Below are 57150 nucleotides of genomic sequence, written 5' to 3' on the forward strand. Positions count from 1 at the left end.
CCGGGCTGGATGGCGACAGCGGCCCCGCTCTCAAGGCCGTCGCCCCCCTCGACCAATGGCCCCGCGAAAAGGCAGAACGAGATATGCTGCCAGTCCGGGTTTTCGGGGTGCGCGAAGCCGAGCTGGTCGTTGGCTGCGTTGGTGATCTTCACCCCGAGTCTTGCAATGTCGTGTGCCTCGCTCTCGGTGAGCGCAAAGCCGAGCGCTGCAGCGTCGACGATGACGAAACTGTCGCCGCCGTAGGCGGTGTCGATGGCGAGGGTACCGAGGCCGTCGACCTCAAGCGTCCGGTCCAGATCGGCCGCGAAGGACGGCACGTTCTGCACATGGATGCGTTCGGCCTTGCCGTCGCGGCACTCGGCCCGCACCCGCACCAACCCGCCGGGGGCTTCGAGTACCATGTGGGTTTCCGGCTCCTGCATGGACACCAGCCCCGCATCGAGCAGGACGGTGGAGACGCAGATCGAATTCGAGCCCGACATGGGCGGTGTGTCCTCGGGCTCCATGATGATCCATGCAGCCTGCGCCTCAGGGTGCTTTGGCGGGACAAGCAGGTTCACATGACGAAAGACACCGCCACGCGGCTCGTTGAGAACGAAGTTGCGCAAGGTCTGGTCGCGGGCGATCCAACGGCTCTGCTCCCAGATCGTGTCACCCGGTGGTGGCAGGACACCGCCTACAATGACGTCGCCCACTTCCCCTTCTGCGTGAGCAGAGATCACGTGAATTGTCTTTTTGGAGCGCATTGCAGGTGTCCTACATCAATCGTGGCGTGCCGAAGAGTGTGAGGCAAAAGTCGAGCTGCGCAAGGCACAGTATAAGATCTCGGTCCTCTTGGGCGGCGGCAGCGTCCGCTGACCGGTCCTCAGCGTGAATCGCCGCGATCGTCTGGCCATTAGAAATCTCCGTGTGAGCGAGCGAACGTCGCTGGGAATGCTGCCGTCGCAGAGAAGGTCCGCACCGTCGGCACTGCTGCCGATCACGCCCGCGCCGGTCGCGACGGCGCACGCCTCGCCCCTATGGGTTCGGTATCTGCGCTTTGCTGCCAGTCACGATACATGAGCGCTTCGCTAGAGCAGCATCTTCCCTTGAAACGGAAGCCGCCATACGTGCCCGGAGCAGCGTAGGGCCGGGACGAGCCCAGTTTGACTAATGCTGCGCGCTTTTAGAACGGGTGCGAACCGCACATTGCTGCCGTTGGTCATGGCAAGGACGGCCCTAAGCCGACCTTTCGCGTCTGGACAGTGCGAACCGAAAGCGGTTCTCTACAAGTTGAATATTTGCTAGGTCAGGTGCAGTGCACTGCCCACGGACGACGCTTGCATTGAATTCGGTTAAACGAAGTTCGTTTGGTTGGCGACTTTGCGAACGTTTTTCAAGAAGGTTTATTTTTGGCAGTTGCCCACTCGTCAGATACCCGCCAAATTTAGCTCTTCAGTTCTTATCCGATACCCAAGGATACCGCATGCTAGAATTCCGAGGTTTCCAACGAAGTCCAGAAGCATCCAATATGTAAATAGTTCTACCACGAAAACGAAATAAAAGTTGAACACGAAGAAAGGCACTGATCCCACAAGACCGAAGACCAGAAATGTCATCGGCGTGAACCTCGACAGTGCGATGACCAGTCCGGCTAGGATTGCTTGAGCGCCGAAACATCCCAATAAAAGGGCCGATGTGGCGGACAGATGCTGATATTCTGGCGTCAGGACAAGCCGTTCCACCATTCGCGGTGCAACGAGGCACCATCCTCCCAGTCCAAGAAAAATTGCAGCTAGTCCCAACTGAATATTTTGTGACTTCATGGTGCTACTCCTTGAGAGACTTGCATTGGGGGCATAGCTACCAAAGCAATAGTTCGCATGCCCGCGAGGTGCTGACCATTTTCACCGATATAAATTATTGTTCAGGTAGCGTAGGCCGGTGTCCACAATCACGGTAACAACAGACTTTCCGGGCCCCAGTTCTTTGGCTTTCTGCAACGCCGCCCATACATTCGCGCCCGACGTCACGCCTCCCAGCAAACCCTCTTGACGCGCGAGCGACTGCGCGCCCCAAAAGGCGTCTTCGTCTTTGACCGGTATCACCGCGTCGATCAGATCACGGCGCAGAATCTTGGGCACAAAAGATAGACCGATCCCTTCCAGTTTATGACTGCCACTCGTGTCGCCACCAGAAACATTGCGAACATGGTAAGGCTCGACGGCAACAATTTCGGTCCCGGGATTGCGCGCCTTCAAAACCTCGGCATTACCGGAGATACAACCGCCACCGCCTGCAGCCATGACAAAGGCATCAACTTCGCCATCTATTTGTCCCAGAATTTCCTGCGCCATCCGGTGATATCCCATTTTGTTGTCCAAGTTGTTCACTTGATCCGGCCAGAACGTCCCGGGCTCGCACGCCAGTTCTTTGGCCCGAGCGATCATCCGATTGATCACATCGGCCGTCAGTACGCCGCCTTCGGCGTGGACGATCTCGACCTCGGCACCGTAGGCGCGCATGGTTTGTAACTTTTCTTCGGAAAATCCGTTGGATGATACAAAGTGTGCCCGATAGCCGCGGGTGGCACATACCATAGCCAGACTGCTTCCGGTGCTGCCGCCGGTGTATTCGACAATTCGCCCTCCGGGCTTTAGATCGCCGCGCCTCTCGGCCCCCTCGATCATCGACAGTGCCATGCGATCCTTCATGCTGCCGGTCGGATTAGCGCCTTCCCATTTCACGAAAACATCAGCGCAGTCTGGCCCGGCTATGCGAGCCAACCGTGTGAGGGGCGTATTGCCTACTGTGATCATGACGACGGACTTTCGCGGAGCAAATCTACTCACTTCCATAAATTAAGTGACTTCCGAGGTCAAACTTCCATTTCGTAAGTTACTGGTTTAAAAAATCTGGCATGTGCACTAAGTTCGGAGACTTGGATGACCAAGCCGGAGCATGAATTTCGGTCCCGTTGCTCGATTGCGCGCAGCTTGGAAATCCTTGGAGACAAGTGGACACTTCTGGTAGTCCGCGACCTGATGTGGCACGACAAACATACGTTTCAAGAATTGCAGAACAGCGAGGAACACCTCCCGCCGAACCTGCTGTCCCAGCGTTTGAAGCGGCTGATGGAGTGGGGCCTTGTCGAGCGGGAAGCCTATCAGGACAGACCTGTTCGTTATCGCTATGAATTGACCGATCAGGGTCGTGAGCTCGAACCAATCCTCCTGCATATCATGGCCTGGGGACACGCTCATCTGAACGGCGGACTGTATGATCCGGTTCGGGCGCAAACGGTTGCAAAAGCGTCCCGCTGAGGTGCGGTCGGCATGGGGTTTGGGCACACCGAAGTTTTCGGCCCTTGGTGTTTTTCGCTGCGGTCGCAAGGTGCTGAAACCTGCCGTTGGGGCTCGTGCAGCGAAAACCTGCTCCGTCCGCTGACTTGCCGTCGATGTGAGCCACCGAGAACGTCCGGTCCGCTCCCGCATCATCGATGGTCTGGTGAGCGCAACGTTCGATGCTGCGACCGCAGAGAATGACCGCAAGGTCGGCAATGCTGCCGATCACGCCCGCGCCGGTCGCGACAACGAACTCCCCGAGCCTCCGGGCCGGCGTACTGCGCCATGCCGGGTGTTTGGTCCGTTGCCATCATGATCAGGTGTGCGGAGCCTCCCGGAATCCGAGGGACACTCCTCCTGCACGGCCCTCCCGATGCCCGTTGGCGAGCGCGGCATCGATACCTCCTGCATGACTCAAAAAGACCCGACACATCTTCGGCAGCCATGGGCGCTGCCAGCGGGCAACGGGACACTGGAATTGCTCCGAGAGACCGCCTGTCGCACGAAATACCTGTACGGCTCCGAGGGGCGGCCAACCGGGGATGCCGGGGCGCGCTTGTACGCGATTGGCTGCCCGCGCAAGGCCACCGTCTGAGCGGTTTCTGACCACGGCTGCCCTGGCAGGGGTACAGGCGCTCCCGGTCCTCCAATGGTCCGTGAACCGGGCCCGGCGGCGCCGCTTGATTGATGTCAACGACGTTGGGGAAGGCACCTGCGATACTGTCATCGAGCGTCGCGCGGCGGAGGGCGTGTGCTTAAATTCAATGACGATTGGCGTTCCTGCACCCGCGGCGTGTTCCTGAACTCGGAGCAATTGGTCGAATTGGGAGGGAAGTCATGAGATATTTGCTATTTGCACTGGCGGCATTGGCCGCGACGGCGGCCACGTCCGGTCTGGCCCAATCCGTTGGTGAGCGCGAGTACATGAACAGCTGCGCCGCCTGCCACGGGCCGGGCGGCACGGGCGATGGCCCCATGGTCGGATACCTGACCGGATCGATCCCCGATCTCACGCAGCTTTCCGCGGCAAACGGCGGGGTGTTTCCGGTTACGAAGGTATACGCAACCATCGATGGGACGATGGCCGCGGGCCCGCACGGAACAAGTGAAATGCCGGTCTGGGGCAACCGCTACCAACTGATGGGCGAGAAGGCCGCGAACCCTGACTTTGCCGCAGACGAAGCCGAGGTTTTCGTGAAGTTCCGGATCCTGGCGCTGACCGAGTTTCTGGCGGGCCTTCAGGAGTAGCGGCCGCGTCCCCCGGGGTGGGTTGTCAGTACCGCCTGCCACGGCAACCGCGATGACCGCGGTCGCCGCGACCGCATGCTGCGCGCCACCGGCGCGGCGACGGCGGAGCGGTGGCTCACCCCTTTCGTGAAGCTCGCGCAACGAGGCGTGGCGATGGAGATCGCGCCGGAAAGCCACGTCCAAGGGTCGCACATGAAGACGCCGCCAGTGGCATTTCGTCGGGCGCCTCAGTTGACCGCACGCAGGAGGGACGACCGTGGCCCCGCACAGGAGGAGAGTTGCAATCGGGGCGTTTGCCACGCTGCTTTGCGCCCTGGGCGGGGTCGCGGCAGGCGCCGGGGCCTCTGCCTGCGATACCCCGCTGGTTACGGTGGAGACAGCAGACGGAGACCTCCACCGCCGTCTCTGCGAAATCGTGGCATCCGCCCTCCCGCGGCTCGAAGAATGCCAGCTCAAACTGGTCTCGGCCGTGTCGATCGGCTTTGCCGACAGCTTGCACCTTGGGTCGCCCGACCAGATCTGTTTCGGGAACTATCATCAGCGAACGGACCGGATCGAACTCCTGAAACCACCGGCATTCGAACGTTTTCACAACCGTTCGGAGGTTTGGGCCGCGATCCCGGTGACAGAGCATTTCGACTCCATCGTCGTGCATGAACTCACCCACGCCCTCGTGGACCAGACGGCGCCCGCGACACAATCTTGCACGGCGGACCAGGAGTACATCGCATACGCGATGCAGGTCGCGAGCCTCTCGGACTCCTCCAGGACCACCCTGATAAACAGGGTCGGGGTGTCGACACCAACCTCGGATGACGAAATCAACTCCGTGATCCTCGGCCTTTCGCCAGCCGCATTCGCCGTGAATTCCTGGCTGCACTTTTCGCAACCGGAGAACGGCTGTGACGTCGTACGAAAGATCATTCGCGGCGAAACGACCTTCCTGTTGTTGCCGGAGTGAAATCTACGCCATCGCACGACGCATAGGCCTCGGCTCAGTCCGAGACGCCGGCCCCCAAAGGCGTCATGGCGTCTATTCGACCGATTGCCCCGGACGTCGGCTAAACCGCCGCATGACGCCCCGCCTGTCTCAACCGCGCAATTTCCGACGCTACGGGTCCGCGAGCTGCGCTTTGCGTCCGTTGAGTCGACTTCGGGCAAGTCCGCTGAAGAGATCATCCGAAAATTGGTCTGGGAACGTTCGACAGTCGCGACCGGCCCATAGCTGCCTTGGAACCTGGCGAGCAACTCCGCGCTGCAGCTTTCGCATTCCTGCCGTTCGCGCGAGGTGCAGCATGTCGGCCGGACGCTATGACAGGGAAGCGGGATGAACCCGAGTTGCCCTAAAAATAAGGTACGATCGGTACCAGCCCAAAGCTCGCTGCTCTGATGCGGGATACCTCAGCTACAGATGACCTTGTGATGGGCCAACAGTCACTTCTCGTTAGGTCCGCTGCCTCGTCAAGTCATTTTCTAAAAACACAATCTCAGCTTGAACCTGCCGCACTTTGCTACCAAGGTTACCGCCGAGCGCAAAAGATACGAGATTTCTTCATGTTGGACCGAGCCTCTACAGAAAACAAAATGCCTTCATTATTCATTACCGGCTTTTTTGTTGAAAAACTCTTCGGTCTTTATACATATGATCAAAAGATTAAAGCGTTGTCAGACGAAAGGTCGGAGCGCTTGATACTAATGTATGGGGACAATGGCTCCGGAAAGACAACGATTGTTAGATTGGTGTACCATTTGTTGTCACGATCCTCGAGTCGAGGCCATCGAACCTTTGTAGCTAGAACCCAGTTTGAAAAATTCGGCTTGTATTTCTCCGACGGAAGAACTCTGACGGTAAAAAAGCGAGAAGATACAGGTGTTGGAAGCTATGTGTTGTCAATTGGTCGCGAGGACGAAATCCTTCGAGAGGTTGAAGTTGGAACAACCTGGGATGACAATGGAGTCGCCGTTAAAGAAAGAGATGTAGACGAAAAAGAACTGCAAGATTTTTTCGATGACCTGTTTCCAGAGGCTCTTGAATGCTATCTGCTATCAGATAACAGAGAGTTTAGTAGCGATCAGCTGCATGCGGATAATACCCGCCGAGAGAGGTTGATGCGAATTAGGAGTCATGAGTATTTCATAGATCCCGATAATTTCACTAAGTCACGATCCTCGGAAATCGATGAGGCAACCCGGCAATTGCGCCAGTCCGTAGAAAGGGCGGAGAATTGGATAAAAACCATAACGCTTGAAGCACGTAGCGCAAACGACGCGTCGGTATCAGATATATACACAGACTTGATAAAACGAATTGGAACTGATGGCCCCAATGATGATAATAAGCCAACTTCGTTGAAAGAACATCTTTTGGACCGAATTCGTTCTCTTGCTCGCTCTGCAAAAAAACTCTCCACACTTGGCCTGGCCAGCGACGTCCCCGAAGCAGCACTTATCGACGCAATCAGCACCGCCAGCGACGAGAGTATATCTACAATAACGCAGATTCTCGAGCCATACTTCGATAGCGTTCAGGCACGCATAGATGGCCTAGGAGAGATGGCGAGCCGTCTTAACACATTTGTTTCGACAATAAACCAGTTCTACAACAACAAGATTGTCAAAATTGATGCTGTGACTGGGATTCAGATTACGACAAGAGACGGGAGTCGCATTCCTGTAGAGGTACTTTCTTCTGGTGAAAAGCACCTGTTGATGTTGATGTGCAATATCTTAGTTGGAACTAGCCAAAAAAGCTTGTTCCTAGTTGATGAGCCGGAACTTTCCCTCAATGTTAAGTGGCAAAGAACTCTGGTCGATGCCCTGTTGGATTTGTCTTCAGGCAGCGCCATTCAATTTCTTATGGCAACGCACTCGATAGAACTCTTAGCAAAACACAAACACTCAACTCTTCGCCTAAAACACTTCGATTTGAGCGCCTGATGTATCAAAGAGAGATTGCGGAACTGATTGTGTTGTACGAGTTCGAACCGGAACTCAGAAGCCTCTGGGTCGAAGGGCCATCTGACCGAGCCTTCTGGGAATGGTATTTGTCTAATAAGGATCTAACTGGTGTCGAAGTTAACTCAATTGATCAAGTAAACGTTCCTGACGATGTTTTAAGAAGATACGGCTTGACGGCAAGCAACAAGAACCGTGCCATTGCTACGGCTCTTGAATTGGAGGAAGGCCTTAGTGATGCTGACGATCACGCGAGTTTTCTATTTGTAGTGGACTTGGACTTTGATCATTTTTCCGGAAGGCAAATCGAAGGGAAGTTCATAGTATACACGGATTTCACGGCAGTGGAGATGTACTTTTTTGATCCGGAGGTCGTGGAAAAAATCATAAAACTTGCGACCAAGAAACCTGACAGATCTGCCCAAGAGCTAATGCAAGGGCTATCGGAAGTTGGGAGCCAATTGTTTTGGATCCGCACTGCAAATGAAATTTTGGGTTGGGGCATGACGCTACCAAATCCAGATAAACTGCTGTTGGAGGAAAATAACTCTATTAGCTTTGATGTTGAAACATATTCTCACCGGTTGCTTCAATCTAACGGTAGGTCCAAAGACTCTGTCGAGTTTGAAGATATGTTGGCGTCGCTAAGAGAACATTGCGTCGATGACGTTCGGCTTAAGATCCGGGGGCATGACTTTGTAGATCTTTTGGCTTGGACCCTTAGAAAGGAAATTAAGTCAAAGGTAGCTGGAAAAAACAGCGAGATTGTCGCAACGCTGCTGTTAATGACGGCCGATGTCGGCGTTTTGGCTACGTACCCCCTTTTTGAAAGAGTGGAAGCGGAGCTGTTCGCGGCTTCTTAGATTTTGAACGGCCTGATGTCGAGTTTAACCTCAGGCAGATTCACTGTCCGCTTTTTTCTTTTGTGGATGAGCTAGCTCGCGACCGCAGCGAACTCCCGCTCCCCACCCTTCCTACGGCATGCTGCAATTGACATGGACGGGGGCTTTCGGACGCGGAACCGTCGCCCGAGCATTTTCAGCAGAGGGCCTCGACGTCCGCAAATCTGCCGATGCCCCGCCTCGCCGCATTGCGCCAAATGGGCTGTTCGCCGCCAATCCCCGCGATGACTACTAACGGCAGGGATCACGTCGCCGTCTCGACCGATGGCGTGGGGGGGGTTGAGCCACGGCGGCGCCGGGCATCCGTCCGGCCGTGCGCTCCGGACCCTTAACGAAGCGTGAATCCGTGCCCGTAACCCATTGAAATCTCTTGGGCGCCCCCCTGTCTCACGCGTGAGACATCTCCGCCGGGCGGTCACGCCCCCCGCAGCACCGCGCCGGGATTCATGATCCCCGCCGGATCGAGGGCCGCCTTGATCGCCCGCATCGCCGCCAGTTTCGCCGGGTCCCCGTAGCGCTCCAGATCCCCGACCTTCAGCCGCCCGATCCCATGCTCCGCGCTCACCGAGCCGTCGAATTCATGCACCAGATCGTGAATCGCCCGCTTCACCGCCCCGCGCTCAGCCTCGAATTCCGCCGCGCGCCGCCCCGCCGGCGGGAAGACATTATAATGCAGGTTTCCGTCGCCCAGATGGCCGAAGCAGTTGATCCGCATCGCGCCGAAACCGGCGATCACCTCGGCGCCCTTCTCGATGAAGTCCGGCATGGCCGAGATCGGTACCGAGATATCGTGAGACGAAACCGCCCCGATCCGCCGGTTCGCCTCCGGGATCGCCTCCCTGAGATGCCAGAAGGCGAGCCTCTGGGCCTCGTTCTGCGCGACCACCCCATCGGACACGAGCCCGGCCTCCAACGCCTCGGCGAAGAGCCCTTCCAGTTCCGGCTCCGGGGAGGGGACGCCGGACAACCCAATGCCCACCAGGACCATCCACTCCGGCGCCGTCGCGAAGGGCTGGCGAACCTCCGGCATGGTGTCGCGCAGGAAGTCGAGCCCCATCCGGTGGATCAGTTCGAACGCGGAGACGCCCTCCCCCATGCGCCGCTGGGCCATGGACAGCAGTTTCAACGCCGCGACCGGGCTTTCGACGGTCAGGAAGGCCGCTCCCTTCACCGCCGGTCGCGGATAGAGACGCAGGCTCGCCGCCGTGATTACGCCAAGGCTTCCCTCCGCCCCGATCAGCAGGTTGCGCAGGTCGTAGCCGGTGTTGTCCTTCCGAAGCCGCTTCAGCCCGTGCAGGATCGATCCGTCCGGCAGCACGGCCTCCAGCCCAAGGCACAGTTCCCGCGCGTTTCCGTACCGCAGCACGTTCACCCCGCCCGCGTTGGCCCCCAGAAGCCCACCGATCTGCGCCGACCCTTCGGAGGCCAGTGACAGCGGGAACATGCGCTCCACGTCCCGCGCCGCCTGCTGGACATGGGCCAGCACCATACCCGCCTCCGCGACCAGCACGTTCTCGGCCGGATAGGTCCCGCGCAGTCGGTTCATCCGCTCCATGGACATCAGGATGGGCCGTGGAAGGTCCTCGGCGACCTGCCCCCCCACGAGGCCGGTCCCGCCGCCGTAGGGAACCACCCCGACACGATGCGCGGCGGCCAAGCGAACGGCCAGCGCCACCTCCTCTGTCGTCCGCGGCGCGAGCAGCAGGGCATCGCCGCCCTTGTAGCGCCCTCGCGGCTCTTCAAGGTAGCGCGGCGCCAGCGGTCGGAAGGCTTGCTCCGGCAGCGCCGCATGCAACGCGGATTCGATTTCTGGCGTGACCGGGTTCAGCATCGCGATACCTCCTGTGCCGATCAACCACGCGGCGCAGGCGGGTGCAAGGCGGTGGGTCCGCTACTGACCTTCGTCGTTGAACCCCAGAAACCGTGGCTGGAGCACGATGACCGTCGGCTCGCTCGGCAGATCTCGCAGCGACACCTCCAGAGACCGACCGTCGCGCCGCTCGATGCGGAAATCCTCCGACACCCCGGCAAGGAAGGCGTTCAGGGAATTGCCGGAGAACCAGTGCATCGGCAGCACGATCGACGCCCGAAACCGCTGGAGCACCTTGATCATCACCGGCAGTGGCAGGGTCATGCCGCCGTCAACCGGTGCCATCACCACGTCGAGCCGCCCAATGGCCGCGTATTGCTCGGGATTCGGTTCGTGGTGCAGATGCCCGAGGTGACCGATGCAGAGCCCGCCGACTTCGAACACGAAGATCGAGTTCCCGTCGCGTTCCATCTCGCCGCCGAAACGGCCGCGGATGTCCGTGGGCACATTGCGGATCAGCATCTCCCCAAGGTCCAGGTGATGGTCTGCCGGCCCGCCCATCTCGTCCCACCCCTTCAGAACATACGGAATCGCCGGATCGGGAGCGGCGGTCCAGTGCGTGCTGTGCGAGTGGTTCATGGTGACGACATCCGGGATCAACTCGGCCGGCCCGGTGAACCCGTTGTAGTCAGTCACGACGTCCAGGCCGCCGGGTGTCTGGATCAGGTACATCGAATGATCGATATAGCTCAGGCGCACCATGTCTTCCGAAAGCGGGTCGCGGTAGCCTGCGCGCCAAACAACTTCAAGGCCGGGCACGTTTTCGACAAGCGCAATGCAATGCGACGGTCGCCGGTCCTGCTGGGCGTTTGCCGGAAGCGCGGCAGCGGTCAGAATCGCGAAGGTTCCGAACAGCGCATGGACAATCACTTGCAGCGACGGGAGCGGCATCGGGACTTCCTCATGAATGGATCACTCCGGCCACTATGCCACGAAGTCTCGCATCGCCGTATGAACTATTCGTCAGATGCGCGACTGTCGCGGAATCCGCGCGACGCCGGGTTCTTCCCCATGCTCAGCCGCCTTGTCACGCGCCGCAGGCGCGCCCGGCCCAACCGGAACGGGCGCATCTCCGATGCGAACGGAACGGGCGGGAGGGCGCCCCGGCGGCCGAGATCAGCCTGCGCCCGTCCGGCCGCGTCGATCACTCCGCAAGTTCGAGTAGAGCACGTGATTGCGCCAGCGACCGGCGATTTGCAGGTAGCTTTGCGCGACCCCCTCGTATTTGAACCCGCATTTCTCCAGGCAGCCACGCGAGGCGGCGTTTTCCGGCAGGCACGCCGCCTCGATTCGGCTCAGGTCCAGCGAGGAAAACGCGTGGTGCGTCAGTGTGGCGATTGCCTCGCGCATGTATCCCTGCCGCGCGAAAGGCGCGCCGATCCAGTAGCCGAAGGTACCCGCCTGTGCGGGGCCCCGTCGGATATTGTCCAGCGTGATTGCGCCCATCAGGGCCTCGTCCTCGGCCCGGATCAGGAACAGCGGCAATGCCGAGCCGGCTGACAGAGACCGCTGTGCCCAGTACACCCGGTTGGTGAAGGCTTTCCGGCTGAGGTGGTCGGGCGACCAGAGCGGTTCCCATTTCTCCAGGAAGTCGCGGGAGTCACGGCGCAGCGAGCTCCATGCACGGAAATCCCCGTGCGCCGGCGGGCGCAGCAGCATCCGCTCGGTGACGATCCGTACCTTTCGCCGGCCGAGCCGCATCAGGCCGCGAGCCTCTCCTGCAGTTTCGCGAGTTCGGGCGCACGTTCCGCCGGACCGTAGAGCGCGAGCGCGGCAGTTCCCCGGCCCGCAAGTCCGGCCGCGAATTCCGCAACCCCGGCGCGATCCACAGCGTCGATCAGCGCGATCGTCTCCGCCAGCGGCGGCACCCTGTCCCAGATCGCGACGAGCCGTGCGAGGCGTTCGGCGCGCGACGAGGGGCTCTCCAGCCCCATCAGCAAGCCGGCCTTCATCTGCGCCCGTGCCCGGCTGACCTCCGCGTCGGAAACATCGTCGGCCACCCGGCGCAGCTCGTCGACGGTCAGATCCGACAAATGCGCGATATCCTCGGCGGACGTTCCGGCATAGATCGTCATCATTCCCGTATCGGCATACGCGCCGGCCTGCGCGAAAATGGAGTAGCACAGCCCCCGCTTCTCACGGATTTCCTGGAACAGCCTGGAGGACATGCCGCCCCCCAGAAGCGTTGCATAGACCTGCGCGGTGTAGACGTCCGGGTCGGAATAGCACGGCGCCTCGAGCGCCATCGCGAAATGCACCTGTTCCAGCGCCCGCAGTTCCCGGCGCTCGCCGCCATGGAAAACCGCAACATCATGCGTCGACAGCTGGACCGGGGGCAGATGGCCGAACGCTTTCTCGGCCAGGCGCATGATGACATCATGATCCACCGCGCCGGCGGCCGACAAGACCATCTGCCCCGGTCCGTAGTGCTCGGAGATAAACCCGGAGAGATCGGTGCGGGCAAAACGGCTCACCCGGTCCGTCGGCCCCAGTATCGTCCGCCCGAGCGCCTGGCCGGGGTAGGATGCCTCCTGCAGCCAGTCGAATATCACGTCGTCCGGCGTATCCAGTGCCTGGCCGATCTCCTGCAGGATCACACCGCGCTCGACCTCGATCTCGTCGCTGTGAAACACCGGATTCAGCACGATATCCGCGATCACGTCGAGCGCCAGCGGTACATCCGCCTTCAGCACGCGCGCGTAGTAGGCCGTGGCCTCGCGCGAGGTATAGGCGTTGATGTAGCCGCCCACATCCTCGATTTCCTCGGCAATCTGCAACGCGTTGCGCCGCTCGGTGCCCTTGAAGGCCATGTGCTCCAGAAAATGGGCAATCCCGTTCTGCTCGATGCGCTCGTGGCGACCACCGGCATTGACCCAAAGGCCCACGGCCGCGCTCTCCAGCCCGGGCATGACTTCGGTTACGATGCGCAGCCCGTTGGGCAGCCTGTCCAGATTCACGCTCAAATGGCGCGCCTTTCCCGTATCAGATCCTCAAGGGCGGTCAGGTCGTTGGCGACGTTTTCCACCCGCTCCGGTCGCTCATACAGGTCCGCCATCCGATTGGGAAGAGGCGGGCGAATGCCCGTCGCGGCCTCCACAGCATCGGGGAACTTCGCCGGATGGGCGGTGGCCAGCGTGACCATCGGTGCCGATCCGACATGCTCCTCGGCCACCTTCACGCCCACGGCGCTGTGCGGACAGAGGATCTCGCCGGTTTCGGAGAAGAGCCGCGCGATCGTGGCGGAGGTCTCCGCCTCGGAGGCCCGGCCGGAGGCGAAGGTCTCCCGCAGCGTTTCGAGCGCGCCCTGGCTGATCCGGAACCCGCCCTGCCCCTTCAGCTCCTCCATGAGCTGCACGACCGCCGCCCCGTCCCGCCCGTAGGCATCGAACAGCGCGCGCTCGAAGTTGGAACTAACCTGGATATCCATCGACGGGCTGATCGAGGGCGTAACGCCTGTGGTGACATATCCGCCCGTCTCAAGCGCGCGGTGCAGGATGTCGTTCTGGTTGGTCGCGATCACCAGCTGCGCGATGGGTAGACCCATACGGCGCGCGATGTACCCCGCAAAGATATCGCCGAAATTGCCGGTCGGCACGGTGAAGGAGACCGGGCGGTGGGGCGCGCCGAGCGCCGTTGCGGCGGTGAAATAGTAGACGACCTGCGCCAGCACCCGCGCCCAGTTGATCGAGTTCACGCCTGCCAGCCCCACGGAATCGCGGAAGGCGAAATCGTTGAACATGTCCTTCAGCCGCGCCTGGCAATCGTCGAAATGGCCATCGAGCGCGAGTGCGTGGACATTGGCCTCCGCGGGCGTCGTCATCTGCCGGCGCTGCACCTCGGAGACCCGGCCATGAGGGAAGAGGATGAAGACATCCACAGCGTCGAGCCCGCGGAACGCCTCGATCGCCGCCGATCCCGTATCGCCCGATGTCGCACCGACGATGGTAACGCGCTCGCCACGGCGCTCGAGCGCCACCTGGAAGAGCTGGCCGATGAGTTGCATGGCGAAATCCTTGAACGCCAGTGTCGGCCCGTGGAACAGCTCCAGCAAGAAGTGGTTCGGTGCGAGTTGCACCAGCGGCGCGCGCGCGGCATGGCCGAAACCGGCATAGGCGCGGGTGATGATCTCGCGCAATTCGCTTTCGGAGAAGCTCTCGCCGATGAACGGTTTCATCACGCGGAAAGCCACCTCTTCGTAGGGCATCCCGGCGAGCGCCGCGATATCGGCGGACGACATCGTTGGAACCTGTTCTGGAACATAGAGGCCGCCGTCGCGGGCGAGCCCTGTCAGCATGGCTTCTTCGAAGGACAGAACCGGCGCCTGGCCGCGGGTGGAGATGTACTTCATGGCGCCTTTCTCTTGGCAGCGGGCGGCGGCTGCCCGGCGGTGCGCGGGTTGCGCCTGCGGGAGCCTCCGGCGGGGATATTTCGCGACAGAAGAAGCCCCGTGCGGACTCTGCTCTCGGTCAGGTGTCGCGGCGTGAAATACGCCAGAGTTGCAGCGCTGTCATCCCCAACCAGACCAGTGCCAGGCCGAACCAGGTGACGGCATAGCCGAAATGGTCGTTCGGGATACTCGCGCTGTCCACGGGCAGCGGCGCGACGGCGCCGTCGCCGCCCGAGACGAGGCGGGCGATCAGAAGGAGCGGTTCGGTGCCCAGTTCCCCTGCCATCGCATCGATATCGCGGGCAAACCAGTAGTTCGCCTCAAGGTCGTTGTCCGGGGTAAAGCGATCGCGCTCGTCGGGCCAATGCAGGTTGCCGGTGACCGTGAGGCGCACCGGCGGGCGTGGCGTATCTTTCTGCGTCTCCCGCACGAAACCCCGGTCGAGCAGGATGCGGCGCCCGGATTCGGTCTCGAAGGCGGTGACGATGCGAAACCCGGCTCCGACGGTCCGGGTGGAGACGAGCACGTGGAGGTCGCGGTCGCCCGTCCGGCCCGAGGCCTTGACGGCGAGGAACCGGTCGCGCGTGGGATCGGGATCTGCGGGCAGGGACACCGGTTCGGCCAGGATCCGCGCGTCGATCTCATCCAGGATCGCTTCTTTCCACTCCAGCCGCTGAAGCTGCCAGACACCGAGCCAGATCAGCACGGCCGCGCCGGCGAGCCCGATGACCAGCGGTGCACTATAGCGTCGCATCTCTTCCCCCGAAACGAGAGGAGCGCGGCCATTGCCGCGCCCCATATCATGTTGGATCAAATCTGCCTCGCGTAGGCAAGCCGTCTCTCGGCTCATCCGCCCCAGATGTAGACGGCGGTGAAGAGGAAGAGCCAGACCACGTCCACGAAGTGCCAGTACCACGCCGCCGCTTCGAAACCGATGTGGCTTTCGGGCGTGAAATGACCGGCGCGCACGCGGAGGTAGCAGACGAAGAGGAAGATCGTGCCGATGATCACGTGGGCGCCGTGGAAGCCCGTGGCCATGAAGAAGTTGGCGCCATAGATGTTGCCGGAGAATCCGAAGGCTGCGTGGCTGTATTCGTAGGCCTGGAAGACCGTGAAGAGCACACCGAGGGCGACGGCGAGGATGAGGCCCGTCGCCATGTCCTTGCGGTTGTTCTCATGCACGAGCGCGTGGTGCGCCCAGGTGGCCGCACAGCCGGAGCAGAGAAGGATCAGCGTATTGATCAGCGGCAGGTGCCAGGGATCGAAGGTTTCGATTCCCGCCGGCGGCCAGACACCGTCCACTGCGGGGCTCTCGGGCCCCATGGGGTACATGGCATGTTTGAAGAAGGACCAGAACCACGCGGCAAAGAACATCACCTCCGACATGATGAAGAGGATGAAGCCGTAGCGCAGCCCGATCAGCACCACCGGCGTGTGGTCACCGGCATGTTCCTCGGCGATCGTGTCGGACCACCAGGCGTACATGGTGTAAAGTACGACGAGAAAGCCGATCCAGAACAGGAACGGCGTGATATCGTGCATCCACATTACCGCCCCGAAGAGCATGACGAATGCGCCGATCGCCCCCATGAACGGCCAGATGGATGGCTGCAGAATATGGTAGTCGTGGTTCTTTTCGTGAGCCATGTCGGTGTCCCTTGCGCGTTACTCGTCGGCGATCATCAACGCCGCCTGCTCTTGTGGCAGATCGATTTCGTGGAATGTGTAGGAAAGGGTGATGCGGGCCGCGTATTTCGCGTCCCGGTCCTCCAGGATTTCCGGGTCGACGTAGAAGCTGACCGGCATCTGGACGGTTTCGCCCGGTTGCAGCACCTGTTCCTCGAAGCAGAAGCAGTCGATCTTGACGAAATAGCTCCCGGCGTCGAACGGCGCCACGTTGTAGCTCGCCGAACCGGCAACGGGCCGGTCTGTCGGGTTGTGGGCCTCGTAGAAGGCCAGCCCGGTCTCGCCAAGCCGGATCTCCATTTCACGCTGAACCGGTTTGAACTCCCACGGCATGTCGCGGTCGAGCGAGCCGTCGAAACGCACCTTGATGGTCCGGTCGAGTATGGTGTCGGATCCGGTGTCGGCGGTGCTTGTCGTGCCGCCGTAACCGGTGACCCGGCAGAACATGTCGTAGAGCGGCACCGACGCCCAGGCCAACGACCCCATGAGCAGTACCACGCCAAGCGTTTGGGCCAGCGTGCGTTTCGGTCCGGTGAGCTTGCGGAAGATCACTGCGACGCCTCCTTGGATACCATGCCGGTACCGAGCACGTCCTCGCCATTGCCGACCTTGACGATGGTCATGCCAAAGACGATTCCGACGAACGCCAGCAGGATGAGCCCAAGGCCGAGATTGCGGCCCTTGCGGCGTGTGTGCAATTCGTGGGTGGCGCGGATCATGCTCCCCCCCCGATCACGCCGAAAGCGCGCAGCGTGGCGTCGGCGAGAAGCGCCGAGAAATGCAGGAACAGGTACCAAAGCGAAAGCTTGAAGAAGCGCTTCTCCTCGCCATAGGCATCGGCCTCGGCCTGCTCCGTCGTGCGATTCCAGACCTTCCAGGCCCCAACGAGGAAGCGGAAGTTCAGCACCGCCGCCGTCAGCAGGTAGACCGGCCCGCCGATGGAGGTCGCCGCGAGCCCGAGAGAGCACGCCGCGAGGAGGACCGTGTAGCCCAATATGTGCCGCCGGGTCGACTCGTGGCCATGCGTCACCGTCAGCATGGGCACACCGGCATCGTCGTAGTCGCTCTTCATAAAGAGTGCGAGCGACCAGAAATGCGGCGGCGTCCAGATAAAGATGAGGGCGAACATCAGCACCGATTCGACCGATACACCTCCGGTGGCAACAGCCCAGCCGATCATTGGTGGGAAGGCGCCGGCAGCGCCACCGATGACGATGTTCTGAGGCGTCCAGCGCTTCAGCCACATCGTGTAGATCACGACGTAGAAGAAGATCGTGAAGGCCAACAATGCTGCCGCCACGAAATTGGCGGACAATGCCAGCATCATCACCGAGAGCCCGGAGAGTGCGAGACCGAGCCCCAGGGCCTCCCCTTCGGAGACACGCCCCGCCGGGATCGGACGCTTGCGTGTGCGCCGCATGATCCGGTCGATGTCCGCATCCCACCACATGTTCAGCGCACCGGAAGCGCCGCCGCCGATGGCGATGAACAAAATGGACACGAAGGCGATGAACGGATGCACCGGCACCGGCGCAACCAGCAGGCCGACCAGGGCCGTGAACACGACCAGGGACATGACCCGCGGCTTGAGCAGCGCGAAGTAGTCACGCAACTCCGGCTCGGTGCCGCGGGCGATGGAATGAAGGCTGGCGTCAGACATGGCTTACCTGTCGGGTCACGAAAGGCCCGCGATCACTCCGCCGAGGCCAGATCGAGCGCGCGCGGCTTGCCCGCGTATTCCTCGATCGCGCCGTCCAGCCAAGCGTCGTAGGCTTCCTGGCTCACGACCTTCACCGTAATCGGCATGTAGGCATGCGCAATACCGCAGAGTTCGGAGCACTGGCCGAAGTAAACTCCCTCTTCCTCGGCCTTGAACCACAGCTCGGCAAGGCGGCCGGGGACGGCATCCTGTTTCACGCCAAAGGCGGGGATCGTCCAGGCATGGATAACGTCTGTCGCCGTCACCTGCACCACGACCGTCTTGTCGACCGGCACGACAACCGCCGTATCGGTGGCCAGAAGGAAATGCTCCTTCTCGTAGCCGGCCTCTTCCAGTTGCGCGACGACCTCGTCGGTCAGCTTGTTCTCGGCATCGGCGCCGATCATGTAGCTGTCGAAGGAAAACTCGTGATCGGGGTATTCGTAGGTCCAGTACCACTGGTTGCCGATCGCCTTGATCGTAACATCGCCTTCCGGGATGATCTGCTGCTTGAACAGAACCGGCAGCGAGAACGCCCCGATGAAGATCAGGATGATGATCGGCACGATGGTCCAGGCGATCTCCAGCGGAGAATTGTGGGTGAACCGGGCAGGTTCGGCATTGGCGCGCCGGTTGTAGCGGACAAAGACAACCGCCACGAGCGCGAGGACGAAGAGTACGATTGCGGTAATGATATAAAGCAGAAGCCCGTCGAGCCACTGCAGGTCCCGCGCCAGTTCCGTCACTGCTGGCTGGAAGCCGATTCCACCTGGCACCGGAGCCCCGATGATCTCCAGTTCGCCCTGCGTGTCTTGTGCAAAGGCGGCGCCGGTTGCAGCAAGCCCGGCAAGGGCAGCTGCGAAGCCGCTCTTCAACGTGATACGTCGCATCAAATTCTTGTCCCGTTCGCTAGTCGGCATATGCCGAAACAGGTCCCCTCCCCCGGCGGCCGAAGCCTCCGGGCAAAGAGCCCGTTGTGTCCTTGGGTCTAGAGACCATATTACGAAAAACTGCACAACCCGGTGATTTGCGTCAACAAGTCACTTGCGAATTTGTCGATCAGTTGGAGACGCCCCTTGACCTCGACCGAGAATACACCTTTCCGCCCCTTTGAAACGCGGCTCGACCAGACCGAGGCGCTGCGCATCCTGCAAGAAGCCACGCAAGGCGCTGATGACGGGGAGATCTTCCTGGAGCGCCGCCGTTCCGAAGCGCTGGTGTTCGACGATGGCCGGCTCAAGACTGCGAGCTACGATGCCTCCGAAGGCTTCGGTCTGCGCGCGGTGCGCGGCGAAACGGCCGGCTACGCGCATTCCACGGAGATCAGCGAAAACGCGCTGCGTCGGGCCGCGGGAACGGCCCGGCTGGCGGTCGGCGACGGTGGCGGGTCACTGGCGGACGGACCTGCCGCGACGAATCGGCGCCTGTATTCCGACGACAATCCGATCGGCGACGCCGAGTTCCCGGTGAAGATCGAGACCCTGCGCGAGATCGACGCGTTCGCGCGCGACCTTGACCCGCGCGTCGTGCAGGTCTCCGCGACGGTGGCGGCATCGTTGCAGGAGGTGACCATCCTGAGACCCGACGGGACGATCGTTGCGGACAGCCGCCCGATGAGCCGCCTGAACGTCAGCGTTATCGTCGAGCACAACGGGCGGCGCGAACAGGGCGGAACCGGCGGCGGCGGTCGGGCTGGCCTCGATGGCCTGCTCGACCGCTCCCACTGGCAGGGTGTCACCCGAGAGGCACTGCGCATTGCGCTGGTCAACCTGGAGGCGGAACCCGCGCCCGCCGGCGTCATGGATGTGGTGCTTGGCCCCGGCTGGCCGGGGATCCTGCTCCACGAGGCCATCGGTCACGGGCTGGAGGGCGACGCCAACCGCAAGGGGACCTCCGCCTTTGCCGGGCTGATGGGGCAACGGATTGCCGCGCCGGGTGTGACCGTGCTTGACGACGGCACGATTCCCGATCGCCGGGGCTCGATCACCGTGGACGACGAGGGAACGCCCTCGCGGCGCAATGTGCTGATCGAGGACGGTATCCTCGTCGGCTTCATGCAGGACAGGCAGAACGCGCGGCTGATGGGCGTGGCGCCCACCGGGAACGGCCGGCGCGAAAGCTATGCCCACCCGCCCATGCCGCGCATGACGAACACCTACATGCTGGCCGGAGACGCCGCGCCGGCCGATATTCTGGCCGATCTGGAGGATGGGATCTATGCCGTGGGTTTCGGAGGCGGGCAGGTCGATATTACGAATGGCAAATTCGTCTTTTCCTGCACCGAGGCCTATCGCGTGACGGGCGGCAAGGTGGGCGCACCGGTCAAAGGCGCCACACTGATCGGCGACGGCCCGACGGCGTTGCAGCGAATCACCGCCATTGGAAACGACATGGCACTCGACCCCGGCATCGGCAATTGCGGCAAGGCTGGACAATGGGTTCCGGTCGGCGTCGGGCAGCCGACACTGCGCATCGGCGGGCTGACCGTCGGAGGCGCGGCCGCCTGACGCCCAGCCCCGGCCGGCAATGGCACGGACTCTTCGCGTTCCCCGCGCGGAATTCGTGCCGTTTCCCGGCGCCGTTTACGCCCGATTAACCCTTTCCCCGTAGCCATGATGTCAGCAAGAGACGGAGTGGCGACGGTTTGGACTTGTTTTCTTCCCCACCCCCCCTCGCACCACCCACCTCGGAAGGAACCAGACTTTCCTGGCTTCGTCTCTTGCGCTCCTATCGGGTGGGCACCTCGACCTTCTATCGCCTGATGGCCGAACACGATGGTGACGCGGCCGCCGCCCTTGCTGCCTTGCCGGGGATCGCGTCGGCAGCGGGCGTGCCGCGCTACACCACTTGTTCGGAGGAACGGGCCGCCGGTGAACTTGCCAGCGGGCAGCGGGCCGGTGCCGTTCCGGTCTTCATCGGGCAACCGGAGTATCCCGCCGCCCTCGCAGACCTGGCGGATGCGCCACCGATGCTCTGGGCAATCGGCGATCCGGCGCTGGCCTCCCGCCCCTGCATCGCCCTCGTGGGCGCCCGAAATGCCTCCAGCATCGGCCGACGCATGGCGCGCACCCTCGCGGCCGGTCTCGGCGGTGCGGACCGGGTCGTCGTCTCCGGTCTCGCCCGCGGGATCGACGCGGAAGCCCATGCCGCGGCGCTTCCCACCGGGACCATCGCGGTGGTGGCCGGCGGCGTGGATGTGATCTATCCGCGGGAGAATGCAGACCTGACCGCGCAGATCGCGAAACACGGGCTGATCCTGTCCGAAATGCCCGTCGGCATGCAGCCGCAGGCGCGGCACTTCCCGCGGCGGAACCGGATCATCTCCGGCCTCTCCCGCGCCGTCGTGGTGGTCGAGGCCGCCGCAAAGTCCGGCAGCCTGATCACGGCCCGCGACGCGCTCGATCAGGGGCGCGACGTCATGGCCGTCCCCGGCCACCCGTTTGACGCGCGCGCCTCCGGATGCAACCTGCTGATCCGGGATGGCGCCCCATTGGTGCGCGGCGTGGACGATATCCTGGCCGCGCTCGGGCCGACCCGACCTGAGCCTCCATTGGCAGCGGATGGGCACCGCCCTGCCCCGCGTCCGGCCCGTGCAGCGGCAGGCGCCAGCCGCAACATGCGGCCGCCCCCGCGACTGAACCCCGCCTCTCCCGCCTCCCCGGTCGACGAAGCCACGATCCGGGACCGAATCCTCTCGCTGCTCGGCACGGTGCCGCTGGCCGAAGATCAGCTCCTGCGCGACCTCGCCCTGCCCGGTCCCTCAGTGGCGGAGGAATTGCTGGCGCTCGAGATGGATGGGGCGGTCACGCGGCAACCCGGCGGCTTGCTCGCGCGCTCTGCCTGACCGCGGTTCAGGTGCCGCAGGTCCGGCTTCAAACCGCCGTGCATGGCAGGGTCGCCGCGCCGCCGCATTGACAACCATCCCAAGTCACCACATGTTCCGCCGCCAATTGCACATACCCCTTTGAAGGTCTGCCGAATGCCCGTCGTCGTCGTGGAATCGCCTGCCAAGGCCAAGACAATCAACAAATATCTGGGTGACGACTACATTGTTCTGGCGTCCTACGGGCATGTGCGCGACCTGCCACCGAAGGATGGATCGGTCGACCCGGAGAACGAATTCGACATGACCTGGGAGGTCGGAACCGATTCTCGCAAGCATGTGAAGGCAATCGCCGATGCGCTGAAAGACGACAACGCGCTGATCCTCGCCACCGACCCGGATCGCGAGGGAGAAGCGATTTCCTGGCACCTCGAAGAGACGCTGCGCAAGCGCCGCGCGATCAAGAAGGATACCGAGGTCAGCCGAGTCGTTTTCAACGCGATCACCAAGTCGGCCGTCACCGAGGCGATGAAGTCGCCCCGGCAGGTGGATCAGCCGCTGGTCGATGCCTATCTGGCCCGCCGGGCGCTCGATTACCTCGTCGGCTTCAACCTGTCGCCGGTGTTGTGGCGCAAACTGCCGGGCTCGCGGTCTGCGGGCCGCGTACAATCGGTCTGCCTCCGCCTGATCGTCGAGCGCGAGATGGAGATCGAAGCCTTCAAGCCGCAGGAATACTGGTCGGTCAAGGCGCTGCTGGAAACCCCGCGCGGCCAGAGCTACGAGGCGCGCCTGACCGTTCTCGGCGGAAAGAAGCTCGACAAGTTCGACCTCGCCAATGAAACGGCCGCCGAACTGGCGGTGCAGGCGATCACCTCGCGCGCCCTCACGGTCACGGCGGTGGAAGCCAAGCCGGCGACCCGCAACCCGTCCGCTCCCTTCATGACCTCGACCCTCCAGCAGGAGGCCAGCCGCAAGTTCGGCATGGGCGCCCGGGCGACGATGAACGCCGCGCAACGGCTCTACGAGGCCGGGCTGATCACCTACATGCGGACCGACGGGATCGACATGGCGCCGGAGGCGGTCATGGCGGCGCGCGATGCGATCCAGCAGCGTTACGGTGCGGATTACGTCCCCTCCTCGCCGCGGATGTACAAGAACAAGGCCAAGAACGCGCAGGAAGCCCACGAGTGTATCCGGCCGACCGACATGACGCGGGATGCGGCCAGCCTGAAGGTCTCCGAGGCCGATCAGCGCAAGCTCTACGACCTGATCTGGAAGCGGACCCTCGCCAGCCAGATGGCCGCCGCGAAACTGGAACGCACCACCGTGGAAATCGGCAGCGCCGATGGCCAGGTCGGGCTGCGCGCCACCGGGCAGGTCGTGCTCTTCGAAGGCTTCATGAAGGTCTACGAGGAAGGCCGCGACGATGTGAGCAGCGACGAGAATGACCGCCGCCTGCCGTCCATCATGCAAGGCGAGTCGGCAAAACCGGTGGCCCGGGGCCTCGCGGACGAATTCGCCAAGGCCGGCGCAAAGGCCGACGACAGCACCGTCGTGGAAGCGGCCGCGTCACCGGCAGCCGGCATCCAATCCAATGGCGCAGCACTCCTGTCGGAAAGCGGGGCGGTGCTGGGGCTGCAGCATTTCACCCAGCCGCCGCCGCGCTATACCGAGGCGACACTCGTGAAGCGGATGGAGGAGCTGGGCATCGGCCGGCCCTCGACCTACGCCTCCATCGTGACGACGATTCAGGATCGCGGCTATGTCCGCAAGGACAAGAACCGACTGTTCCCGGAGGACAAGGGCCGGTTGGTGATCGCCTTCCTGATGAACTACTTCCGCAAATACGTCGGCTACGACTTCACCGCCGGGCTTGAGGAAGAACTCGATCACGTCTCCGCCGGCGAAGCCGAGTACAAGGACCTGCTGGCTCGGTTCTGGCGCGATTTCTCCGCCGCAATCGCCGAGACCTCCGAACTGCGCATCACCGATGTGCTGGAGAAGATCAACGAGGTGCTGGAGCCGCATCTCTTCCCGCCCAACGAGGACGGCAGCGACCCGCGCGTCTGTCCCAACTGCGGCAACGGGCGGCTCTCCATGCGCACCGCGCGCTCTGGCGGCGCCTTCATCGGGTGCTCGAACTATCCGGAATGCCGGTACACCCGCCCCTTCGGCCCACCGGGCACGGAGGAATCCGGCATCGGGCCGGACGGGAAGCTTCTGGGCGAGGACAACGGCGACAAGATCACCCTGCGCGACGGGCGTTTCGGCCACTACGTCCAGCGCGGCGAAGCCACCGAAGAGCAACCGAAACCGCCACGTTCCAGCCTGCCCAAGGGATGGCGGGCCGAGGACATGGACCTGCAAAAGGCGCTCACGCTTCTGAGCCTGCCCCGCGAGGTGGGTGATCATCCCGAGGGCGGGATGATCCTGACCAATTTCGGCCGCTTCGGACCCTACATTGCCCATCAGGCGCCGGGGGAAGAGAAGCCGGTCTACGTCAATCTCAAGGACCCCGCCGAGGTATTTGACCTTGGCATGAACCGGGCGGTGGAGATGCTGGCCGAGAAGCGCGCCAACCCGGGCGGGCGCGGGCGCACGGCGGCAAAGCCGCTCAAGGAGTTGGGCGAGCATCCCGACGGCGGGCCGGTCAATGTCATGGAAGGCCGCTACGGGCCCTATGTGAAATGGGAAAAGATCAACGCCACCTTGCCCAAGGAAACCGATCCGCAAACGGTGACGATGGACCAGGCGGTGGAGCTGATTGCCGAGAAAGCCGCCAAGAAGGGTGGTCGGAAGAAAGCCGCCAGCAAGTCAGGCACCAAGAAAAAGACCGCCGCGCGCAAAACCGGCGCGAAATCCAAGACGGCCGCCGACGGGCCGAAGGACGCAGCGGAATGACGACAGGGCGCAGCAACCAGACCTGCGCCCCACCTCCCTGTCAGGAAAGCGCGCCGCAAGCGTCCAGGGGCGGATTTGCAGCCAGGTATGCGGCCAGCGAATCCTGTTGGCTGCCATCGACGACCCGGTACCGGGAACTCGCCACCGCGGTCGAGAAGCGACCGGCGTAGTACCGCGCTTCCGCATGCTCCACGACAAAGACCGTGACGGTGTTCTGACCGCCGCGCAGAAGCAGGTTGTTCAACGCGTCTTGGTAGTCGACCCAATCGTCCGGGTACTCATCCGTCACGAAGACGATATGGGCACATTGATACCCGTTGTCGCTGATGCTCTGAAAAGCCGACCCCAGAAGTGAGCCCTGGTGCCCTCGCGGGGCCGACCGGACCTGACTGGCGAGCTGGGCGCCGCTGCCGTACCCTTCGCGGATCTTGCCGGAATTCCACATGATGAGTTCCGCGTCGGGATATTGACCGGATGCGAAGACATCGAGCAGCGCTTCCTTTGCGCGGTCAATACGCTTTCCGGAGGCGACGGGGTAATCCATGCTGCCCGACACGTCGAGCAGGAAAATCGTGTAGGGCTCGGCCTGAACCGCCGGAGCCGCTGTTGCGCAGAAAAGCGCGGTCGCAATGGATGCCAGGATCTTCATCGGAACGTCCCTTTTTCAAGGTTGGTTCCTCCCTGCCTCCGGACGATAAAGCGCCACCGCCCGCATGGAAGTCAGATGCGTATTTTATTGGCAGTATCTCCATTGCTGACCAAGAGATTGGCGCGGATTCCTAGAAATCGCATATGGATTAATCAACCTGAGATTGAAAGCCGCCCAAATCCGCCGCACCGATTCCTCACGCCCCGCCGAAAAACCGCCGAACGCCGCGAGGTCGGCGCTCCGAAATCCGACGCGGTGGTGCGCCCGCGCGAAACCGCCGTCACTGGATGCTTGCCCGGGGTGGAAACTGTGCGGTTGCAGCATTCATTTGACAGCGACCGGTTCGGTGGGCACAAACCTCTTCCTAAAGGGACAACGGGAGGTTCTTCATGAACAAGGTCTACGGCAGCGCCGCCGAGGCGCTGGACGGATTGCTGCACGACGGCATGTTGATCGCCGCGGGCGGTTTCGGGCTCTGCGGCATCCCCGAATTGCTGATCGCCGCAATTCGGGACAGCGGGGTGCAAAACCTCACCGTCGCCTCGAACAATGCCGGCGTCGACGATTTCGGCCTGGGCGTGTTGCTGCAGACGCGGCAGGTGAAGAAGATGATGTCGTCCTATGTCGGCGAGAACGACCTGTTCATGCAGCAATACCTGTCCGGCGAGCTGGAACTGGAGTTCAACCCGCAGGGCACGCTCGCCGAGCGGATGCGGGCGGCCGGCTGCGGCATCCCGGGCTTCTACACCAAGACCGGCGTCGGCACTGTGGTGGCCGAGGGCAAGGAACACAAGGAGTTCGGCGGCGAGACCTATATCCTCGAAGAGGGCATCTTTGCCGATCTCAGCATCGTGAAGGCCTGGAAGGCCGACCCGACCGGCAATCTCGTCTTCCGCAAGACGGCGCGCAACTTCAACCCGCCGGCAGCGATGTGCGGCAAGACCTGCGTGGTGGAGGTCGAGGAAATCGTCGAGACCGGCTCGCTCGATCCTGACACGATCCACCTGCCCGGCATCTACGTCCACCGCCTGATCCAGGGCGAGCACGAGAAGCGCATCGAACAGCGCACCATTCGCCAGAAGGAGAGCGCGTAATGCCCTGGGATCGCAATCAGATGGCCGCCCGCGCCGCGCAGGAGCTGGAAGACGGCTGGTACGTGAACCTTGGCATCGGCATCCCGACGCTGGTGGCAAACTACATCCCCGACGGCATCGAAGTGACGCTGCAATCGGAAAACGGCATGTTGGGCATGGGGCCCTTCCCCTACGAGGACGAGATCGACGCCGACCTGATCAATGCCGGCAAGCAGACGATCACCGAATTGCCGCAGACGGCCTATTTCGACAGCGCGCAGAGCTTCGGCATGATCCGCGGTGGCAAGATCGCCATGGCGATCCTCGGCGCGATGGAAGTGGCCGAGAACGGCGACCTCGCGAACTGGATGATCCCCGGAAAGCTGGTCAAGGGCATGGGCGGGGCGATGGACCTCGTCGCCGGTGTCGGCCGCGTGGTGGTGGTGATGGACCATACCAACAAGCGGGGCGAGTCGAAGGTGCTGAAGGACTGCACCCTGCCGCTCACCGGCAAGAGTGTTGTCGACCGCATCATCACCAACCTCGGCGTGCTCGACGTGGTCGAGGGCGGGTTGAAGATCGTCGAAACGGCGCCGGGCGTGACCGAAGACGACATGCGCGCTGCCACCGAAGCGACCATCGTCTGAACGGGCGGCGGGCGGGCACTCCCGCCCCCTTCCGATGCGCCACAGGCGCACCGACAGGCGTTGGGCCGGGCCGCGCGCGAAGCGCGCGGCTTGCCTCCGGTGGGACCCGAGCGCGCGGGCACGATTCCAGCGCCGCTTTCGGGAAACAATTTCATATTGCCGCCCCATTTCGTTGCTAGGCCGGCGCCAATGGCACCGATGACCGAAACCTCCCGCTTTGCCGCCCCTCCGCGGATGCGCTCCCGGCGCCTGCGGGACGGGATGTTCGTTGCCGGGCTTCTGCTGTTGTTCCTCGTCGGACTGGGCGGGCTGGCCGCCGCGACGGGCTGGGAGGAAACCCTTGCGCAGCTTCGCGGACTGGCCTTCGCCGAGATCGCGCTCCTGCTGCTTCTCTCGCTGGTCAACTACCTCTTGCGCGGCACACGCTGGCACATCTTCACCCGCACCCTCGGCATCCCGACGACGCTCGTACAGGACCTGCGCCATTTCATCGGGGGCTTCGCGATGACGGTCACGCCGGGCCGCGTGGGCGAGTTGATCCGCATGCGCTGGCTCAGCCGGGAGACCGGATGGAGCGCCGAACGCACGGCCCCGCTCGTTCTGGTGGACAGGGCGGCCGACCTTGCGACGATGGCAATTCTTCTCGGCGCGGCGCTGGCCCTGTCGACTGCGGGGATATCCGGTGCGCTCCCGATTGCGATCCTCGCGTTGCTGGCCGCCTATATCGCCACCCATCCCCGGCTTCTGGCCTGGTGCGTCACCCAGACCTACCGCGGCCTCGGGCGCTGGCCCCGGGTCTTCGGCCGGATCCGGCAGTCGGTCCGCGCGCTGCGGCATTTCACACGCCCGGCGGTTCTCGCCCCGGCCCTGGCACTCGGCGCCGCCGGATGGCTCGCGGAGGGGCTCGCCTTTCACCTGCTGCTCGTCTGGATGGGGGCGGACATCGGGTTCTGGACCGCGCTTGGCATCTTCGTCTTCTCGACGCTCGCCGGCGGGCTCACCGGCGCGCCGGGCGGCATGGGCGGGGCAGAGGCAGCCATGATCGCCCTGCTGAAGCTCCAGGGCATTCCGCTGGAAATCTCGGTTCCCGCCACGGCGGTGATCCGGCTGACGACGCTGTGGTTCGCGATATTGCTGGGGCTGCTGGTGCTCCCGCTCGCCGAACGCACATCCAAGAGGGCTGCAATCGATGTGGAAAACCGCTGAATACACCGGCTGGGGCCGGTTCTACCGCGCAAAGGGAGAGCTGGCGCGCCCGGAACGTGCCTCCGCACTCGACCGGATAGCGGGCGAAGCCCCCTGCCCGGCCATCGGTCAACGACGCTCCTACTCTGACGGTTGCCTGAACACCCGCGGCCGCGCCATCGCGACGGACCGGCTCGACCGGATGCTCGGCTTCGACGAGGAAACCGGGGTTCTGGACGTCGAGGCCGGCTGCCGCCTCAGCGAGATCCTGCGGTTCTTCGCGCCGCGCGGCTGGTTGCCCACGGTTCTCCCGGGCACGGGGTTCGCCACTGTCGGCGGTGCCATCGGCATGGATGTGCACGGCAAGAACCATCACCACGTGGGGAGTTTCGGCCAGCACGTCACCGGGTTGACCCTGCACCATCCGGACGGACGCCGGGAGGTCCTCCCCGGTGATCCGCTGTTTGCCGCCACGATCGGCGGGATGGGGCAGACCGGCCCGATCGGCTCCGCGCGGCTACAGATGCAACCGGTCAAGGGACCGGTGATGATGGTTACGGAACGCCGCGTGCCCGACCTCGACAGCTATCTGGAACTCTTCGACACGACCGAGGCGACCTATACGGTCGGCTGGATCGACGCGACCGCCACCGGCGGCAATCTCGGCCGCGGGATCTTCGAGGAAGGCGAAACCGGCGCCGGGCTCGTGCCGCCCGCGAAGCGCGGCAAACGTATCCCCATGGACGCACCGAACTTCGCGCTGTCCGGTCCCGTCGTGCGCGGTTTCAATGCCGCCTACTATCGCCGGATCCCGGATCGCGGGCGGACCGTCGTGAAACCGCTCGAAGACTTCTTCTTTCCGCTGGACAAGATCTTCGACTGGAACCGCCTCTACGGCAAACGCGGGTTCCACCAGTTCCAATGCGTCGTGCCGCTTGCCGCGCGCGATGTCCTGCGCGAGATGCTGACGAAGGTCAGCGCCTCCGGTCTCGCGTCGCCGCTCGCGGTGCTCAAGCGCATGGGGCCCGGGCGTGCGGGCATGATGTCTTTCCCCACGGAGGGCTACACGCTGGCGGTGGATTTCCCGGCGCGCGACCAGGCGGCCGAGATGATCCGCCGGCTGATCGCGATGGCAACCGAGGCCGGCGGGCGTGTCTACCTGGCCAAGGATGCCTTTGCCACCGCCGCGCAGATGGACGCGATGTATCCCGAACGCGCAGACTGGGCGGCCTTGTGCAATGGCCTCGACCCGGACCACGCCTATGAAACCGACCTGATCCGCCGACTGGACCTGAGGGCAGAACGATGACCGACGCCACCACAGAAACCTGGCTGATCCTTGGGGCGACCTCCTCCATGGCGCGGGCGCTGGCCCGAAAGCTCGCGGAACGCGGTGCGGGCCTCCTCCTGGCCGGGCGCGACATGGACGACCTGCAGGCCACCGCCGCCGATTGCAGCTTTCACAACGCGTCCTGGGCGGAGGCGATCCGCTTCGATGCCCGTGACCCGGAAAGCTTCGGGCCGATCGTGGACCGGATGCAGGCGGAGACCGGCACGTTGAACGTGGCCGTCTTCGTCGGATCGATGCCGCCGCAGGAGGAGATCGACGCACAGCCGGAGATGATCGACGGTGTGGTCAGCGACAGCTTCACCGGCCCTGCCCGCCTCGTTCACGCCCTGGCACCGCTGCTGGAGGCGCGCGGCAGCGGCACAATCGTCGGCGTGGGGTCGGTTGCCGGGGACCGCGGCCGCGTGGGCAACTACGTCTACGGCGCGGCGAAGGCCGGGTTCCACACCTATATGTCGGGGCTGCGCAACCGGCTGACGCGGTCCGGCGCCCATGCCGTGACCGTCAAGCCCGGCTTCGTGGACACGGCAATGACCTGGGGGCTCGACGGCATGTTCCTCGTGGCCCCGCCCGACGCGGTGGCCGACGCGATCCTGACGGCGGAGCGCAAACGGAAGAACGTGATCTACACGCCCTTCTTCTGGCGCTACATCATGATGATCATTCGCGCAGTGCCCGAACCGATCTTCAAGAAACTGTCGATTTGACCGTCAATTCCCGGCACTTGCCACGGCCTGCGACCCGCGCTGGAAGACACAGCCGTCCGAAACGAGCTGCGGTTGCGACTGGCACAGGCCCTTGGCAACGTTCCAGGCGGCCACGACCTTCGGCACGTAGTCCCGCGTCTCGGCATAGGGCGGGATGCCCTGGTGCTCGCGCACCGCGTTCTCGCCCGCGTTGTAGCCGGCGAGCGCCATGATGGGATCACGGTCGAAATGCTTCAGCAGCCAGTCGAGATAGGCGATTCCGCCCTTGATGTTCTGAATCGGGTCGGTGCGGTCGGTGACGCCGAAGCGTTCCGCGGTTGCCGGCATGAGCTGCATCAGCCCCGTTGCCCCCGCCGAACTGACCGCGGCCGTTCTCCCGGCACTTTCCACGCCGATCACCGCCAGCGCCAGCGCTGGCGACACGCCCGTGCCCACGGTCGCCTTCAGGATCTCGGCACCATGCGCATCGGCAATGGCCTGCAAGTTGGCCAGTCGCGGGGCCTTGACCGACGCGCCGCCGGGGCCGTTGCGCAACGCGGCAACGGCGGTCTCCATGCGTCCGGATGTGCTGTCCGAGAGCCGTGGCGAAATCAACTCCCAGTACCAGTCGTAGGTGGACGCCACGGCTTTCGTCTCCGCCTCGCCGGCGGGGATTGCCTCCGTCGGGGCCGCGCGCACGACCGGGATCGGGTTTTCGGGCGCCGCAGGAACCGCCGGGTTGATCGCGAGGAGACGCGCCTGCTCTGCCGGATCGATCTGGACCAAGATGCGCTTGCCGGCTGTCGCGGACGCCCCCACCTTCACGCGCTTGAACGTGAAATCCTTCTCGCCGCCGGATTCCTGAGCAGTAACCTGCGTGATCGACGCAACCACGCCGAACACGGCGGCCCATCCGGCGCGGCGGAAAAGAGTTTTCATTTTGAAGCCTGCTCGATGCGATTTTTTCCGAATCCTCGCAGAATCGATCTGTGCAGGCCAGCATGAAGGCGGGAATCCATCAAGAAAACTTGAGAATCCGGGCGTTCTGGCCACAGGCCGGCGGCGATTCTGACCGCAACCAATACGGCGTTAATTATTTGGAAAGTCTCTGCAATGTACCAACAAGGAACGATACACGCCAAAGTCTTGCCGCATTCCAAGGGCTAATTATAGCCATGCCAAGCGGGGATCGAGCCTAACAGAGAGGCTGGCTCGAAACGATCCGAACTGGCGGGAAAACTGAGCGAAACAACCTTTCTGGAGTGTACCAATGAAACTGTTCAACCTGATCAAGACCTTCCGCAAAGACGAAGACGGCGCCGTGACCGTTGACTGGGTCGTGCTGACCGCCGCCATCGTTGGCCTCGGCATCGCCGTACTGGCCGCTGTCTCCTCCGGCGTCGAAAACCTGTCCGGCGACATCTCGAGCCAGCTGAGCGCCCAGAACATCGACTCGACCTTCTAAGGTCGCTAAGCGAATCGTTCGGATCGAAGGTCGCGCCCATTCGGTGGGCGCGGCTTTCGCGTTTTTCAAGCGTAACTTACGAAAAATTCCGTTTCCGTCAGACCGCCGCGTTTTCCACCCGAAAGCGCCTGTTTACCACTTTTATGCCACATTGTTCCCCGACACAGATGCCGACCGTCGTGGATTCCGGCCGGGTGTGTGGACGGCACCGCGATGGGATAGGAGTTGTGTAATGATACGATTAATCCGACGTTTCTTTCGGCAACAAGATGGATCCGTGACCCTGGACTGGATTGTGCTGACCGCAGGCGCTATCGCCTTGGCGCTAGGTGCTGCGAGCATGTTCCTGGGCGGCGGCGAGAAACACTCGAATTCGATGGCAACGACCATATCCGTCCGTCCCGCGGAGCACTGACGCCAACCGCGTCCACTGCACCAACGCTGCCACCGATCTCTCTGGCGCCGCCGCGATCGCGCGATTGGCATCAGGTTTCACGTCCGCTCCATCCGTCGGCCACGCTTCTGCCGCATTGCTGTTCGAACGTCGAAACAGACACGCCGCAGGCGCGCTTTGTCGACTTGCGGGAAAGAATAAGAGAAAGGACACGACATGCGATTGGTGTTTGCGCTGGTCCTGATAGTGGGTATCGGGCTGGCGGGTTTCGCCGTCTACATGGCGCAGGACTACATGTCTCGCATGAGCGCCGAACGCGACGCACTTCTGGCGGCGCAACAGGCGGCCCCGCCAATGGTGGATGTTGTCGTCATCACGGCGGACAAGGCCTACGGTCAGAAACTGACCCGCGATGACGTGAAATGGATGCGATGGCAGAAGGACAGCTTGCCGGAAGGCGCCTTCGTTCGCGATCCGGAGGAGATTACGGGCGTCGCGGTTCGAAAAGGGTCAGACCTGTTTCCCGATGCGCAAGCGGAGCGCTACGTCATCACGTCAATGCAGAAGTTCGAACCGCTGCTGGCGGCGAAGGTCACCGATCCCGGAGAGGATGCGGGCATTACATCCCGTCTCGGGCGCGGCATGCGTGCGTTTGCCATCCGTGTCGATGTGACGTCCGGTGTGTCCGGCTTCCTGCGCCCGGGCGATCGGGTCGACGTCTACTGGACAGGCAGCGCCGCGACCAGTTCGGAGAACCTCGGCGAGATCACCAAGCTGATCGAGACCAATGTCAAACTGATCGCCATCGACCAGATTGCCGACAAGGCGCGTTCCGCGCCGGTGATCGCGCGGACCGTGACCGTCGAGGCCACGCCGCATCAGGTCGCGTCGCTGGCGCAGGCGCAGTCGACCGGACGGCTCACGCTGTCGCTGGTCGGCGCGGAGGACGACACCATCGCGGAAGTGAGCCAGGTGGACCAAAAGGCGCTGCTCGGCCTTGTCGAAAAGGCACCTGAAGTCGTTCAGCAGAAGCAGGTCTGCACGACGAAGATCCGCCGTGGCGCCGATGTCATCGAACAGGAGATCCCCTGCGTTAACTGACAGACGCCGGGAAGGCCCTTGTTTACAGTGCGCTAGCACGATTCGAACCCGCGACAGTCCCCGACTGTTGCGGGTTCACTACATCAGGTTCCGGGCGCAATATCCTGATTCTTGCAATAAATCACAAATGACGGCAGGGTGGGACATGATGCGGGCAATAAGACCCGCCCCAATTACGTGATCGAGAGGCAGGGTCACAATGACAGTCAAGACGCTTGTGCAAGCGGGTCTACTCGGCCTTGCAATTGCGAGTATAGCTCCCCTTACCCCGGCAAGTGCCGAGACCCTTCGCGTCTCCGGCGGAGCCGTGCAGAGGGCGCTTCAGGTTCCCATGAATCGCGCCGTTGTCGTTGAAAGCGACATGGTATTTGCAGAACTCTCCATCGCCAATCCCGGCATCGCGGATATCTCGACGCTCTCGGAGCGCTCGATCTACGTGCTCGGCAAGGCGCCTGGACGAACCACGCTGACGCTCCTGGCGCCCGACGGGTCGCTGATCACCAATGTCGAAGTGCAGGTGACGGCAGATGTGGGCGAGTTGAAGGAACGCCTGCGGGAGGTCCTTCCCGGCGAAGCCATCGAAGTACGTCCGGCAAATGACGGCATCGTGCTTTCCGGCACCGTGACCAGTGCGCAGGCACTCGACCGGGCCATCGACCTGGCGAACCGCTACGCGCCCGATCGCGTGTCCAACCTGATGATGGTCGGAGGCACGCAACAGGTCATGATGAAGGTCCGCTTCGCCGAGATGAGCCGGTCCGTGCGCAAGTCGCTGGGCTTCTCCGCGGCACTGCAGGGCACGGGCGACAACGGCAGCATCGGCTATCAGGGCGGAACCGGCGGCTACATCGGCTCGCTTGCCGACGGCGGCGCAGGCGTCACCCTCGACGCCGACACGCAGGGCGCCTTCCAGATCGGCTTCGGCTACGGCGATGTCGAATTCTCCATGCTCATCGAGGCCCTGGAATCCAAGGGCTTCGTCCGCACCTTGGCGGAACCGAACCTGAGTGCCCTGTCCGGCCAGGCGGCGAGCTTCCTCGCCGGTGGCGAATACCCCGTGCCGTCGCGCGACGGCGACGGCAACGTCACGGTCTACTACAAACCCTTCGGCATCGTGCTCAACATGACGCCGCGGGTGATCGGCGACAATATCAACCTCAACCTCAAGGCGGAGGTCAGCCAGCTCGACACGTCGATCGGCATCACCGACGCAGGCTTCTCGATCTCGGGTTTCTCGACCCGCAAGACCGAAAGCACCGTCGAAATGCGTGACGGCGAGAGCTTCGCGATTGCCGGCCTGCTGGAAGACGACTTCACCGATCTCAGCACCCAGATCCCCTGGCTCGGCGACGTTCCGGTGCTCGGCTCGCTGTTCCGCAGCGCCGATTACCAGCGCCAGCAATCCGAACTGGTGATCATCGTGACCGCGCATCTTGTCACGCCGACCCGCGGCGATGTGCTGGCCCTTCCGACGGACCGCGTCCGGCCGCCGACGGAAAACCAGCTGTTCATGCGCGGCATAACCTCGGTGACCAACCGTCCGATCACTGGCGGCGCCGGAGAGGTCGCACGACAGGACTTCACCGGGTCCTACGGCTACGTGATGGAGTGAGACAGATGAAAACGAGCCTCACGATTCTGGCCCTCGGAACCGCGCTGACCCTCTCCGCCTGCGGAAGCTACTGGAACGAGGAGGCCGGCGCCTCCCTCGACCAGGGCGAGTTCGGAAATGCGACGATGAACAACCAGCTGGCGCAGACCTGCCGGAAGATGACGTCCTACAATGTCGAGAAATACGGCAATCCGCTCTCCGCTGGCTGTCCGGGCCGCGAACAGGATGGAAAATACGCCATGTTCGCCTATCAGGAGACGATCACGAGCGCCACGGAACTGCCGCCCGAGATCATCCAGGGCGCGAGCTCCCGCGAACAGTAGCGAGATCGCCCAAACGGCTTTTCTGGCAAGCGGCGTCGCCCCAACGGGCGGCGCCGTTAACCATTTGAAAGCACGCGTCAGACTAGTTCGCGAGCCGAAACAGAAATGTCATTCCCGGCCAACAGGCGTCGTACTTCGCACAAATTCGATATTCTGGCCCCAATTTCGCCCGGTTTCCCAAACACACAGAAGATCAGGAGTAGTGTGCGCGTTTCGCGGACACGAGTGACGTGATCGGTAGACCGTATTCCGCACAGGCCATGTCCTGCGCGATGTATCGAACCGGGTGCGTCTTCTGACGAAGGGCGAGACAGAAAATGACAAGTAGTGTGGCATTACAACCCGAGCCCGCGCCGGTGGCCGCTTGCACGGTCAGCCGCGATGTGCAGGCATTCGACCTTCTGATCGAGGACATGGAGACCGAACTCGGAGAGAGTTGGGGCGATCTTTCCTTCGAGGATGCGATCGCCTTTCTCGAACAACCCGATTCCGAGGCCCTGGAGTTCTTCGCCGTCGCGATGAATGCCCAGGACGAAGGCGAACTGGCCCTGATCGGGGAATTGATCGCTTTGTCGAAGGACCGTGGCGTAAAGGTCATCCTGATCGCCGAAGACGTGAGCCCGAGCGTCCTTCACCAGCTTCTCAAGACCGGGGCGAACGACTTCCTGCCCTACCCGCTTCCCGAAGGCGCGCTTCACGAGGCAATCGTCCGCATTCGGACGCCGGAACCGGAAGTTGCCGCGCCGGCGAACGGGGCCAACGGGCTGGCCGCAAGAGCGGGCGGCTCGCATGACGGGGCGATCTTCGCGACCCATGGTCTTGCCGGCGGTGTCGGCGCAACGACCTTTGCGGTGAACCTCGCGTGGGAACTGGCCACGAAGGAGAAAAAGGACGGTCCGCGGGTTTGCCTGCTGGATCTCGACTTCCAGACCGGATCGGTTTCCACCTATCTGGACCTGCCGCGCCGCGACGTCGTCTACGAGCTTCTCTCCGACACCTCGGCCATGGATGCGGACAACTTCCTGCAAGCCATGCAGACGTTCAACGACCGGCTGCACGTCCTTACGGCGCCGGCTGACATGTTGCCCCTCGACATTGTCGGGCCCGAGGATATCGCCACCCTGCTCGACATCGCACGCGCGAATTTCGACGTGGTGATCGTCGACATGCCGAAGACGCTGGTCGCCTGGACCGAGACGGTGCTGAGCCACGCCAATGTCTACTTCGCCGTGCTCGAACTGGACATGCGGTCCGCGCAGAATGCCCTGCGGTTCATGCGCCTGCTCAAGGGCGAGGATCTTCCGTACGAGAAACTGCGGTTCGCTCTGAACCGCGCGCCGCGCTTCACCGATCTTCAGGGGAAGGCCCGCGTGAAACGCATGGCCGAAAGCCTGGACATCGACATCGAACTGATGCTGCCCGACGGGCAGAAGCAGGTGGCGCAGGCCTGCGATCACGGCCTGCCGCTTTCGGAAAACGCGGGCAAGAACCCGCTCCGCAAGGAGATCGCGAAACTGGCGGCCTCCCTGCATGAACTGGTTGGCTCCGAAATCGAGGGTGGCTGATGCGGGATCGGCACGAGGCAAAGGGTTGAGATATGTTTTCACGCTATAAGAAACCTACCGAATCCGCCAAGGCGCCCCCCAGCGCACGGGCGGAAATCGCCGCCCACAAGCCGGTTGAGCGCGCCGCGCGCAAACCCGCGACACCCGCCAAGTCCAAGGTGGCCGCGCAGCCCGTGCCCGTCGACAAGGAAGCCAAGCGCAAGGAGCGCCTGTCCGAAGTCAAGGTCGAACTGCACAAGCTGCTTCTGGACAACCTGAACCTGGCCGCGCTCGAAACCGCCTCCGAGCAGGAACTGAAGCAGGAGATCGCCTCCATCGCCGCGGAAGGGCTGGAGGAACTGGCAGTCGTTCTGAACAAGGACGAGCGGTCCAAACTGCATCAGGATCTTTTCGACGAAGTCAAAGGGCTCGGTCCGCTGGAGCCGCTTCTGCAGGACGACACCGTCAACGATATTCTCGTGAACGGCCCGAAGCAGATCTTCATCGAACGGGCCGGTAAGCTGGAACTGTCCTCGATCACCTTCAAGGACGAGAAGCACCTTCTTCGGATCATCGACAAGATCGTCTCCGCCGTAGGCCGCCGCGTCGACGAATCGAACCCCTATGTGGACGCCCGCCTTGCCGACGGCTCGCGTTTCAACGCCATGGTGCCGCCGATCGCGGTGGATGGCTCGCTGGTCTCGATCCGGAAGTTCAAAAAGGACAAGCTCGGCGTCGACGACCTGGTGAAGTTCGGCGCCTTCACCGAGGAGATGGCCGCCTATCTGCAGGCCGCCGTCGCCTGCCGCCTCAACGTGATCGTGTCGGGCGGTACCGGTTCTGGTAAGACGACCACGCTCAACGCGCTGTCGAGCTTCATCGACAATTCCGAACGCATCCTCACCATCGAGGATACGGCTGAACTTCAGCTCCAGCAGACCCACGTGGGCCGAATGGAAAGCCGGCCCGCTAACGTGGAGGGCAAGGGCCAGGTCAGCCAGCGGGATTGTCTCAAGAACGCGCTGCGGATGCGCCCCGACCGCATCATCGTCGGTGAGACGCGCGGCGAAGAGGTCATCGACATGCTGCAGGCCATGAACACCGGCCACGACGGCTCGATGACCACGATCCACGCCAACTCCGCCCGCGACGCCGTCAGCCGCCTTGAGAACATGATCGCGATGGCGGGGATCGAGATGCCGCTCAAGGCCGTGCGCAGCCAGATCGCATCGGCGGTGAACCTGATCGTGCAGGCCTCGCGCCTTCAGGACGGTTCGCGCCGGATGGTGTCGATCACCGAGATCACCGGCATGGAAGGCGAGGTCATCTCGATGCAGGAGGTGTTCCGCTACGAACGTCTCGGCCTGCAAAACGACGGCAAGATCATCGGGCGCTTCAATGCCACGGGCGTCCGTTCCTTCTATTCCGACCGGTTCAAGCAGTGGGGCTATGACCTGCCCGCCGCGATTTACGAACCGATCGTTGCGGAGTAACGGCTCATGCAAATCTCTGCGGAACCACTCATCTACGGACTGATCTTCGTCGCCGTCCTGGTGCTGGTCGAAGGGCTCTACCTGACCGCCTTCGGCAAGTCGATCAGCCTGAACAACAAGGTCAATCGCCGGCTGGAGCTGCTCGAGAAGGGCGGCGCCCGCGAGGAGGTTCTGGAACAGCTCCGCAAGGAGATGACCCAGCACATGAATGCCAACGGCATTCCGCTCTACTCGATCCTCGCGGACAAGGCGCAAAAGGCGAACATCGCCTTCTCCCCCAGCCAGCTTGTCCTGATCATGGTTGTCCTGTCCGGTGTCGCATTCGCCGGTCTCACCCTGGCAACGCAGGCCGGCCTCGCGGTGCGCATCGTCGTCGCGCTGGCAATGGGCGTCGGCGCTGTCTACATCTGGGTGAACAACAAGGCCAAGAAGCGCCTCGGCCTGATCGAGGAACAGCTGCCGGACGCCGTCGAACTGATGGTGCGCAGCCTACGTGTCGGCCACCCCTTCTCCTCGGCGGTGAACATCGTCGCGCGGGAGGTTCCCGACCCGCTCGGCAGCGAATTCGGCGTGATCGCCGACGAAAGCGCCTACGGCCGCGATATCTCCGAAAGCCTGAAGGCACTGGCGGAACGCATGGACATGCAGGATCTCAGGTTCCTCGCCGTCGCCGTCACCATCCAGCAGCAATCGGGCGGCAACCTCGCCGAGATCCTCGACGGGCTGGCCAAGGTCATCCGCGCCCGCTTCAAGCTGTTCCGGCGCGTGAAGGCGATCACCGCGGAGGCGAAATGGTCGGGCATGTTCCTGTCGGTCTTCCCGATCCTGGCACTCGTCGCGATCAACGTGATCCAGCCGGACTACTATGCGGACGTGAAGGAAACCTCGGCCTTTATTCCGGCCTGCCTGATCGTCGGAACCTTCCTGGTCGTGAACGTGATCTTCATGAAGATCATGGTCAACATCAAGGTCTGAGAGGCGAACATGGAACTGCTCATCTCCGCGAACGACTGGCTGGTTGACAGGTTTGGCGAACTCGGCCCGCTCTACGCGGTTGGCGTGCTGGGCGTTCTGCTCGTCGCGCTGACCCTGCCGGTCTTCCTCAAGCGCCAGGCCGACCCGCTCGACAAGCTCAAGAACCAGGGGTCCCGGCAGGGCGCGCGCGGCGGCAAGGACGGCAAGGCGGCGCTGCGCTACGACAACGGCAAGGCGGCCAAACTCGACAAATACGCGAGTTTCCTCGAACCGCAGGACGAAAAGGAAATGTCCTCCGCCCGCCTGAAGATGCTTCAGGCCGGCTACCGCTCGAAATCCGCGGTGCGCACCTACCACTTCGCGCAGTTTGCGCTCGGTGTCGGCTTCCTGATCCTCGGCATCCTCTACGCGATCGTCAGTTCGACAACCGGCGAGGTGACGACACAGGCGCTGATCCTGTCCATCATCATCCCCGGCGCGGTCGGCTACTATATCCCGAAATACTGGGTGAACCGCCGCCTGCAGACCCGGCAGCAGGAGATCACCAACGGTTTCCCGGATTCGCTCGACATGATGCTCGTCTGCGTCGAGGCCGGCCAATCCCTCGAACAATCGATCATCCGCGTCTCCAAGGAACTGCGCGCCGGCTTCCCGGCGCTGGCCGACGAATACGAGATGGTCGCGCACGAGATGAAGGCCGGCAAGGACAAGGTGCAGGTGCTCAAGGACATGGCGGAGCGTGCCGGCGTCCCGGATGTCGCCTCCTTCGTGACCGTGCTCATCCAATCCGCGAGCTTCGGTACGTCGATCGCGGAGGCGCTCCGCGTCTATGCCTCGGAAATGCGTGACAAACGGGTGATGCGCGCGGAAGAAAAGGCCAACGTCCTGCCGACGAAGCTGACGCTCGGGACGATGATGTTCACCGTTCCGCCGCTGCTGATCATTCTCATCGGGCCATCGATCTACGAGATCGCGCAGACGCTGTCGGGCAACGGCGGCGGCTTCTGAGGCGCCGCGCCGGGTGGCGTCGCTTTTGCCACACCCCGGGCGGATCGCGCCAACGTGGTGCGCCCGCCCTTGGAGCCGAGGCCCGATCACGCAAGACTGCACGCGCACGCCCCACCCGCGCGGAAGGCCCACACATGCTCCGTACCGCTGCGCCGCTGCTCGCGCTTCTTCTGACCCTTTCCGCTTGCGGCGAGGATCCCCGCCTTGAACCGCTGAACGAAGGCCCGCCTGCGCCCCCCGGCGTCGAAACCGTCGACGATGCCGTCGACGGGCTCATCGTCGGGCACCGGCTGATGGCGGCGGGCGAATACGAACTCGCGCTCAAGGAATATCTGCGGGCCGGCGCGGAGCACGGTCTGAACGCCGATGTGCTCTCCGCGCTCGGGTCCGCCAACCTGAAACTCGGCCGCCTCGGACAGGCCGAACGCCTGCTTCGCCGGGCGACGGAGGAAGACGAAGACTTCGCCGCGGCCTGGAACAATCTCGGCGTCGTGCTGATGGAACAGGGCGAGGTCGGCGAAGCCGCGCAGGTGTTCCGCGCGGCCTTCGCGCTGGACAGTGGCGAAAGTGCCGAAATTCGCGAAAACCTGACCTCCGCGCTCGCAAAACTCCAAAATCCTGCGTACACTTCCGAAAACACAACAAACTTCGAGCTGGTGCGCCGGGGGAGCGGAAAATACCGCCTGCTGAGCACACCCTGAGGCAGACCGAGCAGAAAAGGACGCACAAAAATGCGCCGTTCCACCCTTGTCGTGCTGTGCATTGGCAGCGCCATGGCCCTTTCCGCTTGTCAGAAGGCGAGCGATAGCGAAGTCGACCGCGCCATCCAGAGCGTGAACGCGATCGACGACAACAATCTCAGCGACATCATGCTGACCGTGGCCGATCCCAATGAGGCAGTGAGCTACTTCAAGCGCACCTCCGCCCAGAGCCCGGACCGGATCGACCTGCAGCGGAACCTGGCAAAGAGCCTCGTGCGCGCCAAGCACAATACCGAGGCCACCGCTGTCTGGGGCCGGGTCGCCGCGCACCCCGACGCGACCAACGCCGACAAGGTCGATTATGCCGACGCACTCATCCGCGCTGGCAACTGGGACAGGGCCGAGCAGGTGCTCGACGGCGTGCCCCCGACCCACGAAACCTTCAAGCGCTACAAGCTCGAAGCGATGATCGCCGACAAGAACAAGGAGTGGAAGAAGTCCGACAGCTTCTACGAGACAGCCATCGGCCTGACCACCAAACCCTCCGCGGTTCTGAACAACTGGGGCTATTCCAAGCTCACCCGCGGCGACTACCGCGAGGCGGAGCGGCTGTTCGGTGAGGCGATCCAGTACGACCCGAAGCTCTTCACCGCGAAGAACAACCTGATCCTCGCCCGTGGCGCGCAGAACAACTACCAGATGCCGATTGTCGACATGACGCAGATCGAACGCGCGCAACTCCTGCACACGCTGGCTCTGACCGCGATCAAGCAGGGCGATGTGACCATGGGGCGGTCTCTCCTGCAGGATGCCATCGACACGCACCCGCAACACTTTGAGGCAGCCGTCCATAGCCTGAACGCGCTCGACGGCGCGAACTAGCCGCGCAATGGATCTGGAAATTCCCGTCAGCGCGGCGCGGTGGTTTCTCCCCTTCGCCATCCCCATCGGCTTGTGGGTGGCGTGGAACGACATGGCCTTCATGAAGATCCCCAACCGCGCGGTCTATGCGCTGGTTGGGGTCTATGTCGTGATCGGCCCGCTCGCCCTGCCCTTTGACACCTACGCCTGGCAGTTCCTCCATCTGGCCGTGATCCTGCTGATCGGGTTTTTGATGAACATGGCTGGCCTCATGGGGGCGGGCGACGCGAAATTCGCCGCCGCCATGGCGCCGTTTATCGCGCTCGGCGATGTCTCCTCCGTCTGCTACCTGTTCGCGGGCTTGTTGCTGGCGGCCTTCGTCAGCCACCGTGCCCTGCGCCGGATACCGGCCGTGCGCGCGGCAGCCCCCCAATGGGAGAGCTGGGAACGGCAGGATTTCCCCATGGGCCTCGCGCTTGGCGGCCTGCTGATAACCTACCTGTCGCTCGGCGCGGTCTCCGGCGCCTGAAGCTCCAGGAGAACGTAGGCCGAGGTTCTGCGCTGTTCGGCCAACCCATAGCCCGCCTCGCGCACCAGTTTCAGCACGTTGGCCCGTGAATTGAGGCTGAGCGGGCATAGCGGCACGAGCAGGTGGCTGGCCGATCCGATCCCCGGCAGGCCGTCATAGCGCCACGGTGCCCCGCTCGCCAGGCGCTGAAAATCCCCGAAAAGCCAGTAGCTTGTGAGCAAGTCCGCCCCGAAAATCGCGCTCCCATCGAACCCGGCCTGCTCCAGGTCGCGGGCAATGCCGTCGTAGCGCAGGATGAAACCGCCGGAGAGTTCGCAGACGGGCAGCACTTCGTCCAGCAGCACGGCGTCGGCGATCTCCTCCTCGGGTTCGGGCGCTGTGAGCCCGATGATTTCCAGTTCCACCCGGCCGCCGATACGCTCGTTGCGGTCGCCCTTCACGAAAACGCTGCGCTCGTCGGTATTGCGCGGGAACATCGGCTTGAACTCCGCCGGCTTTGCCGCCAGGTGCCGGAACGGGCTGAAGGAGACATTCAGGGCCGACGGCAGCGCCAGCATGAAGACAGCGCAACCGGCCAGCGCAATCGCCTGCCGCATGTCCCAGCCCGCCGCGTTCACCGTGCCCGCCGCCGGCCGCAGCATGAAGAGCAGCACCCCCAGAAGGTAGAGCCACTGCGGGTCGTTCCCGAAGTTCTGGTAGGTCACATAGGCAAACCCCGGCAGCAGCAGCAGCAGGACCAGCCCCTCGTTGTCCCGCCCGGCCTGCCGCAGCAGGATGACCGCCGCGAGTGCCGCAAACGTGCCGCCAAGATAGGCCGGCGCGACGACGATCGCCCGCAGCGCATGGCCGGGGCGCGGACGGCTCTCGGATTGCACCACCGTCAACACATCGCGCACATAGGCGCCCCAGAAATCGACCCCCGCCATGAGGGTGATCGCAGCCACAACGGCCAGCCCGGCCGCAATGGCGACGCCGATGGCGCCCCAGTCGCGGCGCAGCAACAGTGCCACGAGGATCGGCGGCAGGAAGGCCGCGACGTAAGTCACCTTGATCATCGCGAGCGCCGCGACCGCAAGGCCGAGCACCAGCCCGTCCGCGACCCGGGATTCACGGTTCACCGGCGGCAGGATCGCCGTGGCGATGGCCAGGAACGCCAGTGCCCAGGCCCACCGGTTGTAATGCATCGAGATCGAAAGCGAGGGCTCGGATTCCCCGTGCACCATGGCAAGTGCGAGAAACAGGCAGATGGCGCCGAAAACCGCCGCCCAGCCGCTCTGCATCCGCGACACACCCACCCACCAGACAGGCAGGATGAACAACGCGCCCACAAGCACCTGCGCGGCAAGAAAGGCGACGCCCACGTCCCATCCCTGCGCGGCAAAGAACGCAATCGGCGCCGTGGCGAAAAGGCCGATGGGGGTCATGAAATCGAGATGCGGCCATTCCCCGGCAGCCTGCCGCAGAACGATATCGACCAGGTGCAGCGTGTCGCCCTCGTGCTTCTCGATGTAAAGCCCGCCCTTGAGGAGGAGCACGACGCTCAGAATGGCCCACAGCCCCGCCAGGAAAGCGCCAAAGGCCAATGCGTCCCGTCTTTTCATCACTGCTCTGTTTCCTTCTTTTGGCCACAATGGACCGGCACTTTTCGGACTGTCTGTGGAATGGCAGGCGTTCATGTCGAATTCCGGGCGAAATCGGCAAAAATGCATGAGACAACTGGGCGAGTGACGTCATGAATATGGAAGTCGGCAATGTGATCGCGCCTCCGGCGCCGCGGAATCTCGACGAGATGAAGCTGCCACCGGTGATGATGCGCGACATCGTGCTGAAAACGATGTTCCGGAAGAACGTGGAAATGGTCAGCGAGCTGGCGCGCGCGATCTGCCTGCCGATCCCGGTGGCGCAGGAGCTCGTCGACGTGAGCCGCGAGCAGAAGCTGGTGGAGGCCACCGGCACTCTGCACGCCAATTCCGGCGGCGAGATGGGCTACCAACTCACCGATGCCGGCAAGGCCCGCGCGCTGGATGCGCTGGCGCAATCCGAATACTACGGCGCGATGCCGGTGCCGCTCGAAGTCTATTCCGAGCAGGTCAAGCGGCAGTCGATCCGCAATATCCAGATCACCCGCAAGCAGCTGATCGATGCGATGGGGCACCTGATCCTGCCCGACATGCTGCTGGACCAGCTCGGCCCCGCCGTCTCCGCCGGCCGGTCGATCCTGATGTACGGCCCGCCGGGCAACGGTAAATCCTCCATCTCCAACGGCATTCGCGACGCCATGGGCGACAAGATCTACATCCCACGCGCCATCGAATACGCCGGCCAGGTGATCACCGTCTACGACCCCATCGTGCATACCGCCGCCGAGGAACAGGTGGACGACCCCACGGCGCTGCGCCGCGCCGGCAACCGGTTCGACACCCGCTACGTGCGCTGCGAGCGCCCGACCGTGGTCACCGGCGGCGAACTGTCGCTCTCGATGCTCGACCTCGTCTACAACCCCACCGCGCGCACCTACCAGGCGCCGCTGCAGCTCAAATCCACCGGCGGCATCTTCATCGTCGACGACCTCGGCCGCCAGGCCGAACCGCCGCAGAAGCTCGTCAACCGCTGGATCGTGCCGCTGGAAGAAAGCCGCGACATCCTCGCGCTGCAATCGGGCGAGAAATTCGAGGTTCCCTTCGACACACTGGTGATCTTCTCCACCAACTTCCACCCCAACGAGATCTTCGACAAGGCGGCGCTCCGCCGGATCTTCTTCAAGATCAAGATCGACGGGCCGGACCAGGAGGACTTCCTGAAGATCTTCGCCATGATGGCCAAGAAGCGGAAGATGCCGCTCGATCAGGACGCGCTCATCCACCTGCTCAAGCACAAGTATCCGACCATCGACAACGTCTACGCGAATTACCAGCCGATCTTCCTGATCGACCAGATGATCTCGACCTGCGAATTCGAAGGCATCCCGCGCCAGATGACCCCGGAGCTGATCGACCGCGCCTGGGAGAACATGTTCGTCAAGGAAGAACATATCGAACACTGAGCCGGGCCGGTGCGGGTTGCGGACCGGGGGGCGTGGCTCCCCCGAGTGGCCCGCAACTCGCGAAGCCCCACACCATTGGAACGACGCGCTATCGCCCGGACCGCGGCGTTGCCGCCGGGCCTGCGCCGGTCGGCCCCGGCGGTCTGGCGCCGCTCCCGCCGCGCAATGCCCTGATCTTGGATTTCGCGCCCCGCCGTCGTGGTGCGATGGTTGGGGCGCGCAAGGCGCGATGCGCCCAACGGGTGGCCCGGTCGGAAAACCGAGTGCCTCCCGCGCCCCGGATTACGACCGCATGCGCCACCGCATCAGCACGAACGCTGCCGCTGCCGCCCATGTCACGGCCAGTAGCCCGCCCGCCTCGGAAACGAAGTAGGGGCCATAGCCGGCTTGATCGGTCACCTCCATGAAGAAGCCATGCGTGAATGCGTTCTGCGACCCATGCAGAACGACGGCGGGCCAAAGGCTTCTAGACTGCAACGTTACCCACGCAAGCACGGTACCCGCCGCGCACAGAATGACGGTGAAGACGGGCAACGCAAACCAGGGGCTGACGAGATTCAATCCCGTCACATCCGTTGCGAGAGTGATCAACGGCCAATGCCAGATCGCCCAGATCAGCCCGGTGACCCAGGCGACCGTGGAAACCCGGCAGGACTTCGCCATTTCCGGCACGAGGAATCCGCGCCAGCCCAGCTCCTCACCCAAGGAAAACAGGGCCGTGGTCACGAATACCGGCCCCGCCGTCATCGCGAGTGCCGCCCAAACCGGCGGCTCTTCTGAGCCAACGAACCCGCCATCAACAAGAAGCCAGTAAGCAAGGAACGCGCAACCGCTGACCCCAATCGGGAGCAAATAGGCAATTGCCAGCCAGCGCCAGGACGGTAGTCCGAACCAAAAACCGCGAAGGTTGCGCTGCGTGAGTAGTTTCGTCGCGAGGGCCGCAACAGCAGGAGCGGCGAGAAGGAAGATGTTGGTTTCGCCGGTGCTGGCCAGGAGCGCATATCCGGCGACCGTGAGGATCACGGTCAGAACCGCGAACACGCGGATCTGGCGCCAGTTGGTACGTTGCCCCTCCACTCTTCCCCGCTCCCCGCTACTGGGCCCGCCGACTCCGTCCCAATGCGCAAGGCAGCGACGGATTTGTCAATGGCGGCGCGGCTCAATGCGAACGGATCGTATTGCCGACCCTTGGGTCGTCCGACAGGTTTGATCGGATGTCCGTATTGTGCTTCGCTAATCTCCGGCGTTACTGCTCACTCACCCCCCAAGGAGTGCCTAATGGAATTCGTGAAGTCCCGCAGGGAACTGCGTGAAGCGTTCGATCCAACTCATGAAGTTGCCATCAAGAAGCAGCTGCCCTTCATTGACCCGCACTCCAAACGGTTCATCGAGCATTCGCCTTTCGTATTCATCGGCTCGCAGGATTGCGACGGCAACGGTGACGTTTCGCCAAAAGGCGATCAACCCGGATTTGTTCGCGTCGTCGACGACCGGACAATTGCGATCCCGGATCGCCCTGGCAACAACCGCCTCGATACCTGGGAAAACGTCGTCGAAAACCCGGCAGTCGGGCTGCTGTTCCTAATCCCCGGCATGAACGAGACGCTGCGCATAAACGGCGAGGCGCGGCTGACTCTCGATCAGGCCTTGTGCGAGGAAATGCATGTCAACAACCGACCGGCCATGGCCGTCTTGGTGGTCAAGGTCCACCAAGTGTACCTGCATTGCGCAAAGGCCTTCATCCGATCAAACCTCTGGAAGCCGGAAACATGGGCAGAGCGGTCCGAAATGCCGACCTTGGGCGAGATGTTGAAGGACCAGGCGAAGCTGTCCGAAACGGCAAAGGAATACGATGGCATCCTCGATGAAGCCTATCGGACGACCCTTTGGTGATGGCATGCGCAACAAAAATAGCTGTCGCGGTTCCGGGCTCGTTAATTGAGCGTCCATGGCTGTCTGGTTGAGTAGCCAGCCACGCAATGAAATCGCCGACGCGGGGTAAAACACCCCAAGTGACAGCAATTCGCAGTTTGCTGCTATCCCCAGCGGTTTTGCCATCTCCGGACAATGCCCGCTGGCGAGACGCGCGTGTGATGCCCCAGAAGCGACCGGGCGTTTCCGCCTCGGAAGCGGCCAGCCAGACGCGGCGGCGCAACGATGTGTCTCCCATACCTCTCCCGGCCGGCGTCAATTCTGAACAAATCGTGAATTTGCCCCCATAACCCATTGAAATTGCACAGATGAAAAAGTGTCTCACGCGTGAGACATGCGCCCGCTCCAGCGGGATCTGGAAGCCCCGCGCCGCCGCCGCTAGGGTGCCCCCATGGCCGCCCCCCTGCCCTCCCCCTTTTCCGACTGGTTCGCCGCCCGCGGCTGGCAGGTCCATCCCCACCAGCAGGCCATGCTCGACCGCGCCGCCGCACCCGCCGTGCTGCTGGTCGCCCCCACCGGCGGCGGCAAGACGATGGCGGGGTTCCTGCCCACCCTGCTGGAGCTGTCCCGGGGCGACCACGCGGGCCTTCACACCCTCTACGTCTCGCCCCTCAAGGCGCTGGCCGCCGATATCCGCCGCAACCTCTCCGCCCCGGTGGCCGAGATGGGCCTGCCCATCCGCATCGAGGACCGCACCGGCGACACCTCCGCCACCGCCAAGAAGCGCCAGCGCGCCGATCCGCCCCACATCCTGCTCACCACGCCGGAATCCCTCGCCCTGCTGACCTCCTACGAGGATGCGCCGCGGATCTTCGCCGGCCTCTCCCGGGTCATCCTGGACGAGGTTCACGCCCTCGCCGAGTCCAAGCGCGGCGACCAGCTCATGCTGGCGCTGGCCCGCCTCTCCACACTCGCGCCGGGCCTGCGCCGGGTCGGGCTGTCGGCAACAGTCGACGACCCGCCAGCCATCGGGCGTTTCATGGCGCGTCGTCCCGACCCCGTCGAGATCGTCGAGGCGGACCCCGGCCCCGCGCCGGACATCGCGATGCTGTCGACAAGCGAACCGCCGCCCTGGTCCGGCGGCGGCGGCCGCTACGCCATCGCCGCCGTCCTGGAACAGGTGCGCCGCCATCGCACGACGCTGATCTTCCACAACACGCGCGCGCAGGCGGAGATCTTCTTCCACCACCTGTGGCTGGCAAACGACGAGGGTCTCCCCATCGGCATCCACCACGGGTCGTTGTCCCGCGAGCAACGCGAGCGCGTCGAGAGTGCCATGGTGTCGGGGAGCCTGCGGGCCATCGTCTGCACGGGGTCGCTCGATCTCGGGATCGACTGGGGCGACGTGGATCTGGTAATCCAGGTCGGCGCCCCGAAAAACGTGAAGCGGCTGGTGCAACGCATCGGACGCGCCAATCACCGCTACAACGCCCCGTCGAAGGCGCTGCTTGTGCCCGCGAACCGCTTCGAAATCGTGGAATGCCAGGCAGCACTCGACGCCGTTCGCGCCCATGACCTGGATGGCGAGCCGCGGGGAACCGGCCCCCGTGACGTGCTCTGCCAGCATATCCTGATCGCCGCCTGTGCGGGTCCGGTGTCGGCCGACGATCTCTTCGCGGAGGTGACCGCCGCCGGCGCTTTCGATACCCTCAGCCGCCGCGAGTTCGACGCATGTCTCGATTTCTGCGCCACCGGAGGCTACGCGCTGCGCGCCTATGACCGATGGCAACGCATGCAAAAGCGCCCCGACGGGCTGTGGCAACTCCGCGATCCGCGCAGCGCGCAGCGCATTCGCATGAACATCGGAACGATCCAGGACACCGACACACTGAAAGTTCGTATCAAGGGGCGTGGCGGTCGACCTTTGGGAGAGGTGGAGGAAGCCTTCGCCGCATCCCTGACGCCGGGCGACACGTTCCTGATGGGCGGCCAGATCGTGCGCTACGAGGGGCTGCACGAGATGACCGTGGAAGTGACGCGGCACGCCTCCTCAAAGCCCAAGGTGGCGGTCTTTGCAGGGACGAAGTTCTCCAGTTCCACGCGGCTGCAGGACCGGATTCTGGAGATGTTCCGCGCAGACGATTGGCCTGACCTGCCGGACCACACCCGCGACTGGCTCCACCTGCAACGCAGCGTCTCCCGGTTGCCCGAACGCGACCGGCTGCTTGTGGAGAGCTTTCCCCACGACGGCAGGGAACACTGCTGCGTCTACGGTTTCGCCGGACGGAATGCGCAACAGACGCTTGGCCTGCTGCTGACGCGGCGGATGGAAGACGAGGGCCTGCATCCGCTCGGGTTCGTGGCCACGGACTACGCGACATTGATCTGGGGCTTGGAGCCACTGCACGATGCGGCCCCGCTCTTCGCCCGCGAAACGCTTCTTGACGGGTTGGACAGCTGGCTTGCAGGCAATGCGGTCATGAAACGGACCTTTCGCGCCAGCGCCACCATTGCTGGGCTCATCGAGCGCAACACGCCATCGGCCCGGAAGTCCGGGCGGCAGGCGACCTTCTCCTCAGACATCCTCTACGACACGCTTCTGAAATACGATCCAGATCACCTGCTGATGCAGATCACGCGAGAGGAGGCCATGCGTGGCCTCGTGGATTTCGGTCGGATCGAAAGTATGATCGACAGGATCGCGGGGCGGATTGACGTCCTGCGGCTCGACCGGGTCTCGCCACTCGCCGCGCCGCTGTTACTGGAAGTGGGCAAGGTGCCGGTGGCAGGCGCCGCGCAGGAGAGATTGCTGGCAGAGGAAGCCGCGCGGTTAATGCAGTCCGCCGGGCTGGACGTGTGACGCGGCTTCGGCGAGGCCGTCTCAGCCCGCCGACCCTCCTATCCGCGCGTGATTTGGCGCAACAGAGCGACCATCACGACGACGAGCGTCAGCGGCAAGACCAGCGCGCGCAGCAGGAAAATGGCGATCAGCTGGAGCGAGGCGGTTAACAGGTCATCGGCATGGCTCACGTAGAACCCGGCCGCCTTCCGGTAGGCAAGAGTGTCGGAAACATCCTGCCCGGCCGATGACAGGGCGCCTTGCAACCGGTCGAGAAACCCCTCCGCCTGCGGATCGATCGGCTCTGTTAAACCAATGTCCTCCGTCGCGCCGATGAGGCTCTGGGAATAACTCGCCACCTCGTCGACCTTGGCCATGGACTCGGTCCATTGGTCTCGCGTCAAAGCCTCGCCAAGTACACCGCCCATCGCCAAGGAGAGCGGCAGGAGGATTGCCAACACGACCCCCGTCAGGTTGGAGGCGTCACCTGCGCGGCAGACCGGGTTGGCAAATGTGTCCCCGAGACGGTGCAATGGCCCGCGGATGGCGTAGATCGCCAGCCCCAGGGCCAGCAACAGGAATCCAAGGCTGGAGACCGGCCCGATCCCAATGGCCAGCACACCAGCGAGCAACGCCACTGAGAACGTCGCGCCCGCGACCCGCTCCACTGTATCGTCGATCGGTTCGAGGATCTTGAGCGGCTGGGCGTTGGCCGACACGCCGACGCTGCCGCCGACCTCGATCTCCTGCGCAATGGAGAGAACCGCGTTGACCGACCGCAGCGCGACGTAGACGCCGAGGGCCGCCACGGCCGCATCCTGCGCTCCCTTCCGCGCCGGCTCGCTGAGCGGCGTGGACTGATTGAGCGCCAGAACCAGACAGAGCGCCGCCGCCAGAAAGGCAAGAAAGCGCCGAGGCGCCAGCATCGCCACCTCCCTCAGAGCATCGACGGCACGATCAGATCGGGCGGCCGGTGACCATCGTCAAAGGTCTTGATATTGATGATTACCTTCTCACCCATCTCGATCCGGCCTTCGAGGGTTGCCGAGCCCATTTGCGGCAGCAGCACCACGTTGTCGAGGTCGCGCAGGCGCGGGTTGATCTCTGCACCGTGTTCGTAGACATCCAGCCCGGCGCCAGCGATCTCGTCGCCTCGCAACATGCGGGTCAGCGCATTCTCGTCCACGACCTCGCCGCGCGAGGTGTTTATCAGCACCGCCGATGGCTTCATCAGCTTGAGGCGGCGCGCATTCATCAAGTGGAAGGTGGACGGCGTATGCGGACAGTTGATCGAGATGACATCCATCCGGCTGACCATCTGGTCGAGGCTTTCCCAGTAGGTGGCGGACAGGTCCGCCTCCACCTCGGGCCGCAGCTTGCGGCGGTTGTGGTAGTGGACCTGCATTCCGAACGCATTGGCGCGCCGTGCGACGGCCTGACCGATTCGTCCCATGCCGAGGATACCGAGCCGGCGCCCGCCGACACGGCCCCCGAGGAAGGCGGTGGGCGCCCAGCCCCTCCATCTGCCGGCCTGCATGGTCGCCAGGCCTTCGGGAATGCGGCGTGTCACCGCGAGGATCAGCGCCATCGCCATGTCGGCTGTATCCTCGGTCGTCACCCCCGGCGTGTTGGAAACGAGAATCCCGCGCTGCCGGGCTGTGATCACGTCGATGTTGTCCACACCGGCGCCGTAGTTGGCGATCAGTTTCACCCGTTCGCCCGCGTGGGCGAGCATGGCCGCATCGATCCGGTCGGTAATCGTCGGCACCAGCACATCGGCGCGACACAACGCGTCAATGAGTTCCTCGCGGGTCATCGGTTGGTCGCTCGTGCTCAATTCGACGTCGAAGAGCTCCTGCATGCGAGTTTCCACCGCCTCTGGCAACCGTCGCGTCACGACAACACTCAGCCGTTCCTTCGGCATCGGTGCGCTCCTCCCATCTTCCAAGACTATTTCCTCGCTGGCACATTGGCGACCAAAGCGGCGTGCGACAAGCGCCCCCCCGAAACGAGCGACAAAAAGACATGGGACTTCAGGCCAGCCCGCCCCGGCTCAGGGGCTTGTTCGGTGCATTTACGGTAATTCTTCTCGCGCTCGCTGCCGGGGCCGCGTTTGCTGACGGCAACGGCACCGATGGCTCTCGAGGGTCAGTCACGAACCTGCCGCTTCCACGCTATGTCTCGTTGAAAGCGGCCGAGGGTAACGCCCGGCGAGGTCCCTCGCTCAGCCACCGAATCGACTGGGTATACAAGCGCCGCGCCTTGCCGTTGCAGGTGACCGCCGAGTTCGGGCACTGGCGCCGCGTTCGTGACCGCGACGGCGCCGGGGGCTGGATGCACTATTCCCTGCTATCGGGGGCGCGAACAGTCCTCGTCGAGCAAGACATGGTGGCCTTGCGCGCGCGGCCGGCCAACGATTCGATGGAAGTCGCAAAGGTACAAAGCGGCGTGGTCGCGCGCCTTGGCGAATGCACGCCGGGTTGGTGCAGGATCACGGCCGGCGGCGAGCGTGGCTGGGTCCGGAAAACGGCGCTTTGGGGGGTCGGAGCGGACGAGTTGCGCGAATAGATCGCGGTCTTGCCGGCGCGCATCGACCGACGGACATCGGCAATCTGTGCACGTCGCCCCCCTTGCAGTGGCACACTTGTTGTCTGCGCGCCGCACCGCTTGGCAATTTCTTTCGAAGCAAGGGATTTCGAAACCTATCCGGTATATCGTTTAACCTTCCCATTCGGAGCTTCCAATGTTCTACAATCCGTTCCTTGTTTCCGCGCGCAACTGGCAGAAGACGTCGCACGCCTATCAGCAGATGTGGATGGCCGCGAACGAGGTTATCTGGCATCGCATGGTGCAAATGATGACAGGTACCATGTCCGCCGGCGAAGCCTCCCGAATGGTGCTGGAAAAGCCCGCGGCATTCGCCCGCGCGGCTCAGCATGCCGGGGAAGTCGCGATCCGGGGCGGCGACGCAGCATCCGTCGCCCGCGCCGCAGTGAAGCCGCTTCGAATCAAGACCCGCAGCAACGCCCGCCGATTGCGCGGCTGATCCCTGTACGCGCGGCAGACGCAAGAACGTGATTGTAGCGCTGGCAACGAGCGACCCTTCAATAAATCAAACCAGCATGAACGAGCCTGCCGCGTGTTCGCGCGATGCGAGTTGCCCAGAACCTGTTCTGCTTAGCTGGTTGCCAGCGCTGCAAGATCAAGCTGGCGGTCAATTGCCGGATGAAACGTTTCCGACGGATCGAAGCCAATTCGCCGCCGCGACCGCAGAAGGAACATCTTTCCCCATCCCCGCCAGGTTCCGGCACTGGGCGCCGTGATGTCCTGCGGGAAGTTTGTTCGCCAACCGCAGGGGAGTTCCAACCCTGCCGCTTCGGCGTGTTCCAGCATCCAGACCAACGGCACATTCGCACGCGGCCGTGCCTCATCGAAATCGCCTATCTGCCCGCCAATGTCGCCATGACTGCCAGGGAACCACCGCTGCTCGATGAGGCCGGGGTGTCCGTTCTGCGTCTCCCAGAGCTCGGGCGCGAAGATGAGGCGGGTTTCATCATGAGCAAGCGCATGGCACCCACGCTTAACATGGCGGCCGAGCGCGTGATTGTGGAAGGCATGAGCCTGTTCCGTGTAGCGCCATATCAAGGGCAATCGCAGGCCGAGCGCCTTCACCGTGTCCCACACGCCGATCATCTCGATAGGCACCTCCGTGTGGCAATAGGCGCGCGAGAAGGTTTCCGCCGCCTCTCCCTCCGGTGCGTACTCGTAGTGCCGCCATATCTGGCGGACATTGCGTACGGTGGCGTGCTGCGATTTGAGCAGACCGAGCCGGTCGATCACCCCTCCCAAGGATCGCACGGCGAACGCGCCGCGCGAATACCCGAACAGGTAGATCCGGTCGCCCGGGCGGTAACGCGATGCGAGGAACCCATAGGCCCGCCTGATCTTGCGATTGAGACCTCGACCGACCAGCACGTGATGGGTACTGACCCAATCCTGCCACTGAACGCCGGATTCGTAGAAAAGGGACATCCCTGCTTTCGGGCCATCGGCCGACAACAGCTTGTACGTCAGACCGGCACTCGTCTCGCAGCCATGCTGGAGGCTCGACATGGTACCGTCGAGGACGATCACATGTGTGACCGGTCCACGCTTGCGGCTGGCCGGTCGAGACTGACGTTGCCGATTTTTCCGGCGCAGTCGCGACCAAGCGGCAAGATGCCTGCTCAGGCGCATTGTAGCCCTGCCGTATGTCCGCCCCGCGGGGTCAACGCCCCTTCCATCACACCAAACTCCTCACAAACCTAGCGTAATCCTAACAAGGAATCTGGTCAGGCAAAGGGCGATGTTCCACCAATCGGTAACGAAACGCGACCAAACGTGTCTAAGGCGTGACCAGTATCCGCACAGGCCGAGAACTGTTGCTCGCGATGGAACACCGGGGTCCGCATAGGCTGTTGGCCCTGCCCCTGCGACTCGTGGGTGTCGGCCGAGTTGCTTGACATGCTTTTTAAGTATGTCACCCTCGCAGCAACGGGATTTCATTACCTACCGTAGTTGTTACTTTTTACCCTGCGCCAGAAATGATACCCCACGTACAACCCGCAGAGCACCATCTTGCGGGAACTGATAACAATCGATTGGTGAGAGTAGACGCGTGAGCCTATACGGGACGACAAAGGTACCCCTTTCCTTGAAGGGGGATCATGGGAAGGGTGTACGCACGCAGTTTGGCGCCCTGTGCTACCGTACCGTGCGGGGAAAAACGCAGGTGCTCCTGATCACGTCGCGCACCAGCCGCCGATGGATCATTCCCAAGGGTTGGCCAATCAAGCGCATGGCGCCATCCGAAACCGCGGCTGTAGAGGCCTGGGAAGAGGCTGGTGTACGCGGCAAGGTACAGGACATCTGCGTTGGCCTTTACAGCTACACCAAATACGGAGAAGGCGGGGACAGCGATGTTCCCTGTGTGGTCACGGTTTTTCCGATGAGGGTCAAATCGTTGTCCAAGGACTATCCCGAACACAAGGAACGCAAGAGAAAGTGGTTTTCCCCCAAGGAAGCTGCGCGCAAGGTTGCCGAACCTGAACTGAGGCGGATTCTGAAGGAATTCGATCCGCGCCAACTCTCCTAGAAGCCGCGTTCTGCCGGACAGCAACCGGACGGGCCCTCTACCAATCGGTCAGGGGACGGGCTACATGTTTCTCCGATGATAAAGTACAGCCTCATATGTGCCGAGAACCACCGTTTCGACAGCTGGTTCGCCTCGGCAGATGCGTTCGAGACCCTGAAGAACGCGGGTATGGTGGGCTGCGCGGTTTGCGGATCGACCAAGGTGGAAAAGGCGATCATGGCGCCGAGCGTGCGTACCCACGAGTCGCGCTCGGAGCAGGAACCGGCGGCGCCGGAACCGGAACGCCCACTTTCGGCACCGGCTTCTCCGGCTGAACAGGCACTCAAGGAACTGCGGCGCAAGATCGAAGCCAACAGCGACTACGTGGGAACGGAATTCGCACGCGAAGCCCGCGCCATTCACGAAGGTGAATCTCCGCGACGCTCCATTCACGGAGAGGCAAACGCCAAGGATGCCAAGCAATTGATCGAGGATGGTATTCCTGTGGTTCCCCTCCCCTTCGCAGCTCGGCGGAAGGAAAACTAGCCGAACCGCCCGCGCTAGCCGCCGGTAACTGTCGGCGTCGGCTGTGCCGCCCGCAAACGCGCCTCTCGCCAGGCGATGAATGAAACCGCGGCCATGATCATCCCGCCGCCAATGACGACCCAGCCGTCCACTGGCTCGGCGAAGAAGACGACGCCGAGCAGGCTTGCCCAGACAAGTTGCAGAAACGCGACGGGCTGGCTCACCGCCATTGGTGCTGCCTGGAAAGCCAGGGTCATGGCGTAGTGGCCGCCCGTCGCGAAGGCCGCGACGACGAAGAGCCAACCGAGGTCTGCCCAACTGGGAGTGACCCAGACCGCAGCCGCGAACGGGGCCAATGCAATCGTCACCATTCCGGACAACATCGCGACCACGACCTGCGGACCCAACTCCCCGGCCATGCGTTTGGCTATCAGATAGGACGCGGCAAAGCCGAGGGCGGTGAAAACCATGGCTATGTGTCCGGAGTCGAGCGCGCGCATTCCGGGACGGAGGATTACCAGTGCGCCGGCGAAGGCCACGCCTATCGCGACAAGACGCCGGGCCGCCAGCGGCTCCCCGAGGAAAACCGCCGCGCCCAAGGTTATGTAGATCGGGTTCAGGTAGTTCATCGCCGTCACTTCGGCCAGCGTGATCCGGGTCATCGCATAGAACCAGCACAGCACCCCGATGGTTTGAAAGGCCCCGCGGATCGCGAACATTCCCCAGGCGCGACGCGAAACGTGGGCGCGGCGCAAAGCCGGGATCATCGGAACGATGAAAACAAGGCCAAGCAGATAACGCAGGAAGGCGGCTTCCGCGGCCGGTACGCGCGGGCCGAGGTACTTCACCGTCGCCTGGACGCCGACGAAACACAGGCCTGTGACCATCATCCAGAGGACGCCCGCAAGTGGGCGCTGATCGTTGACGGGAACCGCGTGAGACATGGGCAGGAAAAGACCCGATTACAAACGCTATCTCAAGCGCGATTTGGCGCTCCGGCCAGCACGCTCAGGCGAAGACCAGCCCGTATGCGATCGACCACATCACGATGCCGATGAGCGCTTCCAGAATCCGCCAACTCAGCGGTCGCGCAAAGAGTGGCTGCAGCAGGCGCGCGCCGTATCCAAGAGAGAAGAAGAAGACGAATGATGCCGCGATTCCGCCGATGGCGAAGGCCCACCGCGCCTCCGGAAAACCGGTCGACACAGATCCGATCAGGCCGATGGTATCGAGATAGACATGCGGGTTCAGCCAGGTTAGCGCAACGCAAGTCAGTACCGCGCTTCGTAGCCCACCCACCCCGTTGCTGCCGGCTTCCAGCGCCTCACCACCGCGCCAGGCGTTTCGAAAGCTCATGGCGCCATAGACGA

At 63.1% G+C, this 57150-nt stretch carries 54 protein-coding genes (2 of these 54 cut by a window edge); 31 read left to right on the forward strand and 23 right to left on the reverse strand.

From position 1 onward, the window contains the following. The 3 genes from ARC39_RS13575 to ARC39_RS13585 all read right to left on the reverse strand — a co-directional run. Window positions 1–746, reverse strand: the 5' portion of a protein-coding gene (locus ARC39_RS13575; protein WP_068115319.1) for a trans-3-hydroxy-L-proline dehydratase. 283 nt of this gene lie to the left of the window's left edge; only the first 746 of its 1029 coding nucleotides appear in the window; its start codon is at window positions 744–746; its stop codon lies off the left edge, out of view. 663 nt (window positions 747–1409) lie between these two features. Next, the gene (locus ARC39_RS13580) at window positions 1410–1805 is read right to left on the reverse strand and encodes a hypothetical protein (protein ID WP_068115321.1); all 396 of its coding nucleotides are present in this window, start codon (window positions 1803–1805) and stop codon (window positions 1410–1412) included. A gap of 81 nt (window positions 1806–1886) precedes the next feature. Then, complete coding sequence (locus ARC39_RS13585) at window positions 1887–2837, reverse strand: PLP-dependent cysteine synthase family protein (RefSeq protein ID WP_368085973.1); 951 nt, start codon at window positions 2835–2837, stop codon at window positions 1887–1889. Window positions 2838–2924: 87 nt separating this feature from the next. Between ARC39_RS13585 and ARC39_RS13590 the strand changes: the two genes are divergently transcribed. From ARC39_RS13590 to ARC39_RS13615, 5 genes are all read left to right on the forward strand, one after another. Beyond that, window positions 2925–3302 (forward strand): winged helix-turn-helix transcriptional regulator, encoded by a 378-nt coding sequence (locus tag ARC39_RS13590; protein WP_068115325.1) that lies wholly within the window; start codon window positions 2925–2927, stop codon window positions 3300–3302. An 858-nt stretch (window positions 3303–4160) separates the two neighbouring features. Continuing rightward, window positions 4161–4571 carry a c-type cytochrome gene (locus ARC39_RS13600; RefSeq protein WP_068115329.1) on the forward strand — a complete coding sequence of 137 codons (411 nt, stop codon included), beginning with the start codon at window positions 4161–4163 and terminating at the stop codon, window positions 4569–4571. Between the two features lie 256 nt (window positions 4572–4827). After that, window positions 4828–5532, forward strand: a complete 705-nt coding sequence (locus ARC39_RS13605) for a DUF6639 family protein (RefSeq protein WP_068115334.1) — start codon at window positions 4828–4830, stop codon at window positions 5530–5532. Between the two features lie 593 nt (window positions 5533–6125). Further along, entirely contained in the window at window positions 6126–7508 is a 1383-nt protein-coding gene (locus ARC39_RS13610; protein ID WP_161470972.1) for an AAA family ATPase, read from the forward strand. Next, window positions 7508–8389, forward strand: a complete 882-nt coding sequence (locus ARC39_RS13615; RefSeq protein WP_068115337.1) for a DUF4435 domain-containing protein — start codon at window positions 7508–7510, stop codon at window positions 8387–8389. Before ARC39_RS13610 ends, ARC39_RS13615 begins: the two co-directional genes overlap by 1 nt. Window positions 8390–8843: 454 nt before the next feature. Here ARC39_RS13615 and ARC39_RS13620 read toward each other — a convergent pair whose 3' ends face one another. The 11 genes from ARC39_RS13620 to coxB form a co-directional block, all read right to left on the reverse strand. Further along, window positions 8844–10259 (reverse strand): FAD-binding oxidoreductase, encoded by a 1416-nt coding sequence (locus ARC39_RS13620; RefSeq protein ID WP_068115339.1) that lies wholly within the window; start codon window positions 10257–10259, stop codon window positions 8844–8846. A gap of 60 nt (window positions 10260–10319) precedes the next feature. Further along, window positions 10320–11189, reverse strand: a complete 870-nt coding sequence (locus ARC39_RS13625; RefSeq protein WP_078059260.1) for an MBL fold metallo-hydrolase — start codon at window positions 11187–11189, stop codon at window positions 10320–10322. 225 nt (window positions 11190–11414) lie between these two features. Then, window positions 11415–11999 carry a GNAT family N-acetyltransferase gene (locus ARC39_RS13635; RefSeq protein WP_149866431.1) on the reverse strand — a complete coding sequence of 195 codons (585 nt, stop codon included), beginning with the start codon at window positions 11997–11999 and terminating at the stop codon, window positions 11415–11417. Then, complete coding sequence (locus tag ARC39_RS13640) at window positions 11999–13261, reverse strand: M16 family metallopeptidase (RefSeq protein WP_068115343.1); 1263 nt, start codon at window positions 13259–13261, stop codon at window positions 11999–12001. The genes ARC39_RS13635 and ARC39_RS13640 overlap by 1 nt, the downstream gene beginning before the upstream one ends. After that, a complete protein-coding gene (gene thrC / locus ARC39_RS13645; protein ID WP_068115345.1) occupies window positions 13258–14646 on the reverse strand; it encodes a threonine synthase in 1389 nt (462 codons plus the stop codon). Before thrC ends, ARC39_RS13640 begins: the two co-directional genes overlap by 4 nt. Window positions 14647–14764: 118 nt before the next feature. Continuing rightward, window positions 14765–15439 (reverse strand): SURF1 family protein, encoded by a 675-nt coding sequence (locus tag ARC39_RS13650; RefSeq protein ID WP_068115346.1) that lies wholly within the window; start codon window positions 15437–15439, stop codon window positions 14765–14767. A gap of 92 nt (window positions 15440–15531) precedes the next feature. Then, window positions 15532–16332, reverse strand: a complete 801-nt coding sequence (locus tag ARC39_RS13655; RefSeq protein WP_068115348.1) for a cytochrome c oxidase subunit 3 — start codon at window positions 16330–16332, stop codon at window positions 15532–15534. An 18-nt stretch (window positions 16333–16350) separates the two neighbouring features. Continuing rightward, the gene (locus tag ARC39_RS13660) at window positions 16351–16923 is read right to left on the reverse strand and encodes a cytochrome c oxidase assembly protein (protein WP_268874343.1); all 573 of its coding nucleotides are present in this window, start codon (window positions 16921–16923) and stop codon (window positions 16351–16353) included. Next, window positions 16920–17090 carry a cytochrome c oxidase system small membrane protein gene (locus ARC39_RS26000; RefSeq protein WP_201455756.1) on the reverse strand — a complete coding sequence of 57 codons (171 nt, stop codon included), beginning with the start codon at window positions 17088–17090 and terminating at the stop codon, window positions 16920–16922. Before ARC39_RS26000 ends, ARC39_RS13660 begins: the two co-directional genes overlap by 4 nt. Continuing rightward, window positions 17087–18031: a heme o synthase gene (gene cyoE, locus ARC39_RS13665; RefSeq protein WP_068115350.1), complete on the reverse strand. Its 945-nt coding sequence runs from the start codon at window positions 18029–18031 to the stop codon at window positions 17087–17089. The genes ARC39_RS26000 and cyoE overlap by 4 nt, the downstream gene beginning before the upstream one ends. Before the next feature lie 32 nt (window positions 18032–18063). Beyond that, window positions 18064–18960, reverse strand: coding sequence for a cytochrome c oxidase subunit II (coxB, locus tag ARC39_RS13670; RefSeq protein WP_068115660.1), 897 nt, complete (start codon window positions 18958–18960; stop codon window positions 18064–18066). A gap of 186 nt (window positions 18961–19146) precedes the next feature. On the opposite strand from coxB, the gene tldD reads away from it, so the two are divergent. From tldD to topA, 3 genes are all read left to right on the forward strand, one after another. Further along, window positions 19147–20577: a metalloprotease TldD gene (gene tldD, locus ARC39_RS13675; protein WP_068115352.1), complete on the forward strand. Its 1431-nt coding sequence runs from the start codon at window positions 19147–19149 to the stop codon at window positions 20575–20577. A 212-nt stretch (window positions 20578–20789) separates the two neighbouring features. Beyond that, the gene (dprA, locus tag ARC39_RS13680) at window positions 20790–21914 is read left to right on the forward strand and encodes a DNA-processing protein DprA (RefSeq protein WP_078059261.1); all 1125 of its coding nucleotides are present in this window, start codon (window positions 20790–20792) and stop codon (window positions 21912–21914) included. Window positions 21915–22049: 135 nt separating this feature from the next. Beyond that, window positions 22050–24794 carry a type I DNA topoisomerase gene (gene topA / locus ARC39_RS13685; RefSeq protein ID WP_068115353.1) on the forward strand — a complete coding sequence of 915 codons (2745 nt, stop codon included), beginning with the start codon at window positions 22050–22052 and terminating at the stop codon, window positions 24792–24794. Window positions 24795–24834: 40 nt separating this feature from the next. Here the strand turns inward: topA and ARC39_RS13690 are convergent, their stop codons facing one another. Beyond that, the gene (locus ARC39_RS13690; protein WP_068115355.1) at window positions 24835–25443 is read right to left on the reverse strand and encodes a vWA domain-containing protein; all 609 of its coding nucleotides are present in this window, start codon (window positions 25441–25443) and stop codon (window positions 24835–24837) included. A gap of 389 nt (window positions 25444–25832) precedes the next feature. Here ARC39_RS13690 and ARC39_RS13695 point away from each other — a divergent pair, with 389 nt between their 5' ends. The 5 genes from ARC39_RS13695 (at window position 25833) to ARC39_RS13715 (ending at window position 30403) form a co-directional block, all read left to right on the forward strand. Next, window positions 25833–26537, forward strand: coding sequence for a CoA transferase subunit A (locus ARC39_RS13695; RefSeq protein WP_068115357.1), 705 nt, complete (start codon window positions 25833–25835; stop codon window positions 26535–26537). Continuing rightward, entirely contained in the window at window positions 26537–27163 is a 627-nt protein-coding gene (locus ARC39_RS13700; protein WP_068115359.1) for a 3-oxoacid CoA-transferase subunit B, read from the forward strand. Before ARC39_RS13695 ends, ARC39_RS13700 begins: the two co-directional genes overlap by 1 nt. A 189-nt stretch (window positions 27164–27352) precedes the next feature. Beyond that, complete coding sequence (locus ARC39_RS13705; protein ID WP_236545262.1) at window positions 27353–28369, forward strand: lysylphosphatidylglycerol synthase transmembrane domain-containing protein; 1017 nt, start codon at window positions 27353–27355, stop codon at window positions 28367–28369. Then, on the forward strand, window positions 28353–29657 hold the full coding sequence (locus ARC39_RS13710; RefSeq protein ID WP_068115361.1) for an FAD-binding oxidoreductase: 1305 nt from the start codon (window positions 28353–28355) through the stop codon (window positions 29655–29657). Before ARC39_RS13705 ends, ARC39_RS13710 begins: the two co-directional genes overlap by 17 nt. Then, on the forward strand, window positions 29654–30403 hold the full coding sequence (locus ARC39_RS13715; RefSeq protein ID WP_068115362.1) for an SDR family NAD(P)-dependent oxidoreductase: 750 nt from the start codon (window positions 29654–29656) through the stop codon (window positions 30401–30403). Before ARC39_RS13710 ends, ARC39_RS13715 begins: the two co-directional genes overlap by 4 nt. Window positions 30404–30406: 3 nt before the next feature. Here ARC39_RS13715 and ARC39_RS13720 read toward each other — a convergent pair whose 3' ends face one another. Then, window positions 30407–31321 (reverse strand): lytic transglycosylase domain-containing protein, encoded by a 915-nt coding sequence (locus ARC39_RS13720; protein WP_068115367.1) that lies wholly within the window; start codon window positions 31319–31321, stop codon window positions 30407–30409. A gap of 331 nt (window positions 31322–31652) precedes the next feature. Between ARC39_RS13720 and ARC39_RS13725 the strand changes: the two genes are divergently transcribed. The 11 genes from ARC39_RS13725 to ARC39_RS13780 all read left to right on the forward strand — a co-directional run bounded on the left by ARC39_RS13725 (window position 31653) and on the right by ARC39_RS13780 (window position 42388). Continuing rightward, the gene (locus tag ARC39_RS13725) at window positions 31653–31847 is read left to right on the forward strand and encodes a Flp family type IVb pilin (RefSeq protein ID WP_068115369.1); all 195 of its coding nucleotides are present in this window, start codon (window positions 31653–31655) and stop codon (window positions 31845–31847) included. Between the two features lie 610 nt (window positions 31848–32457). Beyond that, window positions 32458–33342, forward strand: a complete 885-nt coding sequence (cpaB, locus tag ARC39_RS13735) for a Flp pilus assembly protein CpaB (protein ID WP_068115374.1) — start codon at window positions 32458–32460, stop codon at window positions 33340–33342. A 199-nt stretch (window positions 33343–33541) separates the two neighbouring features. Next, window positions 33542–34954, forward strand: a complete 1413-nt coding sequence (locus tag ARC39_RS13740; RefSeq protein ID WP_068115376.1) for a type II and III secretion system protein family protein — start codon at window positions 33542–33544, stop codon at window positions 34952–34954. A gap of 5 nt (window positions 34955–34959) precedes the next feature. Next, window positions 34960–35277, forward strand: coding sequence for a hypothetical protein (locus ARC39_RS13745; RefSeq protein WP_068115382.1), 318 nt, complete (start codon window positions 34960–34962; stop codon window positions 35275–35277). A 317-nt stretch (window positions 35278–35594) separates the two neighbouring features. Next, window positions 35595–36842, forward strand: a complete 1248-nt coding sequence (locus ARC39_RS13750) for a CpaE/TadZ family protein (RefSeq protein ID WP_068115383.1) — start codon at window positions 35595–35597, stop codon at window positions 36840–36842. 32 nt (window positions 36843–36874) lie between these two features. Beyond that, complete coding sequence (locus ARC39_RS13755) at window positions 36875–38314, forward strand: TadA family conjugal transfer-associated ATPase (protein WP_068115385.1); 1440 nt, start codon at window positions 36875–36877, stop codon at window positions 38312–38314. Window positions 38315–38320: 6 nt separating this feature from the next. Further along, complete coding sequence (locus ARC39_RS13760) at window positions 38321–39289, forward strand: type II secretion system F family protein (protein WP_068115388.1); 969 nt, start codon at window positions 38321–38323, stop codon at window positions 39287–39289. A gap of 9 nt (window positions 39290–39298) precedes the next feature. Beyond that, window positions 39299–40297 (forward strand): type II secretion system F family protein, encoded by a 999-nt coding sequence (locus ARC39_RS13765; protein WP_068115389.1) that lies wholly within the window; start codon window positions 39299–39301, stop codon window positions 40295–40297. Between the two features lie 134 nt (window positions 40298–40431). Further along, window positions 40432–40998, forward strand: coding sequence for a tetratricopeptide repeat protein (locus tag ARC39_RS13770; protein WP_068115390.1), 567 nt, complete (start codon window positions 40432–40434; stop codon window positions 40996–40998). Between the two features lie 30 nt (window positions 40999–41028). Next, window positions 41029–41880 carry a tetratricopeptide repeat protein gene (locus ARC39_RS13775; RefSeq protein WP_068115391.1) on the forward strand — a complete coding sequence of 284 codons (852 nt, stop codon included), beginning with the start codon at window positions 41029–41031 and terminating at the stop codon, window positions 41878–41880. A 7-nt stretch (window positions 41881–41887) separates the two neighbouring features. Then, window positions 41888–42388: a prepilin peptidase gene (locus ARC39_RS13780; protein ID WP_078059262.1), complete on the forward strand. Its 501-nt coding sequence runs from the start codon at window positions 41888–41890 to the stop codon at window positions 42386–42388. Here the strand turns inward: ARC39_RS13780 and ARC39_RS13785 are convergent. Next, window positions 42355–43989 carry a hypothetical protein gene (locus tag ARC39_RS13785; RefSeq protein WP_068115392.1) on the reverse strand — a complete coding sequence of 545 codons (1635 nt, stop codon included), beginning with the start codon at window positions 43987–43989 and terminating at the stop codon, window positions 42355–42357. The two genes, ARC39_RS13780 and ARC39_RS13785, sit on opposite strands and share 34 nt — an antisense overlap. 131 nt (window positions 43990–44120) lie before the next feature. Here ARC39_RS13785 and ARC39_RS13790 point away from each other — a divergent pair, with 131 nt between their 5' ends. Then, on the forward strand, window positions 44121–45431 hold the full coding sequence (locus tag ARC39_RS13790; protein WP_068115394.1) for a DUF8689 domain-containing protein: 1311 nt from the start codon (window positions 44121–44123) through the stop codon (window positions 45429–45431). A 282-nt stretch (window positions 45432–45713) separates the two neighbouring features. Here ARC39_RS13790 and ARC39_RS13795 read toward each other — a convergent pair whose 3' ends face one another. After that, the gene (locus ARC39_RS13795) at window positions 45714–46508 is read right to left on the reverse strand and encodes a CPBP family intramembrane glutamic endopeptidase (protein WP_068115396.1); all 795 of its coding nucleotides are present in this window, start codon (window positions 46506–46508) and stop codon (window positions 45714–45716) included. Window positions 46509–46709: 201 nt separating this feature from the next. Between ARC39_RS13795 and ARC39_RS13800 the strand changes: the two genes are divergently transcribed. Together ARC39_RS13800 and ARC39_RS13805 are read left to right on the forward strand one after the other, a co-directional pair. Further along, on the forward strand, window positions 46710–47324 hold the full coding sequence (locus ARC39_RS13800) for a pyridoxamine 5'-phosphate oxidase family protein (protein ID WP_068115398.1): 615 nt from the start codon (window positions 46710–46712) through the stop codon (window positions 47322–47324). A gap of 430 nt (window positions 47325–47754) precedes the next feature. Further along, a complete protein-coding gene (locus ARC39_RS13805) occupies window positions 47755–50163 on the forward strand; it encodes a ligase-associated DNA damage response DEXH box helicase (RefSeq protein WP_068115399.1) in 2409 nt (802 codons plus the stop codon). 38 nt (window positions 50164–50201) lie between these two features. Here ARC39_RS13805 and ARC39_RS13810 read toward each other — a convergent pair whose 3' ends face one another. Further along, window positions 50202–51068, reverse strand: coding sequence for a hypothetical protein (locus ARC39_RS13810; RefSeq protein WP_068115400.1), 867 nt, complete (start codon window positions 51066–51068; stop codon window positions 50202–50204). 11 nt (window positions 51069–51079) lie between these two features. Continuing rightward, on the reverse strand, window positions 51080–52066 hold the full coding sequence (locus ARC39_RS13815; protein WP_068115401.1) for a 2-hydroxyacid dehydrogenase: 987 nt from the start codon (window positions 52064–52066) through the stop codon (window positions 51080–51082). A 101-nt stretch (window positions 52067–52167) separates the two neighbouring features. Between ARC39_RS13815 and ARC39_RS13820 the strand changes: the two genes are divergently transcribed. Together ARC39_RS13820 and ARC39_RS13825 are read left to right on the forward strand one after the other, a co-directional pair. Next, window positions 52168–52710 (forward strand): SH3 domain-containing protein, encoded by a 543-nt coding sequence (locus ARC39_RS13820; RefSeq protein ID WP_068115402.1) that lies wholly within the window; start codon window positions 52168–52170, stop codon window positions 52708–52710. 175 nt (window positions 52711–52885) lie between these two features. Continuing rightward, a complete protein-coding gene (locus ARC39_RS13825; protein WP_068115403.1) occupies window positions 52886–53188 on the forward strand; it encodes a hypothetical protein in 303 nt (100 codons plus the stop codon). Between the two features lie 131 nt (window positions 53189–53319). On the opposite strand, the gene ARC39_RS13830 is transcribed toward ARC39_RS13825, so the two are convergent. Continuing rightward, complete coding sequence (locus ARC39_RS13830) at window positions 53320–54378, reverse strand: T6SS phospholipase effector Tle1-like catalytic domain-containing protein (protein WP_068115406.1); 1059 nt, start codon at window positions 54376–54378, stop codon at window positions 53320–53322. Between the two features lie 421 nt (window positions 54379–54799). Between ARC39_RS13830 and ARC39_RS13835 the strand changes: the two genes are divergently transcribed. Both ARC39_RS13835 and ARC39_RS13840 read left to right on the forward strand, forming a co-directional pair. Continuing rightward, window positions 54800–55276 carry an NUDIX hydrolase gene (locus tag ARC39_RS13835; RefSeq protein WP_068115407.1) on the forward strand — a complete coding sequence of 159 codons (477 nt, stop codon included), beginning with the start codon at window positions 54800–54802 and terminating at the stop codon, window positions 55274–55276. Window positions 55277–55351: 75 nt separating this feature from the next. Beyond that, window positions 55352–55801, forward strand: coding sequence for a DUF1178 family protein (locus ARC39_RS13840; protein WP_068115408.1), 450 nt, complete (start codon window positions 55352–55354; stop codon window positions 55799–55801). Window positions 55802–55815: 14 nt separating this feature from the next. Here the strand turns inward: ARC39_RS13840 and ARC39_RS13845 are convergent, their stop codons facing one another. Together ARC39_RS13845 and ARC39_RS13850 are read right to left on the reverse strand one after the other, a co-directional pair. After that, a complete protein-coding gene (locus tag ARC39_RS13845) occupies window positions 55816–56724 on the reverse strand; it encodes a DMT family transporter (protein WP_068115409.1) in 909 nt (302 codons plus the stop codon). Between the two features lie 64 nt (window positions 56725–56788). Then, window positions 56789–57150, reverse strand: partial view of a LysE/ArgO family amino acid transporter gene (locus ARC39_RS13850; protein ID WP_068115664.1) — the 3' portion only. 241 nt of this gene lie beyond the right edge of the window; 362 of the gene's 603 nt are visible here — the last part of the coding sequence; the start codon falls outside the window, past its right edge; its stop codon occupies window positions 56789–56791.

It is taken from the genome of Tropicimonas marinistellae (assembly GCF_001509585.1).
GTDB classification, from domain to species: domain Bacteria; phylum Pseudomonadota; class Alphaproteobacteria; order Rhodobacterales; family Rhodobacteraceae; genus Tropicimonas; species Tropicimonas marinistellae.

Coding starts and splice junctions, on each gene's coding strand:
- ARC39_RS13805 (WP_068115399.1), top strand. CDS start 47,755: ATGGCCGCCCCCCTGCCCTCCCCCTTTTCCGACTGGTTCGCCGCCCGC.
- ARC39_RS13830 (WP_068115406.1), bottom strand. CDS start 54,378: ATGCGCCTGAGCAGGCATCTTGCCGCTTGGTCGCGACTGCGCCGGAAA.
- ARC39_RS13600 (WP_068115329.1), top strand. CDS start 4,161: ATGAGATATTTGCTATTTGCACTGGCGGCATTGGCCGCGACGGCGGCC.
- ARC39_RS13755 (WP_068115385.1), top strand. CDS start 36,875: ATGTTTTCACGCTATAAGAAACCTACCGAATCCGCCAAGGCGCCCCCC.
- ARC39_RS13610 (WP_161470972.1), top strand. CDS start 6,126: ATGTTGGACCGAGCCTCTACAGAAAACAAAATGCCTTCATTATTCATT.
- ARC39_RS13700 (WP_068115359.1), top strand. CDS start 26,537: ATGCCCTGGGATCGCAATCAGATGGCCGCCCGCGCCGCGCAGGAGCTG.
- ARC39_RS13710 (WP_068115361.1), top strand. CDS start 28,353: ATGTGGAAAACCGCTGAATACACCGGCTGGGGCCGGTTCTACCGCGCA.
- ARC39_RS13800 (WP_068115398.1), top strand. CDS start 46,710: ATGGAATTCGTGAAGTCCCGCAGGGAACTGCGTGAAGCGTTCGATCCA.
- ARC39_RS13840 (WP_068115408.1), top strand. CDS start 55,352: ATGATAAAGTACAGCCTCATATGTGCCGAGAACCACCGTTTCGACAGC.
- ARC39_RS13740 (WP_068115376.1), top strand. CDS start 33,542: ATGACAGTCAAGACGCTTGTGCAAGCGGGTCTACTCGGCCTTGCAATT.
- ARC39_RS13750 (WP_068115383.1), top strand. CDS start 35,595: ATGACAAGTAGTGTGGCATTACAACCCGAGCCCGCGCCGGTGGCCGCT.
- ARC39_RS13810 (WP_068115400.1), bottom strand. CDS start 51,068: ATGCTGGCGCCTCGGCGCTTTCTTGCCTTTCTGGCGGCGGCGCTCTGT.
- ARC39_RS13765 (WP_068115389.1), top strand. CDS start 39,299: ATGGAACTGCTCATCTCCGCGAACGACTGGCTGGTTGACAGGTTTGGC.
- topA (WP_068115353.1), top strand. CDS start 22,050: ATGCCCGTCGTCGTCGTGGAATCGCCTGCCAAGGCCAAGACAATCAAC.
- ARC39_RS13725 (WP_068115369.1), top strand. CDS start 31,653: ATGAAACTGTTCAACCTGATCAAGACCTTCCGCAAAGACGAAGACGGC.
- ARC39_RS13815 (WP_068115401.1), bottom strand. CDS start 52,066: ATGCCGAAGGAACGGCTGAGTGTTGTCGTGACGCGACGGTTGCCAGAG.
- ARC39_RS13625 (WP_078059260.1), bottom strand. CDS start 11,189: ATGCCGCTCCCGTCGCTGCAAGTGATTGTCCATGCGCTGTTCGGAACC.
- ARC39_RS13585 (WP_368085973.1), bottom strand. CDS start 2,837: ATGGAAGTGAGTAGATTTGCTCCGCGAAAGTCCGTCGTCATGATCACA.
- ARC39_RS13790 (WP_068115394.1), top strand. CDS start 44,121: ATGAATATGGAAGTCGGCAATGTGATCGCGCCTCCGGCGCCGCGGAAT.
- ARC39_RS13745 (WP_068115382.1), top strand. CDS start 34,960: ATGAAAACGAGCCTCACGATTCTGGCCCTCGGAACCGCGCTGACCCTC.
- cyoE (WP_068115350.1), bottom strand. CDS start 18,031: ATGTCTGACGCCAGCCTTCATTCCATCGCCCGCGGCACCGAGCCGGAG.
- ARC39_RS13635 (WP_149866431.1), bottom strand. CDS start 11,999: ATGCGGCTCGGCCGGCGAAAGGTACGGATCGTCACCGAGCGGATGCTG.
- ARC39_RS26000 (WP_201455756.1), bottom strand. CDS start 17,090: ATGATCCGCGCCACCCACGAATTGCACACACGCCGCAAGGGCCGCAAT.
- ARC39_RS13655 (WP_068115348.1), bottom strand. CDS start 16,332: ATGGCTCACGAAAAGAACCACGACTACCATATTCTGCAGCCATCCATC.
- ARC39_RS13820 (WP_068115402.1), top strand. CDS start 52,168: ATGGGACTTCAGGCCAGCCCGCCCCGGCTCAGGGGCTTGTTCGGTGCA.
- ARC39_RS13690 (WP_068115355.1), bottom strand. CDS start 25,443: ATGAAGATCCTGGCATCCATTGCGACCGCGCTTTTCTGCGCAACAGCG.
- ARC39_RS13770 (WP_068115390.1), top strand. CDS start 40,432: ATGCTCCGTACCGCTGCGCCGCTGCTCGCGCTTCTTCTGACCCTTTCC.
- ARC39_RS13715 (WP_068115362.1), top strand. CDS start 29,654: ATGACCGACGCCACCACAGAAACCTGGCTGATCCTTGGGGCGACCTCC.
- ARC39_RS13615 (WP_068115337.1), top strand. CDS start 7,508: ATGTATCAAAGAGAGATTGCGGAACTGATTGTGTTGTACGAGTTCGAA.
- ARC39_RS13825 (WP_068115403.1), top strand. CDS start 52,886: ATGTTCTACAATCCGTTCCTTGTTTCCGCGCGCAACTGGCAGAAGACG.
- ARC39_RS13590 (WP_068115325.1), top strand. CDS start 2,925: ATGACCAAGCCGGAGCATGAATTTCGGTCCCGTTGCTCGATTGCGCGC.
- coxB (WP_068115660.1), bottom strand. CDS start 18,960: ATGCGACGTATCACGTTGAAGAGCGGCTTCGCAGCTGCCCTTGCCGGG.
- ARC39_RS13705 (WP_236545262.1), top strand. CDS start 27,353: ATGGCACCGATGACCGAAACCTCCCGCTTTGCCGCCCCTCCGCGGATG.
- ARC39_RS13775 (WP_068115391.1), top strand. CDS start 41,029: ATGCGCCGTTCCACCCTTGTCGTGCTGTGCATTGGCAGCGCCATGGCC.
- ARC39_RS13720 (WP_068115367.1), bottom strand. CDS start 31,321: ATGAAAACTCTTTTCCGCCGCGCCGGATGGGCCGCCGTGTTCGGCGTG.
- ARC39_RS13580 (WP_068115321.1), bottom strand. CDS start 1,805: ATGAAGTCACAAAATATTCAGTTGGGACTAGCTGCAATTTTTCTTGGA.
- ARC39_RS13760 (WP_068115388.1), top strand. CDS start 38,321: ATGCAAATCTCTGCGGAACCACTCATCTACGGACTGATCTTCGTCGCC.
- cpaB (WP_068115374.1), top strand. CDS start 32,458: ATGCGATTGGTGTTTGCGCTGGTCCTGATAGTGGGTATCGGGCTGGCG.
- ARC39_RS13785 (WP_068115392.1), bottom strand. CDS start 43,989: ATGAAAAGACGGGACGCATTGGCCTTTGGCGCTTTCCTGGCGGGGCTG.
- ARC39_RS13620 (WP_068115339.1), bottom strand. CDS start 10,259: ATGCTGAACCCGGTCACGCCAGAAATCGAATCCGCGTTGCATGCGGCG.
- ARC39_RS13780 (WP_078059262.1), top strand. CDS start 41,888: ATGGATCTGGAAATTCCCGTCAGCGCGGCGCGGTGGTTTCTCCCCTTC.
- ARC39_RS13650 (WP_068115346.1), bottom strand. CDS start 15,439: ATGCGACGCTATAGTGCACCGCTGGTCATCGGGCTCGCCGGCGCGGCC.
- ARC39_RS13695 (WP_068115357.1), top strand. CDS start 25,833: ATGAACAAGGTCTACGGCAGCGCCGCCGAGGCGCTGGACGGATTGCTG.
- thrC (WP_068115345.1), bottom strand. CDS start 14,646: ATGAAGTACATCTCCACCCGCGGCCAGGCGCCGGTTCTGTCCTTCGAA.
- ARC39_RS13845 (WP_068115409.1), bottom strand. CDS start 56,724: ATGTCTCACGCGGTTCCCGTCAACGATCAGCGCCCACTTGCGGGCGTC.